The 56,769-nt window shown below is 67.2% G+C and carries 51 protein-coding genes, 1 tRNA gene, 4 pseudogenes and 1 riboswitch (2 of these 57 running past the window's edge); of the genes and pseudogenes, 21 read left to right on the plus strand and 35 right to left on the minus strand.

All coding sequences use genetic code 11. The features are described 5' to 3' along the window. From FCN77_RS03550 to FCN77_RS03575, 7 genes are all read right to left on the minus strand, one after another. Positions 1-406 carry the 5' portion of a DUF5947 family protein gene (locus FCN77_RS03550; protein ID WP_137321153.1) on the minus strand. It extends 287 nt beyond the left edge of the window, so the window shows 406 of its 693 coding nt (coding positions 1-406); its start codon is at positions 404-406; its stop codon lies beyond the left edge, outside the window. A gap of 1 nt (position 407) precedes the next feature. Further along, positions 408-1,433, minus strand: a complete 1,026-nt coding sequence (locus FCN77_RS03555) for a NifU family protein (RefSeq protein ID WP_137321154.1) — start codon at positions 1,431-1,433, stop codon at positions 408-410. 5 nt (positions 1,434-1,438) lie between these two features. Then, positions 1,439-2,023, minus strand: a complete 585-nt coding sequence (locus tag FCN77_RS26600; protein ID WP_254678832.1) for a nickel-dependent hydrogenase large subunit — start codon at positions 2,021-2,023, stop codon at positions 1,439-1,441. Further along, positions 1,957-3,231 carry a nickel-dependent hydrogenase large subunit gene (locus tag FCN77_RS03560; protein WP_254678833.1) on the minus strand — a complete coding sequence of 425 codons (1,275 nt, stop codon included), beginning with the start codon at positions 3,229-3,231 and terminating at the stop codon, positions 1,957-1,959. Before FCN77_RS03560 ends, FCN77_RS26600 begins: the two co-directional genes overlap by 67 nt. 27 nt (positions 3,232-3,258) lie before the next feature. Continuing rightward, on the minus strand, positions 3,259-4,317 hold the full coding sequence (locus FCN77_RS03565) for a hydrogenase expression protein HypE (RefSeq protein WP_137321155.1): 1,059 nt from the start codon (positions 4,315-4,317) through the stop codon (positions 3,259-3,261). A gap of 21 nt (positions 4,318-4,338) precedes the next feature. After that, positions 4,339-5,154 (minus strand): hydrogenase nickel incorporation protein HypB, encoded by an 816-nt coding sequence (hypB, locus tag FCN77_RS03570; protein ID WP_302646797.1) that lies wholly within the window; start codon positions 5,152-5,154, stop codon positions 4,339-4,341. 84 nt (positions 5,155-5,238) lie between these two features. After that, positions 5,239-5,568 (minus strand): hydrogenase maturation nickel metallochaperone HypA, encoded by a 330-nt coding sequence (locus FCN77_RS03575; protein WP_137321157.1) that lies wholly within the window; start codon positions 5,566-5,568, stop codon positions 5,239-5,241. Positions 5,569-5,738: 170 nt separating this feature from the next. Here FCN77_RS03575 and FCN77_RS03580 point away from each other — a divergent pair, with 170 nt between their 5' ends. Then, positions 5,739-6,044, plus strand: a complete 306-nt coding sequence (locus tag FCN77_RS03580) for a hypothetical protein (protein WP_137321158.1) — start codon at positions 5,739-5,741, stop codon at positions 6,042-6,044. Positions 6,045-6,046: 2 nt separating this feature from the next. On the opposite strand, the gene FCN77_RS03585 is transcribed toward FCN77_RS03580, so the two are convergent. Continuing rightward, the gene (locus FCN77_RS03585) at positions 6,047-6,682 is read right to left on the minus strand and encodes a DedA family protein (protein ID WP_137321159.1); all 636 of its coding nucleotides are present in this window, start codon (positions 6,680-6,682) and stop codon (positions 6,047-6,049) included. An 85-nt stretch (positions 6,683-6,767) separates the two neighbouring features. Next, positions 6,768-7,745 carry an RluA family pseudouridine synthase gene (locus FCN77_RS03590; RefSeq protein WP_137324622.1) on the minus strand — a complete coding sequence of 326 codons (978 nt, stop codon included), beginning with the start codon at positions 7,743-7,745 and terminating at the stop codon, positions 6,768-6,770. Between the two features lie 138 nt (positions 7,746-7,883). Between FCN77_RS03590 and FCN77_RS03595 the strand changes: the two genes are divergently transcribed. Further along, positions 7,884-8,513 (plus strand): helix-turn-helix domain-containing protein, encoded by a 630-nt coding sequence (locus tag FCN77_RS03595; RefSeq protein ID WP_137321160.1) that lies wholly within the window; start codon positions 7,884-7,886, stop codon positions 8,511-8,513. Then, a pseudogene (locus FCN77_RS03600) lies at positions 8,506-9,197 on the plus strand (SRPBCC domain-containing protein). The gene FCN77_RS03595 and the pseudogene FCN77_RS03600 overlap by 8 nt, the downstream one beginning before the upstream one ends. A gap of 245 nt (positions 9,198-9,442) precedes the next feature. Here the strand turns inward: FCN77_RS03600 and FCN77_RS03605 are convergent. Then, positions 9,443-10,935: pseudogene (locus FCN77_RS03605) on the minus strand (PLP-dependent aminotransferase family protein). A 61-nt stretch (positions 10,936-10,996) separates the two neighbouring features. Here FCN77_RS03605 and FCN77_RS03610 point away from each other — a divergent pair. Next, positions 10,997-11,677 carry a YitT family protein gene (locus FCN77_RS03610; RefSeq protein ID WP_254678834.1) on the plus strand — a complete coding sequence of 227 codons (681 nt, stop codon included), beginning with the start codon at positions 10,997-10,999 and terminating at the stop codon, positions 11,675-11,677. A 42-nt stretch (positions 11,678-11,719) separates the two neighbouring features. Here FCN77_RS03610 and FCN77_RS03615 read toward each other — a convergent pair whose 3' ends face one another. The 8 genes and pseudogenes from FCN77_RS03615 to FCN77_RS03645 form a co-directional block, all read right to left on the minus strand. After that, positions 11,720-12,571: an Fpg/Nei family DNA glycosylase gene (locus FCN77_RS03615; protein ID WP_137321161.1), complete on the minus strand. Its 852-nt coding sequence runs from the start codon at positions 12,569-12,571 to the stop codon at positions 11,720-11,722. Continuing rightward, entirely contained in the window at positions 12,564-17,606 is a 5,043-nt protein-coding gene (locus tag FCN77_RS03620; RefSeq protein WP_137324623.1) for an ATP-dependent helicase, read from the minus strand. Before FCN77_RS03620 ends, FCN77_RS03615 begins: the two co-directional genes overlap by 8 nt. A 108-nt stretch (positions 17,607-17,714) precedes the next feature. Continuing rightward, complete coding sequence (locus tag FCN77_RS27530) at positions 17,715-18,086, minus strand: Rieske 2Fe-2S domain-containing protein (protein ID WP_368074333.1); 372 nt, start codon at positions 18,084-18,086, stop codon at positions 17,715-17,717. A gap of 89 nt (positions 18,087-18,175) precedes the next feature. Beyond that, positions 18,176-19,318: pseudogene (locus FCN77_RS03625) on the minus strand (NAD(P)/FAD-dependent oxidoreductase); the annotation flags it as partial. A 78-nt stretch (positions 19,319-19,396) separates the two neighbouring features. Then, the gene (locus tag FCN77_RS25790) at positions 19,397-20,008 is read right to left on the minus strand and encodes a DUF4232 domain-containing protein (RefSeq protein WP_368074311.1); all 612 of its coding nucleotides are present in this window, start codon (positions 20,006-20,008) and stop codon (positions 19,397-19,399) included. Positions 20,009-20,126: 118 nt separating this feature from the next. Further along, positions 20,127-20,909 (minus strand): YcnI family protein, encoded by a 783-nt coding sequence (locus FCN77_RS03635; RefSeq protein WP_137321162.1) that lies wholly within the window; start codon positions 20,907-20,909, stop codon positions 20,127-20,129. 125 nt (positions 20,910-21,034) lie between these two features. Next, positions 21,035-21,688 carry a hypothetical protein gene (locus tag FCN77_RS03640; protein WP_137321163.1) on the minus strand — a complete coding sequence of 218 codons (654 nt, stop codon included), beginning with the start codon at positions 21,686-21,688 and terminating at the stop codon, positions 21,035-21,037. Between the two features lie 190 nt (positions 21,689-21,878). After that, entirely contained in the window at positions 21,879-22,097 is a 219-nt protein-coding gene (locus FCN77_RS03645) for a hypothetical protein (RefSeq protein WP_137321164.1), read from the minus strand. Positions 22,098-22,323: 226 nt separating this feature from the next. Between FCN77_RS03645 and FCN77_RS03650 the strand changes: the two genes are divergently transcribed. Then, positions 22,324-22,662 carry a hypothetical protein gene (locus FCN77_RS03650; RefSeq protein ID WP_137321165.1) on the plus strand — a complete coding sequence of 113 codons (339 nt, stop codon included), beginning with the start codon at positions 22,324-22,326 and terminating at the stop codon, positions 22,660-22,662. A 90-nt stretch (positions 22,663-22,752) separates the two neighbouring features. Here FCN77_RS03650 and FCN77_RS03655 read toward each other — a convergent pair whose 3' ends face one another. Both FCN77_RS03655 and FCN77_RS03660 read right to left on the minus strand, forming a co-directional pair. Continuing rightward, entirely contained in the window at positions 22,753-24,126 is a 1,374-nt protein-coding gene (locus FCN77_RS03655; RefSeq protein WP_137321166.1) for an aspartate aminotransferase family protein, read from the minus strand. Positions 24,127-24,153: 27 nt separating this feature from the next. Further along, positions 24,154-25,641 carry a CoA-acylating methylmalonate-semialdehyde dehydrogenase gene (locus FCN77_RS03660; protein WP_137321167.1) on the minus strand — a complete coding sequence of 496 codons (1,488 nt, stop codon included), beginning with the start codon at positions 25,639-25,641 and terminating at the stop codon, positions 24,154-24,156. 121 nt (positions 25,642-25,762) lie between these two features. Between FCN77_RS03660 and FCN77_RS03665 the strand changes: the two genes are divergently transcribed. Then, entirely contained in the window at positions 25,763-27,538 is a 1,776-nt protein-coding gene (locus tag FCN77_RS03665; RefSeq protein WP_137321168.1) for a PucR family transcriptional regulator, read from the plus strand. Between the two features lie 48 nt (positions 27,539-27,586). Here FCN77_RS03665 and FCN77_RS03670 read toward each other — a convergent pair whose 3' ends face one another. Next, on the minus strand, positions 27,587-28,189 hold the full coding sequence (locus FCN77_RS03670; protein WP_137324625.1) for an adenylate kinase: 603 nt from the start codon (positions 28,187-28,189) through the stop codon (positions 27,587-27,589). Positions 28,190-28,295: 106 nt separating this feature from the next. Beyond that, on the minus strand, positions 28,296-28,874 hold the full coding sequence (locus FCN77_RS27535; RefSeq protein WP_137321169.1) for an ABATE domain-containing protein: 579 nt from the start codon (positions 28,872-28,874) through the stop codon (positions 28,296-28,298). A 65-nt stretch (positions 28,875-28,939) separates the two neighbouring features. Between FCN77_RS27535 and FCN77_RS03680 the strand changes: the two genes are divergently transcribed. The 3 genes from FCN77_RS03680 to FCN77_RS03690 are packed head-to-tail and all read left to right on the plus strand — an operon-like array spanning position 28,940 to position 31,004. Beyond that, positions 28,940-29,329 (plus strand): carboxymuconolactone decarboxylase family protein, encoded by a 390-nt coding sequence (locus tag FCN77_RS03680; protein WP_137321170.1) that lies wholly within the window; start codon positions 28,940-28,942, stop codon positions 29,327-29,329. Continuing rightward, positions 29,326-30,372 carry a phosphotriesterase gene (locus FCN77_RS03685; RefSeq protein WP_137321171.1) on the plus strand — a complete coding sequence of 349 codons (1,047 nt, stop codon included), beginning with the start codon at positions 29,326-29,328 and terminating at the stop codon, positions 30,370-30,372. The genes FCN77_RS03680 and FCN77_RS03685 overlap by 4 nt, the downstream gene beginning before the upstream one ends. An 8-nt stretch (positions 30,373-30,380) precedes the next feature. Further along, positions 30,381-31,004 carry a LysE family translocator gene (locus FCN77_RS03690; protein WP_137324626.1) on the plus strand — a complete coding sequence of 208 codons (624 nt, stop codon included), beginning with the start codon at positions 30,381-30,383 and terminating at the stop codon, positions 31,002-31,004. Positions 31,005-31,146: 142 nt separating this feature from the next. Here FCN77_RS03690 and FCN77_RS03695 read toward each other — a convergent pair whose 3' ends face one another. From FCN77_RS03695 to FCN77_RS03715, 5 genes are all read right to left on the minus strand, one after another. Continuing rightward, positions 31,147-31,452 (minus strand): NIPSNAP family protein, encoded by a 306-nt coding sequence (locus FCN77_RS03695; protein ID WP_137321172.1) that lies wholly within the window; start codon positions 31,450-31,452, stop codon positions 31,147-31,149. Between the two features lie 49 nt (positions 31,453-31,501). Next, positions 31,502-31,990: a GNAT family N-acetyltransferase gene (locus FCN77_RS03700; protein WP_137321173.1), complete on the minus strand. Its 489-nt coding sequence runs from the start codon at positions 31,988-31,990 to the stop codon at positions 31,502-31,504. A gap of 108 nt (positions 31,991-32,098) precedes the next feature. Further along, a complete protein-coding gene (locus tag FCN77_RS03705; RefSeq protein WP_137321174.1) occupies positions 32,099-33,310 on the minus strand; it encodes a DMT family transporter in 1,212 nt (403 codons plus the stop codon). Next, a complete protein-coding gene (locus tag FCN77_RS03710) occupies positions 33,307-33,645 on the minus strand; it encodes an argininosuccinate synthase domain-containing protein (protein WP_217496227.1) in 339 nt (112 codons plus the stop codon). Before FCN77_RS03710 ends, FCN77_RS03705 begins: the two co-directional genes overlap by 4 nt. A gap of 274 nt (positions 33,646-33,919) precedes the next feature. Beyond that, positions 33,920-36,415, minus strand: coding sequence for an ATP-dependent Clp protease ATP-binding subunit (locus FCN77_RS03715; RefSeq protein ID WP_137321176.1), 2,496 nt, complete (start codon positions 36,413-36,415; stop codon positions 33,920-33,922). Between the two features lie 689 nt (positions 36,416-37,104). Here FCN77_RS03715 and FCN77_RS03725 point away from each other — a divergent pair. After that, a complete protein-coding gene (locus FCN77_RS03725) occupies positions 37,105-38,448 on the plus strand; it encodes a DUF2254 domain-containing protein (protein WP_217496228.1) in 1,344 nt (447 codons plus the stop codon). A 58-nt stretch (positions 38,449-38,506) separates the two neighbouring features. After that, entirely contained in the window at positions 38,507-39,025 is a 519-nt protein-coding gene (locus FCN77_RS03730; protein ID WP_254678835.1) for a tyrosine-type recombinase/integrase, read from the plus strand. Here FCN77_RS03730 and FCN77_RS03735 read toward each other — a convergent pair. Continuing rightward, positions 39,004-39,093: transfer RNA gene (locus FCN77_RS03735), tRNA-Ser, on the minus strand. The two genes, FCN77_RS03730 and FCN77_RS03735, sit on opposite strands and share 22 nt — an antisense overlap. A 105-nt stretch (positions 39,094-39,198) precedes the next feature. On the opposite strand from FCN77_RS03735, the pseudogene FCN77_RS03740 reads away from it, so the two are divergent. From FCN77_RS03740 to FCN77_RS03755, 4 genes and pseudogenes are all read left to right on the plus strand, one after another. After that, positions 39,199-40,202: pseudogene (locus FCN77_RS03740) on the plus strand (dehydrogenase). 3 nt (positions 40,203-40,205) lie between these two features. Continuing rightward, entirely contained in the window at positions 40,206-40,604 is a 399-nt protein-coding gene (locus FCN77_RS03745) for a 6-carboxytetrahydropterin synthase (protein WP_137321179.1), read from the plus strand. A 4-nt stretch (positions 40,605-40,608) separates the two neighbouring features. Next, on the plus strand, positions 40,609-41,802 hold the full coding sequence (locus FCN77_RS03750; RefSeq protein WP_137321180.1) for a glycosyltransferase family 4 protein: 1,194 nt from the start codon (positions 40,609-40,611) through the stop codon (positions 41,800-41,802). After that, the gene (locus tag FCN77_RS03755; protein ID WP_137321181.1) at positions 41,799-43,025 is read left to right on the plus strand and encodes a crosslink repair DNA glycosylase YcaQ family protein; all 1,227 of its coding nucleotides are present in this window, start codon (positions 41,799-41,801) and stop codon (positions 43,023-43,025) included. The genes FCN77_RS03750 and FCN77_RS03755 overlap by 4 nt, the downstream gene beginning before the upstream one ends. On the opposite strand, the gene tadA is transcribed toward FCN77_RS03755, so the two are convergent. Then, the gene (gene tadA / locus FCN77_RS03760; protein WP_137321182.1) at positions 43,022-43,528 is read right to left on the minus strand and encodes a tRNA adenosine(34) deaminase TadA; all 507 of its coding nucleotides are present in this window, start codon (positions 43,526-43,528) and stop codon (positions 43,022-43,024) included. The two genes, FCN77_RS03755 and tadA, sit on opposite strands and share 4 nt — an antisense overlap. Before the next feature lie 136 nt (positions 43,529-43,664). On the opposite strand from tadA, the gene FCN77_RS03765 reads away from it, so the two are divergent. From FCN77_RS03765 to FCN77_RS03785, 5 genes are all read left to right on the plus strand, one after another. Further along, a complete protein-coding gene (locus tag FCN77_RS03765; protein WP_254678988.1) occupies positions 43,665-44,408 on the plus strand; it encodes a phosphatase PAP2 family protein in 744 nt (247 codons plus the stop codon). Positions 44,409-44,420: 12 nt separating this feature from the next. Further along, positions 44,421-45,056, plus strand: a complete 636-nt coding sequence (upp, locus tag FCN77_RS03770) for a uracil phosphoribosyltransferase (RefSeq protein ID WP_137321183.1) — start codon at positions 44,421-44,423, stop codon at positions 45,054-45,056. Positions 45,057-45,131: 75 nt separating this feature from the next. Further along, the gene (locus tag FCN77_RS03775) at positions 45,132-45,509 is read left to right on the plus strand and encodes a glyoxalase superfamily protein (RefSeq protein WP_137321184.1); all 378 of its coding nucleotides are present in this window, start codon (positions 45,132-45,134) and stop codon (positions 45,507-45,509) included. A gap of 45 nt (positions 45,510-45,554) precedes the next feature. Next, positions 45,555-46,259 carry an HAD-IA family hydrolase gene (locus FCN77_RS03780; protein ID WP_137321185.1) on the plus strand — a complete coding sequence of 235 codons (705 nt, stop codon included), beginning with the start codon at positions 45,555-45,557 and terminating at the stop codon, positions 46,257-46,259. 64 nt (positions 46,260-46,323) lie between these two features. Further along, on the plus strand, positions 46,324-46,692 hold the full coding sequence (locus FCN77_RS03785) for an STAS/SEC14 domain-containing protein (RefSeq protein WP_137321186.1): 369 nt from the start codon (positions 46,324-46,326) through the stop codon (positions 46,690-46,692). A 41-nt stretch (positions 46,693-46,733) separates the two neighbouring features. Here FCN77_RS03785 and FCN77_RS03790 read toward each other — a convergent pair whose 3' ends face one another. From FCN77_RS03790 to FCN77_RS03815, 6 genes are all read right to left on the minus strand, one after another. Further along, the gene (locus tag FCN77_RS03790; protein WP_137321187.1) at positions 46,734-48,689 is read right to left on the minus strand and encodes a glycosyltransferase family 39 protein; all 1,956 of its coding nucleotides are present in this window, start codon (positions 48,687-48,689) and stop codon (positions 46,734-46,736) included. A 6-nt stretch (positions 48,690-48,695) separates the two neighbouring features. Beyond that, a complete protein-coding gene (locus FCN77_RS03795) occupies positions 48,696-50,723 on the minus strand; it encodes a glycosyltransferase family 39 protein (RefSeq protein WP_137321188.1) in 2,028 nt (675 codons plus the stop codon). Further along, the gene (locus FCN77_RS03800; protein WP_254678836.1) at positions 50,720-52,252 is read right to left on the minus strand and encodes a bifunctional glycosyltransferase family 2/GtrA family protein; all 1,533 of its coding nucleotides are present in this window, start codon (positions 52,250-52,252) and stop codon (positions 50,720-50,722) included. Before FCN77_RS03800 ends, FCN77_RS03795 begins: the two co-directional genes overlap by 4 nt. Before the next feature lie 185 nt (positions 52,253-52,437). Further along, a complete protein-coding gene (locus tag FCN77_RS03805; protein WP_137321189.1) occupies positions 52,438-53,217 on the minus strand; it encodes a hypothetical protein in 780 nt (259 codons plus the stop codon). Continuing rightward, a riboswitch (cyclic di-AMP (ydaO/yuaA leader) is annotated at positions 53,217-53,392 on the minus strand. Its footprint overlaps the gene before it by 1 nt. 228 nt (positions 53,393-53,620) lie before the next feature. Next, the gene (locus FCN77_RS03810) at positions 53,621-55,156 is read right to left on the minus strand and encodes a HAMP domain-containing sensor histidine kinase (protein ID WP_137321190.1); all 1,536 of its coding nucleotides are present in this window, start codon (positions 55,154-55,156) and stop codon (positions 53,621-53,623) included. 3 nt (positions 55,157-55,159) lie between these two features. Next, positions 55,160-55,900 carry a response regulator transcription factor gene (locus tag FCN77_RS03815; RefSeq protein ID WP_137321191.1) on the minus strand — a complete coding sequence of 247 codons (741 nt, stop codon included), beginning with the start codon at positions 55,898-55,900 and terminating at the stop codon, positions 55,160-55,162. A gap of 246 nt (positions 55,901-56,146) precedes the next feature. Between FCN77_RS03815 and FCN77_RS03820 the strand changes: the two genes are divergently transcribed. Continuing rightward, a protein-coding gene (locus FCN77_RS03820; RefSeq protein ID WP_254678837.1) for a hypothetical protein crosses the window boundary here: on the plus strand, positions 56,147-56,769 show its 5' portion. 229 nt of this gene lie beyond the right edge of the window; the window shows 623 of its 852 coding nt (coding positions 1-623); its start codon is at positions 56,147-56,149; the stop codon falls past the right edge of the window.

The following is a 56,769-nucleotide window of genomic DNA, read 5'->3' on the forward strand; positions in this document are numbered from 1 at the left end:
CGGCGCCCCAGGCGTCCAGCGGGAGCTCGGATTCCGTGGCTCCCGCAGGGCCCGGGTAGAAGGCGACCGTCCGGTCCAGTTTGGAGCTGCGGAAGAAGAAGGCGAGGCCAACCGGTATTTCCAGCTCGTCCCACTGGCCCGGGCCCAGCTCGAAGTCCGGAAACGAGAAGTACCGGTCCGGCACCGAACGGAAGCGGAGGTGGGCAGTGCTGTCCGTGAAGAGCAGGTAGCAGGGCCGGCAGGTGCACAGCATGGCGTGGCTTTCGACGTCCACCACGTGCTGGTGGGCCTCGGGGATGGGTTCGCCGCACATTTCGCAGCGCTCGCCGGCAGGCACGGCGGCCGGCTGTGCGGCGATCCGCCGGAGCAGGGCTATGGGCAGGCCGCCGGAGCCAGTCGCTGTCATCTCAGGCGTCCTGGCTGGATACGGCCGGAACAGCCACAGACATGACGCCAGACCGCACCAGGAGGGGCAGCGGATCAAGGTGCAGGTTCCTGTCTTCGAGGCAGGAACCGGCTTGCCGCACGTCGAAATGCGCTCGGCAGGCCGGGCAGCGGAGCAGGCCGCCGCCCACGGGGCCCGCGAGGGCGCGCTGGAGAGTGGCGCCGGCCATGGACCCGGTGCAGCGCGGGCAGTAGTCCCGGTACGCATAGAGATCCTGCCCGGTCCGGCAGGCGAGCACCGGGTATCCGCCCACCAGGAAACCGGCCACTTCGCCCTGTTCCAGGCCGGCGATTTCCGGCGCGGCCTGCCAGCAGCCGGGGGCGTGCTCGTGCCAGTTTCCCGCCGGGCCGGCACCGGGTGCGGTACGTGTGCCGCCGGCGCCGTTCCTGCCGCCGCCGCCGTCACCTGCGCCACCGTTACCTGCGTCGCCGCCGTCCGGATGGTTCAGCCGGACCAGCAGCGCGTCCACCGGGATCACGGCGGGAGTGGCCGGGCGGGACTCCTCCTCGACCACCTGGATGGCGGTCACCTCGGGCGCCGCCGACTCAATGGCCTCTTCGACGGCGAACTTGAGCGTGACGGACGACGACGGGCAGCCCTGGCAGGTGCCGAGCAGTTTCAGCCGCACCACGCCCTCGGGGCTGACATCCAGAAGCTCCACGTTGCCGCCGTGCGAGCCCAGGTAGGGCCTCACACTGTCCAGCGCAGCCGTCACACGGGTTTCCAGGTCCTGGGGGTGTAGCCCGTGGATCACCAGCAGGCTGGACACCAGTTCGTCCGCGGTCAGTGCATCCAGGGTGGCGCGGTCGAGCTGTCCGCGGTCATCGAGGATTTCCAGGATCCTGGCCAGCCCGGAACCGTACAGGTCCGTGACCTGGCGGACCAGTTCCTCGGCGCGCCCGCGGGCCACCGCCCCGCCGGCTCCGAGGGCGTCGAGCAGACTTTCGATCCGGTCGCCGGCCTGCCGCGGCCGGTCCTCGCCAGGCATGGCTCCTACTCTGCGGTCAGGGTCTGGGTGGGTGAGTGCAGCTTCTCGAGCGTCTGGCCGTTGCCCAGGTACATGTGCACGCCGCAGGGCAGGCAAGGGTCAAAGCTGCGCACGGTGCGCATGATGTCGATGCCCTTGAAGTTCTCGCGGCTGTTTTCCTCGAAAATAGGCTGCCCCTGCACCGCGTCCTCGTACGGGCCGGCGGTTCCGGAGGAATCCGTGGGGCTCGCGTTCCAGGGGGTCGGCGGGTAGGGATGGTAGTTGGCGATCTTGCCGTCGCGGATCACCATGTGGTGGGACAGGACGCCCCGCACAGCCTCCGTGAAGCCGCAGCTGATGGCCTCGTCCGGCACCTCGAAGGACTCCCAGGTCTTGGTGCGGCCGGCCCGGATTTCCTCCAGGGCCTTTTCCGCGAAGTGCAGCGCGGCGGCCGCGGCGTAGGCCTGGAAGTAGGTGCGCGCCCGGTTGCGTTCGAGCGTGTTGCTCCACTGCGGAATGTTCCACTCGAAGGACACGGGGCCCTTCAGCGCGGTCTTGGGCAGGTTGATCTGGACGCTCCTGCCGGTGGCCTTGATGTAGCCGATGTCCACCAGCCCGGCCAGTGCAGTGGCCCAGAGGCGCGCCAGCGGGCCGCCGCCGGTGTCCAGCGCCAGGTTGTTCTCGCCGTCGAACCAACGGGGGACATGACCCAGCTGTACTTTTCCGAAAGGTCCCGCTTCTGCGGCCGCGGATTGGTGTGCTGGTTCCACGGATGCCGCCGGTCCACCGGGTTGCCCAACGGATCGTGGGTCACGAACATCTCCTGGTCTTCCCAGTCTTCGTAGTAGGAGGAGCCAAGCATGATCCGGATGCCCAGGTTGATCCGAACCAGGTCGGTGGTGACCAGTTTGCCGTCCACCACAACGCCCGGGGTGACGAACATCTTCCGGCCCCACTCGGTCATGTCCTTGTACTCGAAATTGCAGTAGTCGGGGTCCTGGAGCGAGCCCCAGCAGCCCAGCAGCGTGCGCCGCAGCCCCACCTGTTCGTAACCCGGCAGCGCCTCGTAGAAGAAGTCGAACAGGTCGTCGTGCATGGGGACGACCTTCTTCATGAACTCGACGTAGCGCATGAGCCGGGTGATGTAGTCCGTCATGAGTTGGATGGTGGCGACCGTACCCACGCCGCCGGGGTAGAGCGTGGACGGGTGCACGTGGCGCCCCTCCATGAGGCAGAACATTTCGCGGGTGGCCCGGCTGACCTGAAGGGCCTCCCGGTAGAACTCGCCGGTGAACGGGTTCAGCGAGCGCATGATGTCGGCGATGGTCCGGTAGCCGTGCTCGGCCTCGTGCGGCGCCCGGGTGTTTTCCGCCTTGGCCAGGACACCGGGGTTGGTCTCGGACACCATCTTTTCGCAGTAGTCCACGCCCACCAGGTTTTCCTGGAAGATGTTGTGGTCGAACATGTACTCGGCAGCTTCGCCCAGGTTCACTATCCACTCACCCAGGTTCGGCGGCTTCACGCCGTACGCCATGTTCTGCGCATAACAGGAGCAGGTGGCGTGGTTATCGCCGCAGATCCCGCAGATGCGGCTGGTGATGAAGTGCGCGTCCCGGGGGTCCTTGCCCTTCATGAAGATGGAGTAGCCGCGGAAGATCGAGGACGTGCTTTTGCACTCCACCACCTGGTTGTTGGCGAAATCGATCTTGGTGTAGATGCCCAGGCTGCCCACGATCCTCGTGATCGGGTCCCAGGCCATCTCCACCAGGTTGTTGTTGCCCGTTCCGCTTCCGGACGGCATTGGAATCGTTGAGGTCATCGTCTTTCACCTGTCTGGAAGTGCCGGCTACCAGGTGCGCTGGGCACCGGTAAGGAGTTCACGTCCGGGCCGCCGCCATTTGGGCTCCTGGTCCAGCGTGTGGGTGGTGATGCCGCGAAGCGCCCTGATGGCCGCACCGTAGGGGCGGATGGTGTTCGTGGAGAGCTTGCCGCCGGGCGGCTCGTCCATGAAGGGCATGAACTTGTCCGGGAATCCCGGCATGGTGCAGCCGATGCAGATGCCGCCCACGTTCGGGCAGCCTCCCACGCCGTTCATCCAGCCGCGCTTGGGCACGTTGCACTTGACCACCGGGCCCCAGCAGCCCAGTTTCACAATGCACTTGGGGGATCCGTATTCCGTGGCAAAGTCACCCTGCTCGTAGTATCCGGCCCTGTCGCAGCCTTCATGGACGGTCTTGCCGAACAGCCAGGTGGGCCGCAGGTTGTCGTCCAGCGGAATCATCGGGGCCTGCCCGGTGGCCTGGTAGAGCAGGTACGTCATGGTTTCGGAGAGGTTGTCCGGCTGGATGGGGCATCCCGGGACGCAGACAATGGGGATGCCGGCCTTGGACTTCCAGTCGTACCCGAGGTAGTCCGGCACGCCCATGGCTCCGGTGGGGTTTCCGGCCATCGCGTGGATTCCGCCGTAGGTGGCGCACGTGCCGGCCGCGATGATGGCCGTGGCCTTGGGGGCCAGCCGGTCCAGCCATTCGCTGGTGGTGATGGGCTGCCCGGTCTCGAGGTCGTTCCCGAAACCGCACCAGTAGCCGCCGGGGTCGTGGAGTTTTTCGTTGGGGATGGATCCCTCCACCACCAGCACAAACGGCTCCAGCTCGCCGCGGTCCGCCTTGCGGAACCACTCCAGGAAGTCGTCGGCCCCTTCCTGCGGGCCGCACTCGAAGTCGATCAGCGGCCAGTGCATGGCGATTCGCGGCAAACCTGGCAACGCGCCGAGGGCTATCTCCTCGACGCTGGGCTGGGTGGCCGCGGTCAGGGCCACGGAATCGCCGTCGCAGCTGAGCCCTGCGTTGATCCACAGCACGTGAATAAGGGCTTCTTCGGCCTTGAGGGAAGTTTCAGTAGGCATCTTTGCCTCTTTCGGAGGCCCTTACGGGCTCAGTGTGTTTGTCAGGGATTCAGTCAAGGTGGATGACCGGGAACTGGTGCCGCCGAGCCAGTCATACCAGCCGGCGAGGCCATCGCCGGTGGTGGCCGAGAGGACCAGGAATTCGGTACGCGGGTTGAGCTGCCGGGTCCGGCGCCGGAAACCGTCGACGTCGAACTCAACGTAGGGGAGCAGGTCAGATTTGTTGACGATCACCAGATCAGCTGCCATGAACATGTGCGGGTATTTGTGCGGTTTGTCATCACCTTCCGTCACGGAAACGATTACCACTTTTGCTGCCTCGCCGAGGTCAAACAGTGCGGGACAGACGAGGTTGCCCACATTTTCGATGAATACCGTGGACCCGGTCTCCGGATCCAGGGCGTCCAGGCCGCGCCGGAGCATGTCGGCGTCGAGGTGGCAGCCGGCTCCGGTGTTGATCTGGATGACGGGCCGCCCTACTGCCCGGATGCGGTCCGCGTCGAGGGACGTCTCCTGGTCGCCTTCGATGACGCCGGCCCGCAGGCTGTCCCCGAGGTCCGCGAGGGTGCGGACCAGCAGGGTGGTCTTGCCTGCCCCGGGCGAACTCATCACGTTGAACGCCCGGATGCCCCGGCCCTCCAGCCAGCCGCGGTTCCGCGCCGCAAGCAGGTCATTCTTGGCCAGCAGGTTCTGCTCCAGCGGAATGGTCTCGGGACGGTGGGCGTGCGGATGGTCATGGTCATGCTCGTGGTCATGGCTGTGCGGGTGGCCGTCGCCTTCGTCATGGGAATGGGCGTGCTCGTGTGAATGTGGGTGTTCGTGCTCGTGCGCATGCACCGGTAACAGCGTTACCCCGGGTTCCTGAAGTCCCGAAACCCGTGTGTTCGCCTCGTCGCCGCATCCGCATGTTGTACACATGGGCTAAGCCACCTCCACCGACACCAGCATGAGTTCACGGCCGCTGAGGACTTCGACGTCCGCGCTTCCGCAGGGACAAAGCAGGATCAGGTCCGCGACTTCGAATTCGTCATAACAGCTCCGGCAGCGGGCCAGGCTCCGGGGTTCGTCGATCATGAGCCGTGCGCCAGCCAGGGGAGTGCCCGCGGAAGCTACGTCGAAACAGAAGCGCATGGCCTCCGGCAGGACACCGGACAAAGGCCCCACCCGGAGGTTGACCGCCGTGACCGTCCGTTCGCCCGTACGGTCGAGAACGGCGTCGATCAGGCTCTGCGTGATAGAGAGTTCGTGCATGATCGCGCTCCTTCCTGCCAAGATAGGCTCGCCCCGGACAAAACGCAACCACCTTCAGCCGCGTTCTGCGGGGCGCCCTGGACGGTTAGCGCAAACGGGCAGATAACGCCCCGTGGACGCGGATTTCCCGGAGTTACCTGCCAGTTGGCGCTGACGCTAGGGTTGTTTCCATGCCTTCGTTCCAGACAAGACTCAAGATCACCGGGCTGAAGCCTGGCAACGCTCCCGAGGCCGTGATGGCGGCAGCCATCGAAGCCCTCGGAACGAGGCACCACGTCGAATCGAACCAGCTTCAGATCAGCGGCGGGGTACCCGAACTGAACCTTCGCTTCCTCGTGGACGCCACGGAGTTCAGCGGTGAGAACAGCCAGGCGCGCGAGTCGGCAGCCATGATGCGCGACGCCGTCGAACGCGTTGCGGTGACAGGCGCACTTTTGGTGCTCCGCCGCAGCCGCGGTCGCTGGGCTCCCGTCTAGCCCTAAGGCGCCGCGTCCGGGCGGGCCTCGTCGGCAGGTTCGTCCACGGGAGAGCGGCTGCCCCGGCGGCGGGTGACGATCATCCCCACGAGGGCGCCGATCACCAGGCCGACGGCGACGCCGATCAGCGAGCTGGCCCAGAACGGCAGCTTGGTTGCCGAGCCGGTGAAATAGCCGAGTCCCACCAGCCATGTGGCCCAGAGGATGCCGCCCAGCGCGGCGCAGAAACTGAAAGCGCGGGTGGTGACGTCGGCGATTCCGGCGGCGGCTGACGTCGCGAGCCGTCCTCCCGGAATGAACCGGACGCCGATGATGGCGCCGTACGTGGTGGACCGGCCCGCCTTGGCGATGGCCGCGTGGATTCCGCTGTGGAATTTGCGGCCCCACCGCCACCGGTCCAGGACGTGGCTGAGGCGGCGTTTGAACAGCTGGAACACCACCACATCCCCGATCCACGAGGCGAAGGCGGCCAGCAGGCCCACGAGCAGGACATTGGCGCGGCCTTCGGCGGAGAGTGCTCCGCCGGTGATCACCAGCATTTCGGAGGGGACGGGCGGGAAGATCGCGTCGCCAAGGACGATGGGGATGATCCAGAAATAGATCGTGGCGCCCCAGGTGTCAGCGTTGGCAAGGTCCATGGCCACAAGGTACCGCATTTTCCGGGGGCGAGCCGGACTCCGGGACCGGCGTCAGGCGTCGGAAGCCGCCATGAACACGGCCAGTTTAGGCCGGGGCCTCGCTGAGCTGAAGGGTGCTGCGGTACTCCGCCGGCTTCTTGGTGATGGGGTCCACGAAGCGGATGCCGCGGGCCAGGAGCTGGAGCGGTTTGGTGTAGTCGTCCGGGGCCTTGTCCAGCAGATCGGGATAGAAGGCATCGTTCACGATCCCAAGCCCCAGCGAGGCCATGTGCACCCTGAGCTGGTGGGTCTTCCCCGAGTGGGGCTCCAGCAGGTAGAGCGCGCGCCGCGGGGCGCGTGCGGAACCAGGGGCGCTGGAGGTGCCGGGGGCACCTGCGGTGTTGCCGGCGTCGAACGTTTTCAGCAGTGCGATGCGGGTTTCCGCGTTCGGTTCGCCGTCGATGACCTCCGCGAGGAGGTAGCTGCGGGACTTGGTCATGCGGTTGCGCACCACCGCGGGGAAGTCGACCGCGGGGTACCCGGCGGCCGGCTCCGCGGCGGAGACGCACTCGTATTCCTTCTGGACCTGGCGTTTCTCGAACAGCACCTGGTAGTTGCCGCGGGTTTCCGGGTTCGTGGAGAGCAGGAGGATTCCGGCCGTCATACGGTCCAGCCGGTGCATGGGGATCAGGTCCGGGAGGTTCAGCTGGTTCCGGAGCCGCACCAGGGCTGATTCCTGGATGTAGGTGCCGCCCGGGGTAGTGGGAAGGAAGTGGGGTTTGTCCACCACGAGGATGTGATCGTCCTGGTGCAGGATGTTGAGCTCGACGGGCAGCCGAGTCTCCGGCGGGAGGGTGCGGTAGTACCAGATGAACGTGTGGTCCTCGAGCCTGGTGCGCCGGTCCAGGGGAACGCCGCCCTCGCCCACGATCTCGCCGGCGTCGAAACGGTCCTCGATGCCCTGCGGGTCGATGTGGCCCCACCGGTGCATCATGTAGTCCATGGCGGTGTCCCACGGCCCCTCGTCCGGGAGGCGCAGGCGGGTCGCGTTCACGCCGTCGCGCACGGGAAGGGGGGATTGCATCACCGGTCCATTCTACTTTGCGCCGCACGGAGTCCCTCTGCCGCCGTTTTCGGCGGTACCCTGCGTTCGTGCCTGACACCCGCACCGACAGTAAAAAAGTTCTTGACAAATAAAATTGTCGGTGGCGATACTTAAACCATGTTGGACATCGAAGTGATCGAGGACCCGGCGGCGGCCGAAGCCTCGCTGGACCCCATCCGGACCCGTATCCTCCGGGAGCTGGCCGAGCCCGGCTCGGCCACGCAGCTCGCCGCGAAGGTGGGGCTGCCGCGGCAGAAGGTGAACTACCACCTCAAGGCGCTGGAGCGGCACGGCCTGGTGGAGCTGGTTGAGGAGCGCCGGAAGGGCAATGTCACCGAACGCGTGCTGCAGGCCACCGCGGCGTCGTACCTTATTTCCCCCGTTGCGCTGGCATCGGTGGCGCCGGATCCGCACCGGTTTTCCGACCGGTTCTCGGCCTTCTGGCTACTGGCGCTCGCCGGACGCATGGTCCAGGAAATGGGGAAGCTCATTGCCGGTGCAGCTGCCGCGCGGCAGAAACTCGCCACCTTCGCCATCGATGGCGAGATCACTTTCCGGACCGCCGCGGACCGTGCCGCCTTCGCCGAGGAGCTCGGCGTGGAGGTCACCCGCCTCGTGGACAAGTATCACGACGGCGGCGCGGGCGGACGGAAGCACCGGCTCGTCGTCGCGCTTCATCCGGCACTCAAAGAACCAGGCAGGACCACCCCGTTCGGGGAAAAGGAACAGGAGCAGGACAATGACTGACAACCGTAAATTCGAGATTGTTTACGACACCGAGCTGCCCGGCACCCCGGAGCGTGTCTGGGAGGCCGTCACCAAGGGCACGCCCGGCTGGATGTTCCCGACCGAACAGTGGCCGGACGTCAAGACCGTGGAGGAGTACCCGCAGCACCTGGTCTCGCGCATGGACGGTCCGGACGGCTGGTTCAACCAGCTGGAGCATGTTCTGGAACCGCTCGACGGCGGCCGGGCCAGGCTCCATTACGTGCACAGCGGCATCTTCGCGGACAACTGGGACCAGCAGTACGACGGCGCCAGCAAGCACACGGAGTTCTACCTCCACACCCTGGGGCAGTACCTGAAGTACTTCGACGGCCAGCCCGTGGTGTTCACGGACATCCAGGGCCCGGCCGCCTCGCAGACGCCGGACGGTTTCGTGCAGCTGAAGAACGCCCTCGGTGTGGGCGGGGCGTCGCGGGGGACACCTTTGACGTGGACGTCGACGGCGTTGGGCGGCTCAGGGGGCAGGTGGACTTCTCCAACGAGAACTTCCTGGGCCTGCGGACCCCCGACACCATGTACCGGTTCTTTGGCCGCAACGTGTTCGGCGCACCCGTGGGAATGACAGTCCACGATTTCAGTGGCAGCGGGGATTCCGAGGCCACGGCACAGGCCTGGGGCGGCTACCTCGCGAAGGTCTACGCGTAGGACTCTTCGGGCACGGCTGGGCCTTGGCAGCCGCCCGCGACGCGCAAAACACCTGACGTCGAGGAAGGGCCTGGTGACACCGGAAATCCGGCGTCGCCAGGATCTTTGCGCGCCATGGAGAAATGCGCGCGTCCCCTGGCCTGCGTCGCCTGGTCGCCCGCGTCCACTGGGTGGATGCGGGCGTGTGCCCACGGCCCACGGGCCCAGGCCCAGGGCCCAGCGTGGGGGCACGGTCAGGGGCAGGGTCAGGCGATGGCGACGCCGGGCGGGTGCCGGAGGCTGCGGCGGAGTTGGGGGACGGCGTCGAGCTTTTCCTGGGCCGAGCGCAGGGCACGCACCGCCGTCTCCAGTTGCCCGGGCGGGAGCGTGAACGGGACGCGCAGGTAGTGCTCAAAGGCACCGCCCACGCCGAACCGGGGGCCGGCCGCCAGCCTGATGCCCACGTCCGGACCGATGACCGTCAGGGCTGTGCTCATCGGGGCAGGGAGCCGGCACCACACGCTGAGTCCGCCGTCGGGCCGTTCGGGCTGCCAGTCCGGAAGGATGCCGCCGATGAGCTCAAGGAGGGCTGTGCGGTTTTCGCGAAGTTCGGCCAGCCTGGCCGGGAGTGGTTCGGCGAGTGACCGGACAAGGTGCCCCGCGGCCAGTTGCTCCACCACCGGGCCGCCCAGGTCCATGGTGGTGCGGGCGGCGGCGAAGCGCTGGATCAGCGACCTGCCGGCCCGGATCCAGCCGGTGCGCAGCCCGGCCCAGTGCGATTTGCTCAAGGAGCCGATGGTGACCACCGCAGGGCTGAAGGCCGCCAGCGGCGCTGTGGCTGCGGCGTCGAGGTTCAGTTCGCGCAGTGTCTCGTCCACCACCAGCACTGTTCCCGCTGCGGCGGCGGCCCGGACCAGCCTGCGGCGCTGGGCGTCGGACATCAGCCGGCCTGTGGGGTTGTGGAAGTCCGGCACCACGTAGGCCATCTTGGGGCGTTGCTGCATCATGGCGGATTCCATCCCGGATAAGTCCCAGCCGCGCCCGGGCGGCAAGGCAACAGGAACGGGGCGGCATCCGGTGGCCCGGATGGCATCAAGCGCGTGCGGATACGTCGGGTGGTCCACCAGCACCCTGTCCTGCTTGCCTGCGAGGGTGCGGAGCACGATGTTCAGGGCATGTTGCGCCCCCGAGGTCACCAGAATCTGGTCCGCTGTGGTGGGAACCCCGGCGTCGGAGTACCGGGCAGCAATTGCCTCACGGAGCGGCGCGATGCCAATGGCGTCGTAGCCAAAACCCGGAAGCAGTGCCGGGAGCTCCGTCAGCGCGGCGGCAAAGGCCCGGTGCACCACTTCGCCGCTGGCCGGCAGGGACGCGTAGGCGAGGTCGATGAGGCCCGGCGGCGCCGCCAGGCCGGGGCCCCGGACAGGGCGTTGGGGTTGATGAGCTGGGTGGTCCCGCCCGGCCCGCTGGCGCCGGCCGGCATTTGGCGGGGAATGCAGGTGCGGCCGCGGCTGCCCTGCCGGCTGCTGAGGAATCCCTGTTCTCGCAGGCTGGCGTAGGCGGCCGTGACTGTCGTCCGGCTGACGCCCAGGGCAGCGGCCAGGGCCCGTTCGCTGGGCAGCGCCATGTCCAGCGGGACGCGACCGTCCAGTACCAGGAGGCGTACGACGTCGGCCAGCTCCCGGTAGGCGGGCGCCGCGCCGCGGTTCCACTGGCCGAGGAGGCGGGTGAGCGCGGTGGGGTTCAGGGAGCCGGACATGTAGCCAGTATCTCAAACTGGATATGGATTACAAGGCCAGTTCTATCGGAGGATGGATTCCATGATGACCCGCAGACTCCTTCAACTGTTCACCGGCCTGGCCATGTACGGCATTTCGTTGGCCATGTTCATCCGCGCCGGCCTTGGCCTGGACCCGTGGGATGTATTCCACCAGGGTGTGGCCGGGAAGACCAACCTGTCCATCGGGGTGGTGGTGATCATTATCAGTTTCCTGGTGCTGCTCCTCTGGATCCCGCTGCGGCAATGGCCAGGGTTCGGCACCCTGTGCAACGCCGTGCTGGTGGGTGTTTTCGCGGACGTGGGGCTGGCGCTGATTCCCGAGTTCTCCCACCTGGGCGGCCAGATCGGCATGCTGGCAGGCGCCGTGCTGCTGAACGGGATCGCGTCCGCCTGCTACATCGGCGCACGGTTCGGCCCCGGCGCCCGCGACGGGCTCATGACCGGGCTGGCCCGGCGGACGGGGTGGTCGGTCCGCTCCTCGCGCACCGGAATTGAAGTAGTGGTGCTGGGCGCCGGCTGGCTGCTGGGCGGATCCGTGGGTGTGGGCACTGTGGTCTATGCCTTGGCCATCGGCCCGTTGGTGCAGCTGCTGTTGCCGCGGTTCACTGTGCCGGAGATCCGGAAGCCGCGTGCGGGGAAGCCCGGTGCGGGCCAGAACGCCAACCCAGCCGGCACCAGGGAAGAAGGGGAGCAGGCCAACGCTGCGGTACCGGCCGCCTGACCCTGGTCGCCCGATCCGGCTGCCAGGCGAGGCCGCCTGACGTCAGGCGGCCACGGCCGGTGGTGGCTGGCATGTCGGGCAGAAGTAGATGTCGCGCTCTTCGGTGCCGGTGTCTGTGTGGGTGCCTTTGGCCAGCACGCCGCGGCGAATTGGGGTGCCGCATTTCAGGCAGGGCTGGTGTTCGCGCCTGTATACCCAGTATCCAGGGCGTCCGGCCATCCGGCCGACGGGCATTCCCCGCTTGTTGAGCACGGTGGTCCGTCGGCCCGGCCCCAGATTCGCCTCCAGGAGGTGCTTGGCGTCGGCCATCATTGCCGGGAGATCCGGCACGTCGGAGACGGGCGCTGCCGGATGGATGCCGGACAGGAAACACGCCTCACAGCGGTAGATATTGCCGATGCCGGCGAGGTTCCGCTGATCCAGCAGGGCGACGCCGACGGGAACATCCGGAGCTGCACGCAGCCGCCGTTCCGCCTCCGCCGGGTCCCAGCCGGGGCCCAGGAGGTCCGGTCCGAGGTGGCCCACAACGGAGTCCTCGTCGGCGGTGCGGACCACTTCCAGGATGCCGAGTGAAAACCCGACGGCGTCTGCCGTGGCAGTGCGCAGCACGCACCGGGCGGTGAACCCCGGTTTCCGCCAGCGTCCGCCGGGAGGGTAGACCTGCCAAGTGCCTTCCATCTTCAGGTGGGAGTGAATGGTCAGCTGTTCCTCCGCCGGGCCGCGCACGCGCATCAGGAGGTGCTTTCCGCGGGGAACCACCTCCTCCACTGTCCAGCCGTCAAGCTTGAGGGTGGCAAACCTGGGCACGCGGAAGTCGGAGCCAGTGAGCTTCTGCCCGGCGAGGGCGGCGTGGAGCTGGGCCGCGGCCCGCCAGACGGAATCACCCTCAGGCACGGATTCTCAGCCCCTTCGGAGTGGAGTAGGCACCGGCGTGGGTCAGCGCGGCGGCCGCGGGCGTGTCCAGTATGCCGTGGCCGTTGACCTTTTCCATGATGAGCTTGTCCACCGCGCCGCGCTTCACCACTCCCACCAGCGCCGCCGCCGCGGCGGCGAGCACGTCCGGATCGTCGTCAAAGGCGAGCAGCGTCTTGCCGCCGCGTTCCACATAAAGGACCAGGGTGCCGTCGACGATCACCACCAGGGCGCCGGCCTTCCGCCCGGGGCGGTGGCCGCTGCCGGCTTCGACATTGAGCGCGGGCCAAGGCAGCGCCGCCCCGTAGGGATTGGCGGGGTCCGTGGCGGCGAGGGCCAGGGCAACCGGCTCCGGCTTCGCCAGCTGGGTGTCCTCGGAGTAGGACCGCAGCCTGTCCACCGTGGCGGGCACCGCGAACTGGGCGGCACCGAGGTGCTCGATGAAGTAACCCCGGCGGCAGCGGCCGGCTTCCTCCAGCCGTGCGAGGACCTTGTACATCAGGCCGAATCCTCCCAGGATGTTCTCCGCCATGACGGAGCCGCGGGTCACCACTCCGTAGCGGTCCAGCAGCAGCTCGGCCGTGGCTCGTGCGTGGATGGTCGGGTCCAGCTCCGGTGCCGGCAGGGCTGACCACCGTCCGGCGGCCAGCGGCGGGGTGGGCGCGGTGCCCGTGACCGAGCCGTAGCGTCCTCCGGTCAGCCCGGGGGATCCCAGCAGGCCTGTGCCGTGGGCGCGTCCCAGCCTGCTCATGCGGGGTGCCCGGGCCCGCGGCGCACGGGCAACCTGCCGGTGGGCCGTGTGGCCGCCGGCGATCATGGCCCGGACGGGAGCGAAGGTATCACCGGTGATGCGGCCCGCCCACGCCAAATCCCACAGCGCGGATACAACATCCAGGTCGCTCAGCACGGAGTCCATACCGCCCGCGATCTCTGTCAGCTGGCGGAAGAAATAGCCACCGCCGTTGTTCTGCAGGTGCTCCAACAGCCGCCGCTGGGCGTCCCCCGGCTCATAATCCACCGCCGGATTCAGCGTGAGTTCGGCGGAATCCGCAAGGTGCAGGCTCACCCAGCCGTCATTGCCGGGCAGCGCGCCCGCCCCGGACCACAGAACCTCTCCGGCCGCCATCAGCTCGTCCAGCATGGCCGGTTGGTAATCAGCCACCCGGCTGGCAAGGATGAGGGGTTCCCACGCAGATGCGGGTACGGGCACGCCGGAAAGCTGGTCGATGGCTGTGACGATGCCGTCCAGCCCGCGCAGCGCGGACTGGCCACGGCCCTTTCCAGGTGTCCGGACATTCTGCCAGGCCGGAAGGAACCGGCCGTAGGCGGCGGCATCCACCGGTTCCACTTCCGCGCGAAGGGCTGCCAGTGACCGGCGGCGGAGTTTCCGGAGCACCTCGGCGTCACACCACTCGCTGGTGCCGGCCAGCGTTGTAACGGCGGCCGCGGGCTGCGGCCCGGTGTCGGCGTCACCCGGTTCGGGGATTTCGGCTGCGTGCTGTTGTTCCTGTGTCTGTTCCGGCGGCGGGGCATGCGGGCGGAATTCGCCTTCCACCACGCGCCCGTCCGCGGCGAGCCGCTTCAGCGCGGTACTGACGACGGCGACGCCGAGCCCCAGCCGTGCCGCGGCCTCCGTGGCAGTGAAAGGCCCGTGGGTGCGGGCGTAGCGGGAGACGAGATCGCCGAGCGGGTCGGCCACAGGCTCGATGAAGGCGAGCGGCACCCCCATGGGCAGGGGCACTCCGATGGCGTCCCGCAGACGGGCCGCGTCCTCCACGGCCGCAAAGCGCTCGCCGCCGCCGATGTTCACTCGGAGCGCGCGGTTGGCCCGCTGCAGGGCGGCGAGATGGGCGACGGCGTCGGCCACGGGAGCCGGCTCGTCCACCGGAGTTTCGACAGGGCCGGCCGCCGGGGTTTCGACAGGCTCGGCCACCGGGATCGATGCGGGTTCCAGCCGGGCTGCCACCTCGTCGGGCGTCAGCGGGCCGAGCAGGCGCAGCAGGTCCGCGACCCCCTCCATGCCGCGCACGCGGCGGTCCGGTGCGAGTCGCTGCAGCTCCCGTTCCGTGGCTTCGATGACCTTGGCGTCGAGCAGTTCGCGCAGCTCCACCCGGCCCAGGAGCTCATTAAGAAGGGTGGAATCCAGGGCCAGTGCGGCGGCCCGGCGCTCCGCGAGGGGTGAGTCGCCTTCGTAGAGGAACTGCGCAACGTAGCCGAACAGCAGGGACTTCGCGAAGGGGGAGGGCTGCTGCGTTGTGGTCTGCAGGATCCGCAGCTCGCGCCGCTCGATGGAGGCGGCAATGTCCTTCAGGGCCGGGAGGTCATAGACGTCCTGCAGGCATTCCCGCACGGTTTCCAGCACGATGGGGAAGGTGGGATACTTCCGGGCAACATCCAGCAGCTGCGCGGACCGTTGGCGCTGCTGCCACAGGGGTTGCCGCTTTCCGGGGTTCTGCCGGGGGAGGAGCAGCGCCCGGGCCGCGCACTCGCGGAAGCGGGAGGCAAAGAGGGCGCTGCCGCCCACCTCGGCCGTCACGATCTGCTCCAGTTCCTCGGGCTCGAAGAGGAACAGTTCGGCTCCGGGGGGCTCGTCCTCCATCATGGGCACCCGCAGCACGATGCCGTCGTCCGCGGCCATGGCGGAGCCGTCCATTCCGTAGCGCTGCTGCAGGCGCTGGCCAACGGCGAGGGCCCACGGCGCGTGCACGGGCATGCCGAAGGGGCTGTGCAGGACCACCCGCCAGTCGCCCAGTTCGTCGTGGAACCGCTCAACAACCAAGGTGGTGTCGCTGGGAACCACCTCGGTGGCCAGCTTCTGCTCGGCCAGGTACTGGATCAGGTTGTTCGCGGCAAAATCATCGAGGCCGCTGGCCTTGCACCGCTCGGTGGCGGGACCGACGTCGGACGCGGACAGTTCGCGTACGAAGGCACCCAGGGCGCGCCCCAGGTCCACCGGCCGGCCGAGGGAATCGCCCTTCCAGAAGGGGAGCTTGCCCGGCTGGCCGAAGGCGGGGGAGACCAACACGCGGTCGTGCGTGATGTCCTCGATCTTCCAGCTGGTGGCACCGAGGGCGAAGATGTCCCCCACGCGGGATTCGTAGACCATCTCCTCGTCGAGTTCGCCCACGCGCCGCCCGCCCTTGGCCGCGGAAGCCCCGGGGCTGGCCGCCTTGCCATCCGCAGAGGGCACAGCGGAGCCTTCCACCTCGGTGCCGATGATGTAGACGCCAAAGAGCCCGCGGTCCGGAATGGTGCCGCCGGAGGTCACGGCCAGCCGCTGCGCCCCGGGACGGCCCTCGATGGTGCCGGCATTGCGGTCCCAGATGATCCTGGGCCGGAGCTCGGCGAACTCGTCGGACGGATAGCGGCCGGCGAGCAGGTCCAGGGTGGCCTCGAAGGCCGAGCGGGGGAGGGAGGCGAAGGGCGCGGAACGCCGGACCGTGGCGAACCATTCCTCCACGTCGATGGCGCCCAGCGCCGTGGCCGCCACGGTCTGCTGGGCGAGGATGTCCAATGGGTTGGCGGGGACGCTCAACCGCTCGATTTTGCCGCCGAGCATCCGCTCCACGGTGATGGCGGTGTGGACGAGGTCGGCGCGGTGCTTGGGGAACAGGACACCCTGGGACACTTCGCCCACCTGGTGCCCGGCGCGGCCCACGCGCTGCAGCCCGCTGGCCACGGACGGCGGCGACTCCACCTGGACCACCAGGTCCACCGCGCCCATGTCGATGCCGAGTTCCAGGGAAGAGGTGGCAACAACGCAGCGCAGCCGGCCCGACTTCAGGTCGTCCTCGATCAGCGCGCGCTGGTCCTTGGACACCGAGCCGTGGTGTGCACGCGCCAGCACTGGGTCGGCGCCCGCTGTGCTGCCTGCCTGGGCCATCATGTGCGCCGGAGTGGCTGTCGAAGTCGGCAGTCCGGAAACACCGCCGGACGGCACCGCAGCTGGTAGTGCGGCAGGCGCGGCGTCGAAGTCCGGCGCCCCGGCGCCAAACTCCGTCCAGCCGCCACCCGCGGCCACCAGCTGGCGTTCGGAGTAGATCTCATTCAGGCGGGCGGTCAGCCGTTCGGCGAGGCGGCGTGAATTGGCGAACACGATGGTGGACTGGTTGGCCAGAACCAGGTCCACGATCTTCTCCTCCACATGCGGCCAGATGGACGCCTGCGGCTGCAGCCCTGAGGCGGGCCCGGAATCGAAGGCCCCCGCAGCCCCCTGCAGATCCGACATGTCTTCCACCGGAACCGAAACGGTCAGGTCCCAGTTCTTCCTGGACGGGGGCGCCACGATTTCCACCGGTGCCGCTCCGGCCAGGAACTGGGCCACGAGTTCGCGGGGCTCCACCGTGGCGGACAGGCCGATCCGTTGCGCGGGCTTGGGCAGGAGCGCGTCGAGGCGCTCCAGCGACACCGCCAGGTGCGCGCCGCGCTTGGTGCCGGCCACGGCATGGACCTCGTCCACGATGATGGTGTCCACCTCGGCCAGTGTCTCCCGGGCCTTGGAGGTGAGCATAAGGAACAGGGACTCGGGGGTGGTGATGAGGATGTCCGGCGGGTGGCTGAGCAGCGCGCGGCGGTCCGCCGTTGTCGTGTCTCCCGAACGGACACCAACGGTGATGAGTGGTGCCGGCAGGCCCAGCCGCTTGGCCGTCTGGGTGATGCCGATCAGCGGCGCGCGGAGGTTGCGTTCGACGTCGACGCCAAGCGCCTTCAGCGGAGAGATGTACAGAACGCGGGTTTGCCGCTTGGGCGCTTTGGGCTTCCGGCCCTTCGCGGCAGCAGGGTCCAGGCCGGGGAGTGCCTCGGGCTCAACGGGCGCGGACGCCTGGAGCCGGTCGAGCGCCCACAGGAAAGCAGCGAGAGTCTTGCCGGAACCGGTCGGGGCAACCACCAAGGCGTGCGAGCCGGAGGAGATCGCGTTCCAGGCGCCGTTCTGGGCGGGGGTGGGCGCTGAAAAGGCACCGAGGAACCATTCCCGGGTGGCCCGGCTGAACCTGTCCATGGTCCGCGCGGAGGACATGCCGGCGGCCGGCGTTCCTGATGGTGTGCCGCCTGGCGGCGTTCCGCCGGCGGGCTCTTTCCCCTGCATTCCTCCATCATGCCCTACGGCACCGACACTATTGGCGGGTCAGTCGAGCTCCTGCAGATCGCGGGTGGCCGGGCCTTCCAGGACCTTCCCGTCGCTGCCGAAGCGGGAGCCGTGCAGGGGGCAGTCCCAGGATTTTTCGCTGTCGTTCCACCGCAGGATCCCGCCCAGATGGGTGCAGACGGCGGACAGCGTGCAGCTTGCGCCGTCGACCGTGGACACCGCAACGGGGTGCCGGCCGCGGCGGTACACGCTGCCCGCACCCTCCGGCGGCTGCCCCGCGGACGCACCGACACGCTTGAACGCCACCTGCCCCAGCCCCGGGCCAGCGCGGCCGCAACCGAGGCATTGAGCGAGACCGCGGACGCGGCACCGGGAGGTGATGTGACCCGGTGGTGGATGACCGTGGCCCACGGGAGCCGGGTGCCGAGGATGTCAGCGGTGATGTCCAGGGCGGCACCGACGGCGTTGGTCATGCCCCATTTGTTGTAGCCGGTGGCGAAATAGATCCGGCCCAGCCCCCGCGGGAGCTTGCCGAAGAACGGCATGAGGTTGGTGGCGCGGTAATCCTGGGCTGACCAGGAGTGGGTGAGGCGTGCGCCAGGGAAGTTGGCCGTAGTCCACGCCGCCAGGGTGTCGAGATAGGCCTGCGGCGACTTGGCCGCGCCCACCGGATGCCCGTTCCCTCCCACCAGCAGGAGCCGCCTGGCGCCGTCGGGATAATCGCGCAGGGAGCGGACCGGCCGCTCAACGGAAAGGAACATGCCGTCCGGCGCGGGCGTTGTCCCTGGCAGCTCGAACGCGGCCGCATACGATCGCAGCGCCTTCAGCTTGGCGAAATAGAGGCCCCGGTCAAGAACAGGCGTTCCCGTTGCCAGGACCACCTCGTGCGCGCGCACCGGGCCGTGATCGGTTTGCAGCTCGGCCGGTCCCGATCCTCCGAATCCGCGGAGCCCACCAGGGCCGCGGACCGCGCTGAGTCCGTTGAGCCGCACGCCGGAGACGACCTGCCCGCCGTGGGCACGGATGTCTTCCACCAGGGCATCGATGACTTCCATAGGGTGGATCTGGGCCTGCCGCCCCAGCCGAAGGGCTCCCTTGACGGCGAACGGGAGCCCAGGCTCACGGGTGTACTCCACGGCCAGGCCTGCGGCCCGGGCAACGGCCATTTCCGCGCGGAGGGTCTCCGTCCCGGCATCCGTGGCGGCGTAGGTATAGGCGTCCCGGTGCTGGAATGCCACACCGCGGTCTGCGAGGTACCGGAGCAGCCATGCCTGGCCCTCACGGTTCATGTCGACGTAGGCGTTGACCACTCTTTGGGAATACTGGCCCCGCAGGGCCGAGAGCACAGACCCCTGCAGGAGCGAGACCTTCGCGGTGGTGTTGCCCGTGGTCACCGCGCCCGGGCTTCTGGCTTCGATGACCAGCACCCTCTTGCCCGCCCTGGCGAGGAGGAGTGCCGTCACCAGCCCGGTCAGCCCGGCGCCGGCCACCACGGCGTCGAACGTGCTGCGCGGATGGAACGGATCGCTGCGGAAGGTGCCGGTGCGGTCCAACCAGAGTGAGGTCACAGGCCGTCCTGCCTTTCCCAGTCCCGGCACGTCACCCACCGGGACTCCGAAGGAGTTCGTAAGGAGACTTATCATGCCACGGGCCGCGTGCCCACGGAACAGGGAGAGGGACAGGAACCGGAATCGAAACGGCAACCCGACGTTTACGCCGTGCTACCGGACGTGGAACGCCCCAATGGTCAGCAGTTCGATCGCGTCATTGCTGCAGGCGCTCCGGGACTCGGCCAGGAACAGCGAAGCTGTGTCCTCGGGCGGGTAGATCCGGTAGCCGGCAGCGGGCGTGACGTTGCAGTCGGAGTAGTTGGCCGCCTGGGTGTAGCGCATTTCTGCTGCTCCGGCCTGTCCCGGAGCGAGCAGGACGTCAGCGACAGGAGAGGATCCGTCCTGCTTCGCCGGTGCTCCGATGGGTGCTCCGGTGGCGTCCGCAGTGAGGGAGACGCCGGGGAAACCCCTCAGGAGGCAGGGTTCGGCGCCGGAGTTCGTGAGGATGAGCTGGGAATAGATGCTGCCGGCGGCGCCCCCGCCGGAGGAATCCTCCGAGGCGGTCAGGTTTGCGGCCTTGCAGCGGGCCGGCCCCGCGGGCGACGGCGCCGACGACGACGACGGCGGCGTGCTGCTGGGCGCCTGGCTCGTGGCCGGTGCGGAGGGGCTGCTGGAACTGGACGCCGGCTCCGGAGTCCCCTGGGACTGTGGCTGGCTCGGCCCGCAGGCGGTGAGAAGGAGCGCGACGGCCGCAACCGCCGTCGTGATGACAACATTTTTCATTGGCTGAGACCTCATGGCTCAACCTTCACGCCCGCGGTTGCCTTAGTCAACGACGCCACGACGGCGGCCGGCGATTGATGCCCGGATTGTGATTTCCGGGCATCAACCGCGCGTACTCCTACTTCTTGGGTTCGGCAGGTTCGGGGGCGGCCGGTGAAACGGGCGCCCCCGCGGCCTTTCCGTTCCTGCTGCGAAGCAGCGCCGCACCGCCCAGGGCCAGCCCTCCGAGGCCTGCCACGAGGCCGGCCCAGCTGCGCGCCTGGGAACCGTCGTCCGTGCCGGCGTCCGAAACGGACGAGGTGTGGGCCGGCGTTTCTGCCGCCGACCCGTGGCCGTCCGCGGCGGCGGCAGCCGTGACGGTGAGCGACGGCGCCGGGGCCTCGAGGGAGTGCGGATCCTGGCCGTCCTTGGCGATCTCGGACCAGTCAGTCTGCCCCTGCTCACAGTTCTGCAAGGTGGGGAAGTGGAGCGTGGTGCCGGCGGCGTCGGGGAGCTTGACGGAGAGCACCAGGGCGTCCCGCAGTTCGGGGTTCAGGGGTGCCTTGGCCGTGTAGACGATCTTGCTGGTCCGCTTGGTGATGGTTGCGCCGTCAGCCAGCTTCTTCGGCTCGGGCAGCTGCTCCACAACCTTCTCCACGGTCCAGTTCGGGTTCACCGTGGGCTGGGCGTCGTTGAGCTCGTCGGGCAGCGTGATGGTCACCTTGGTGGTGCCTGACCCGTCGCAGCCGTGCGGAATGCCGAAGGTGAGCAGGGCGTAGGAGTTGGCGTCGGTCTTGTCCGGGGTGACGCCCACGTGCGCGGATGCTGCAGTGACTCCGGCCAGCATGAGGGCTGCGGTGCCGCCGGCCACGGCGGTTGCGGAGAGGGCGCGGCGGAAGGACTTGGGTGATGACTTTTTCAAAGGAGGGGCCTTTCAGGGGTGCACGGGCGCAGGCGGCGGTGCACAAAGCTGTGGATTGGCGTCCGGCGCGGCCGAAGACCGCCGGAAGGGCGGATCGGCAGGCAGGCCGGAGCCGGGAAAAGGTGTTAGGAAAGTACGACGGCGGCAGGCGGGCCCCGCCGGCAGTCCGGTCTGAGGTTGCGCCAGGGGAGCGGAGCCGAAGCCGCCGGCCAGCCGGCCGCAGCCGGTACCGCGACGGCGTCGGGCATTGCCGCTTCGGGAAGTTTAACGAGCGGACGGAGCCAGGCCGCGAGGGACCAGAGTGCATCCTCGCCCTTCGCCAGCAGGAGTGCACAGACGAGGGTGGCCAGGGTGTGTCCGCCGAGCATCAGGGCAGAAGCCCACGAGGAATCGAACTGGTGCACATGGGCCGCAACGCCGTGAGCCGCATCCACGTGAGCACCGTCCAACGGTAGCCCGGCCAGCACGGCCGCAGCGTGATGATGCGCCCCCGCGCCGGTCTGTTCCGGTGCGGCGGGGGAGCTAAAGGCGCCAAAAGCCTCGTGCAGCACCAGCTGCCCGGCACCCAGGAGCGCAGCCATCGCCGGGAATTTCAGCCTCAGCCGGGTGGCCGCGGTGGCTGCCATGCCGGTGAGCGCCAGGACGGCGAGCATGATGCCCGGAACGGGCAATTCGCCGCCGCCAACCACGTGGGCGGCCGCGCCGAGGGCCACGATCATCGTTGCGACCATGGCTGCGCGGAGGGAATGGAAAGGAGCCCGGGCGTGGTGAGTGCGCACGGAGTCCTCCCTCAGGCTGGTTCGTTGCCGGTTAAGATCCGCGCGCCCGGGGCACCCTCGTTGGTGTATGCGGCTGCCGGCGAATCCCTGCAATTCTAGCGGGCCCTTAGTCCTCCTCCGGGTTAGTCCGTTTCGGGCCCCGAGCAGTAGGGGCAATCGTCGTCACAAAGGGCGTCGTCGGCTGTGGTTTTCACATGCTGCTCCAGGCCAACTGAAAGCCGTCGCCAACATGGAAGAGCCGCCTGCGGCCAAGGCTGGTTTTTATCCAGACCACATCACCGTCGGCGGTGCGGTCGTCCACCTTCCCGGTGTACTCGAACCGCCCGTTGCGGCTCAGCTGGACGCTGTCGCCCACCTGTACGTCGTCCCAGCCCGCTGCATTGCCGGCCAAATTTTTCTGCGAAGTCACGATGTTCCTCGATGCCCGTTCCTTGAAGCCTGTTTGTTTCCGGTGGCGGCAGCTGGTGGTCAACGCCGACGTGATCCATCTAAGCTGCCGGCCCTGGGCGCTTTCAATGGATGAAGTGATGACGTTCGCCGAAAAGTATTGTGCAGCCGCCCAGCACGGCCTTTGCCGCTTCCGTCCTCCGGCCTAGACTGCTGGCATAAGCTGCCACCACCTTTAGGAGAAGACCATGGACTACTCGGGTACAGGCAATGAGAAAGCCGTAGCGGCCGGTGAGCTCAACCGGACGCACATCGGGCACACCGTCAGCTTTCAGCCGGACGAGTTCACGCTGGTGTTCGGCCGGATCGGCGCCATTGCACGCAAAGAGGGCGGAGTGACCATCGCGCTGGAGGGCGTCGACGGCGCCGGAGGGCTGCCGTCGCACTACAGCCTGCCTCCGACGCAGGATGTCTACGTCCAGCCGGACATGCTCACCAACACGGAGTCCACCATCAAGGATCTCTTCGGCAAGGTCCAGGACAATCTGCGCGGCCACAAGCCGGACCAGCGGCCGGACGTTCCGTAACCCCTGGGGTTCCAACCACATGTCAACAGCAGGGCCCGGGTCCCCTCAAAAGAACCCGGGCCCTGCCACTGGGCGATTAGGTGCAGGCGGTCAGGCTACAGCCCGGTCGGCGATTTCCAGCACGTCGTCCAGGATCGCCAGACCGGCCTCGGTGTCCTGCACGCTGGTGTTGCACGGTGGGACCACATGAATCCGGTTGAAGTTGGCGAACGGCAGCAGGCCCCGGGATTTGCACGCGGCAATGAGTTCGTTCATCACGGGGCTGGTGCCGCCGTACGGTGCCAGCGGCTCGCGGGACTGCCGGTCCTTGACGAGTTCGATGGCCCAGAACACGCCCGTGCCGCGCACTTCGCCGATGGAGGGATGGCGTTCGGCGAATCCGCGCAGGGCCGGGCCGATCACCGTTTCACCCAGGAGCGCGGCGTGTTCCACGATGCCTTCGCGTTCCATGGTGTTGATTGTGGCGACGGCGGCCGCGGTGGCCAGCGGGTGTCCTGAATAGGTCAGGCCGCCGGGGTAGGCCTGCGTGCCGAAGGTGGCGGCGATTTCCGGGCTGATGGCCATCCCGCCGAGCGGGACATAGCCGGAGTTGACGCCTTTCGCGAACGTCAGCAGGTCCGGGACGACGTCGAAATGCTCGACGGCGAACCATTTGCCGGTCCGGCCGAAGCCGGCCATGACCTCGTCGGCGATGAAGACGATGCCGTACTTGGTGCATAGTTCCCGGACGCCCTGCAGGTAGCCGGGCGGCGGCATGTAGATGCCGGCGGTGCCCGGAACTGATTCCAGAATCAGGGCTGCGATGGTTGCGGGTCCCTCGTAGCTGATCAGCTGCTCGAGGTGCTCCAGGGCGCGCTGGCTTTCCTCTTCCTCCGTGGTGGCGTGGAACGCGGTGCGGTAGAGGTACGGCGGGAAGAAGTGGACGGTGCCGGTGCTGGCGGTGTCGCTGGACCAGCGGCGGGGGTCTCCCGTCATGTTGATCGCAAGCTGGGTGCCGCCGTGGTACGAGCGGTAGGCGGAGAGGACCTTCTGGCGGCCGGTGTGAAGCCGGGCCATCCGGACCGCGTGTTCGTTGGCGTCGGCGCCGCCGTTGGTGAAGAAGATCCGGTCCAGTTCCCCGGGGGTGCGTTCGGCGATGAGCCGGGCCGCCTCGGACCGGGCGTCGTTGGCGTAGCTCGGGGCGATGGTGCACAGCTTTGCGGCCTGCGCGGCGATGGCGGCGACGACGGCGGGGTGCTGGTGGCCGATATTGGTGTTGACCAGCTGGGAGGAGAAGTCGAGGTATTTGTTGCCCTCCCCGTCCCACACGTGGGAGCCCTCTGCAGCGGTGATGACCATCGGGTCGAGCGTGTCCTGGGCGGACCACGAGTGGAAGACGTGCTTGCGGTCCAGGTCGTAGGCCCGGCGGGCGGCGTCGGCTTCAGCCTGGCCGAAGGCGGGCACGGATTCAAGGATGGAAGTCATGGTGTTTGTCCTGACGTCGGGAAACGCTTAGGCGTTCTGGGGTAAGCCGAGGTTGATGCCGCCGTGGCTGGGGTCCAGCCACCGGGACGTGACTGCCTTGCCGCGGGTGAAGAATCCGACGCCTTCGGTGCCGTGCGCGTGGGTGTCGCCGAAGAGGGAGTTCTTCCAGCCGCCGAAGGAGTAGTACGCCATCGGGACGGGGACGGGGACATTGATGCCCACCATGCCCACCTCCACTTCGTTCTCGAAGCGGCGGGCCGCCCCGCCGTCGTTCGTGAAGATGGCGGTGCCGTTGCCGTACGGGTTGTTGTTGATCAGTTCGAGTGCCTGGTCATACGTGTCCACGCGGACCACGGACAGGACCGGGCCGAAAATCTCGTCCGTGTAGATGGACATGTCGGCGGTGACGTTGTCGAAGAGGGTGGGGCCGACGAAGAAGCCGTCGCCGTCGGCGTCCGGGGAGACATTGCGGCCGTCGACGACGATCGTGGCACCGGCCGCTTCGCCGGCGTCGACGTAGCCGGCCACCTTGTCCCGGTGCTGGGCGCTGACGAGGGGACCCATGTCGCAGCCGCGCAGGCCATCGCCGGTGCGCAGGGAATTGGCGCGCTGGGCAATTTTGGCGACGAGTTCGTCGGCTATGTCGCCTACGGCCAGGAGGGCGGAGATCGCCATGCAGCGCTCGCCGGCTGAACCGAAGCCGGCGTTGACGGCGGCGTCCGCTGCGAGGTCGAGGTCGGCGTCGGGCAGGACGATCATGTGGTTCTTGGCGCCGCCCAGGGCCTGGACGCGCTTCCCGTGCGCCGTGGCGGTCTGGTAGACGTACTTGGCGATCGGGGTGGAGCCGACGAAGGAGACGGCCTTGACGTCCGGGTGGGTGAGCAGCGCGTCCACGGCAACCTTGTCGCCGTGCAGGACGTTGAAGACGCCGTCCGGGAGTCCGGCTTCCTTCCACAGTTCGGCCATCCAGTTGGCCGCCGTGGGATCCTTTTCGCTCGGCTTGATGATCACCGTGTTGCCGGCGGCGATGGCGAGCGGGAAGAACCACATGGGCACCATGGCCGGGAAGTTGAACGGGCTGATGATGGCAACGGGGCCGAGGGCCTGGCGGATGGAGTGGACGTCCACCTTCGTGGAGGCGTTTTCGGTGTAGCTGCCCTTGAGCAGGTGGGGGATCCCGCAGGCGAACTCGACCACTTCCTGGCCGCGGGTCACCTCGCCCAGCGCGTCGTCCAGGACCTTGCCGTGCTCCGAGGTGATGATCGCGGCGAGCTCGTCCTTGCGGGAGTTGAGCAGCTCACGGAACGCGAAGAGGACCTGCGTGCGGCGTGCCAGGGACGTGTCGCGCCAGGCCGGGAAGGCGGCCTTCGCTGCAGCGATGGCGGCGTTGCTGTCCTCGGTGCTGGCCAAGGCCACCTGGGCGGTGACCTTCCCGGAGGCGGGGTTGGTGACGGGCGCGGTGCGCTCGCCGACCGGGACGTAGCTGCCGTTGATCCAGTGCTCGACGATGTTCAAGGAATCTCCTCAGGTGGTGGCTTGTGGTCGCTTCATGCGTTGCGTCCAGTCTGTCGCCGGGGGACGGATGCCATAAGGGGCGATGTGTAAAGGAATGTGTGGCCGCCGTTACACTGTGTAAATGTTGCCGACCCTCCGGACCATCCTTGCCCTTCCCGTGCTTCGCGCCGCCGCGCCGCAGATTTTGGGCGGCGGCGTTCCTGACGCCGCCACTGGTAGTGCCGCCGCAGGCAGTGCTGACGGCGCGGCCGGCCTCGATGCGCCGGTCCGCTGGGTCCATGTCAGCGAATTGCTGGACATTTCCGGACTCCTTTCCGGCGGTGAACTGGTGCTTACCACCGGACTGGAGCTGGAGAAGGAGCCGGAAGCCACGGCGTCGTTCATCCGTTCCCTCGAGGAATCCTCAGCTGCCGGGCTGATCGTGGAACTCGTGGGGGAGCGGAGCAGGAGCCTGGCCGCGCTGCAGGCGGCGGCGAAGTCATGCACGCTGCCGGTGATCGTGGTGCAACGGCGGGTGCGCTTCGTCGACGTCACCGAGGTGGTGCACCGGATGATCGTGGCGGACCAGCTCGAACGCGTGGAACGCGCCCGCGATGTCCATGAGGCCTTCACGGTATTGAGCCTGGAAAGCGCCGGGACAGAGCGCGTGGTGGAACAGGCCGCCGGGATGATCGGCGAGCCCGTGGTCCTGGAGGACCTGTCCCACCTGGTCCTTGCCTACTCGGCGCAGGGGCTCGCCGCCACGGAGCTCCTGCATGACTGGGAGCGCCGGTCCCGGACCACTCCTTCGCCTGCCCGGACCGTGCGCACGGGGCCGGAGAACTGGCTGCAGGTGCCGGTGGGTATCCGGGAGCAGCTGTGGGGACGGCTGGTCCTCCCGGCAGCGTCCGAGGACGAGGAGACGGCGGCCATGGTGCTCGAGCGGGCAGCCCAGACCCTCGCCATCAACCGCCTCGCCGAGCGGGACCGGCGCGAACTCAGCCAGCAAGCGCAGGCCGGGCTGCTCAACGCGCTGCGCCAGCCGCGGGGACTCAGCGAAGCGGAGGCGCTGGCACGTGCGGGTGCCCTGGGGCTGAAGCGGTCGCCGCTTTACGTGCCCATAGTGTTCCGCGCGGGCCTGGCCGCGCAGGCCGTCCCGCAGGCAGCCGCTGCCGCCGAGGCAACCCAATCCCGCGATCCGCTCGCCGGCCAGCAGGAGGAGCGCGCCCTCCTGGAACAGCTGGCCAGGGTGGTCAAGTCCACCGCCGGCAGCGCGCTGACGGCCAGCATCCAGTCCGGATCGGTGGGCATGATCCTCGCCCTTCCCGCGAAGCAGCTCGAGGACGCCACCCTGCAGCGGCTGGCCGATGCCCTGGCAATGCAGGCCGGCGACGGCGGCACCCGAACGGCGTCCGACGGCGGCACCCATCCGGCGGACGAAGGCGGGGTCCGCCGGGCGGGACCGGCGACACCCGGCTGGACCATCGGCGTCGGACGCCCGCGGGGCTCGCTGCTGGAGGCAGCTGCAGGCATCGACGAGGCCGCGCACGTCGCCGAAACAGCGGCAACGCTGCGGGGAACCCGGAAGCCGTTCTACCGTGCCACCGACGTCCGGCTCCGCGGGCTGCTGGCGCTCCTGCGCAACGATCCGCGCGTCCAGCAGTTCGTGGAATCCGAGCTCGCGGGCGTCCTGCACGCCGACGCCCAGGGCCGGGGAGGCCAACTGGAACTCCTTGGCCAGTACCTTGATTCCGGCGGCAACAAAGCGGCCCTGGCGCGCAGCGGATATCTGAGCCGGCCCACGCTCTACGCCCGGCTGGCGCGGCTGGAGGAGCTGCTGGCCGTGGACCTTGACGACGCCGAGTCCCGGACGTCTCTGCACGTCGCCCTCCTGCTGCACCGGCTCCGTGCGCTGTGACCCTGCAGCCGGTCCGCCACCTACGAACGCGGCGGCGGCCTAAGTGACTCAGTCCGCGGCGACCGTGCCCTCATCCGGCAAAGCCGAGGGGAACGACGCCCGGAGCGCTGACAGCAGCTGGCCAAACACCTCGTCTTCGGTGCCCATGCCGTCCACGCTCAGCAGGATCCCGCGCTGAGAGTACGCCGAGGCTACCGGCTCAGTCTCGCGGTAGTAGAGCTCCAGGCGGTGCCGGATCACGTCTTCGGTATCGTCGCTGCGTCCGGCCAGGGTGGCGCGGTGGAGCACCCGGCGGACCAGTTCGGTATCGTCGGCCGTCAGCTGGAGTGCCACGTCCAGCGCCTGCCCGTTGGCGGCCAGGATCGTGTCGAGTTCGGCCTGCTGCGCCGTGGTGCGGGGGTACCCGTCCAGGAGGAATCCATAACGGACGTCATCCTCGTTCAGGCGGTCACGCACCATGCGGTTCGTGAGGCTGTCGGGAACGAAGTCGCCGGCGTCCAGATGCGCCACGACGTCACGGCCGAGCGGCGTCAGTTTCTTCACATGCTCACGGAAGACGTCGCCGGTAGACACCCCGCTGATGCCGAGGTGCCTGGACAAACGTTCGGCTTGAGTGCCTTTGCCGCAGCCAGGGGGACCCATAATCAGCATTCGCATCGTTGAGACCACTCCCTGGCGCCGTTGAAAGGTGTCCCTATATGGTGTCCGCCGGGAGGCGGCAGCACAAGGGACCCGGGCGCAGGCTTGGACATGGCGGTTAGGTCGCTGCTTCGGTTGTCGGTTCCGTGGTTCCGATTCTGGCACGGTGTGCTCGTACCCTGCCGCGACTGGCGCAGGCTGGTGATGGGCACCAACGGCGCCGCTTGGATGGATCGAGGAATACCCACCGGCAGTCGCTCTCGCCGCACTCCGTGAGGTACCCGCGATCCGGCCCCCTCAGCGAAACGATCGCCTGGATAGAGACGGCGGCGAGTGCGGCAGATACGGATATCCGAGTCTTTTCCGTCGATTGCAGTCGGCCGAGCCCGGGATCAGCATTCTGCCCAGCAATGATTGTGGAGTTCACGTAATCCTCAGAATGCGCTGACGGTTCGTGGCCCTCCACTGCGCTCATGGCGAGGTCCCGCAGCGCCTCCCGAAGCGAGATCGCTTTGCCCAGATCGCCGGTGGAGACCTGATCGGATGGCTCCATCCCGGCAAGGGTCAACCAGGAGTAAAGCTCGGAGGGGGACCGGAGTCGTTCGATTGGGCGTGCACCGAACGACCGGCCCTGCGTGGCCAGCAGGTTCAGCCATGTCGCCCCGCCGTCAAAGCGAAAATCTGTCTCTGAGTTCATAGCTCTAGTGTAACGTGTGAACCGTTACGCTCCGTAACGGACATACCATTACATTTGAGGCGAAAATGACCAGCCCTTTCGACCCGATCGCCGGCGCTTCGACGCTTGCCGAATTGCAGGACGCAGAAACCACCGAAGGTTGGCGGGCAACTGCGACGGCCGCCGCTCCCGGACTGGACGACTGGATTGCCGGCGCGGTCTTTGGCGGCACATATCAGCGCCCTGCGCTGACCATCCGGGACCGCCAGTTGCTCAACCTTGCGGCCATCGCTGCCCTGGGCGGTGCCGACCCACAACTCGTGGGACATATCCGCACCTGTAAGCGCATCGGGATGACTTCTGAGGAGATCTCGGAGGCGGTTGTCCACCTCATTCCGTACATAGGGCTCCCTCGTGCAATGGCGGCACTGCGCATGGTCAATACGGCGGCCTCGGACGGGAGCAGTGAGAGATGACCGCACACACTGTCCGCACCCTCGCCGGAGACGTCCCCGCGGATACGCTCGGCGTGGTCAACTCCCACGATCATTTGTTTCTGACGACACCAGCCCTGCCCGGTGGCGAGTTGCAGGACTACGACGATGCCAGGCGGGAATTGTTGGATTTCGGGATGGCCGGGGGTAAGACGGTTATTCAGTGGACGCCCCGTGGCCTGCGCCGAGGCCTGCCGGGTTTGCGCACCCTGTCTCAGACGACGGATACGCTCATCGTGGCGGCAACAGGACGGCACCGCCGCGAACTGTACGGGCCGGAGAATCCCGTCGCGAACGCAAGGGCGGGGGAGTTGGCGGGCATGTTTATCGACGATGTCCATCAACAACGATGTGGTCTGATTAAGGTGGGCACCGGGTACCGCGGCATGAACGCCTTTGAGCGCGAGACCGTGGAGGCTGCCGCCGTTGCCCATCATGCAACCGGTGCCCCTATCGCCGTTCACCTGGAAAGAGGCACCGCAGGCCACGAAGTCCTTGAGGCCTTCCTAGCCGAAGGTATTGCACCTGATTCGCTAATCCTGGGGCATATTGGCCGTAACCCGGACCCATATTATGTGGAGGATTTAGCTCAGTCGGGCGCCTTTCTCGCTCTCGACGGTCCCTCTACGGAGAACCATCTGACGGACTGGCGGCTCATGCCACTGATCCAGAAACTTGTGGCGGCGGGCCATTTGGCGCAGTTACTTCTAGGAGCCGACACCACAAAGGCGCGTGCACAAGGTGTCTTCGGCGGCCCCGGTATGGGCGGATTGCTCAGGCGCACGAAGAATGATATTGAGAGGCACCTGGGATCAGAGGTAGTCCATTCAATCTTTGTTTCCGCGCCTCGACTGGCGTGGCGGCAGAGGTTGGCAAAAATTGAGCGCTATCGGGGCAGGCAGAGCGCCGGCAGGTCCGCTGAACCTGTAAGCCTTTCGGGCGCAGACCTGGGGCGAAGAGACCACGGCTCCCTCAGTCGATCGGCTCGCGCTAATTCTGCAACAACTGCTGGGCCCCTGACCTGATGAACCACATGTCCCTTTCGTCCTACGTCACCTTCTGCGGACTCTGTGCAGCTCTCGCGGTATCACCGGGACCTGACAGTCTCCTCATACTGCGGTACAGCCTGCAACAGCTGAGCTCAGGGATTGCGGCTGCACTGGGCTCGGCGCTTGGCAACGTCGTGTGGGCCTTGATGGTCGCCATCGGTCTGGCTGCCCTGATCGAACAATCCGCCGAAGCGTACCGTGGCTTGAAACTGATCGGGGGGCTCTACCTTTTCTATCTAGGCACCCAAGCAGTCCGTGGCCGGAAGCGAGGCATGCAAGATCCGGCTGAAATAGGCCCTGGCGCGGCCGGCGTCATGTCATCGGCCGGGGCAGGGCTTCTCTCATGCATGCTGAACCCCAAAGTGGGGCTGTTCTTTCTCGCAGTCGTTCCACAATTCGTGCCTGAAGGTGGGGCAGTGTTCCCGCTCACCATGCTGCTGGGCGTGACACTTGCCGTCATTGTCCTCATGTACCTGGCCGTCCTGTGTCTCTTCGCAGCCAAAGCCAGCGCATGGCTCAAACAACCCAAGGTGAGCCGCGCCCTCGAAAAGACGTCCGGCCTCATCCTCTGCGCCCTCGGCATTGGCACGGCTGCTTCAGCGTACTGAGCAGAACACCCGGGTCTGTCGCGTTTCTTGGGGAACTGCGCGACCGTGGCAAATCCAAGGAAATGAGACAGTCCGCGGTGCCTGGAACGAGCACTCAGTTTGAGACGGTCCATTGACACGGCATTGCCCGTTCCGTCCGAGGCTATTCGAACATGGGTGAGACAAACCTTCGCTCGTACCGTCGGATGCAATCTGATTCCGTCGCGAACCGGTATGCCTCGATGCACTCGGGATCCACTGTTGCCGCCGATCGGTACTTCTCGTAGTCCCCCAGTGAGGGGAAGGTGAACAGGGCGAAGGCCTCGTCGCTGTCACCTTCGCTGGGAAGGAAGTAGCCGTGATGCACTCCGCCCAGCCTGTTGACGAGGCGGATCCACCGCCGTCCATATTCTTCAAAGTCAGCGAGCTTGTTGGGATTGATCTCATATCGAAGGTGCACTGTGATCACAGAAGGTCCTCTTTCGTTGGACGTGGGGGGTGCCGACCGCTAGTCGGACTTAGAAGCGAAGTTCCATGAAGACGCTGTTTGGGTCCGTGGCGTAGTCCGCAAACAGCGGGCATTCGGTGAATCCGTTGCGGACGTATAGGCGACGTGCCGGGGCGAAATACTCCTCGGTCCCTGTTTCAAGGCAGATGCGCTGGAAGTCGCGGTACCGGGCTTCGTCCACGATGTGCTTGAGCATGAGGGTGGCTACGCCTCTGCCGCGTGCACTGGCCGTGGTTCGCATGGACTTGATTTCGCCAAACTGCGCCGAGGTTTCCTGCGTACCGGCGTCTGGGGAACCGAGGAGTTTCAGGGCGCCGCATCCCAGGAGTTCGCCGTTTTCACGGGCTGTCCAGAACGTGATGGAGGGTTCGGATAGTGCTGAATGGTCCAATGCGTGCACGCTTTCGGCCGGAGACGTAGCAAACATGTCCGCCAGGTGCTCGCTCAGGAGCTGATGGACGTCCGCACGCGTGGGGTCGTCGCGCTCAATGTGAATCATGCTCACAAATCTAGCGGCCCGGCTAAGCACCCCGCATACCTTGCATTGATTGGGTTGTTTAGCCACCAGCCCTGCCAGAAGCGGGGACTCCCGGAAACTCGCTTCCGGTCATACCGAAGGTGCGCGGACTTCCTTGCTTTCCTGGGTGGTGGGCACCAAATCTTCTGCGGTTTTCAGCTCCAACCGTTGTCCCCACATGGTGCCGAGCAACACGAGCACAACACCGAGGACGCCGAGAGGCCCCAGGACGTCGCCGGCGAGCGTTACACCAATTGCGGCCGCCCAGACCGGCTCGGTTCCGAGTAGGAGACTAACCCGCGTCGGGGAGGTCTTGCGCACCGCCCACATCTGAATGAAGAACGGGAACACCGTGCACACGATCACCAAGTACGTCATCTGCAGTAGAGCGGCCCCTGTCATGCTTCCGGCGTAGGTCGTTACCGGTATTCCCCAGAGACTCGACATGATCAGGAAGACCAACCCGCAGGTGGACATCTGCACGAAGGTCAGATTCAGTGAATCGATGCGCCGTCCGGCTGAGAGCCGGTGCATCCCTGTCACGTGGGCGGCCCGTGCGACGGCGGCCAGCAGGATGAGCAAATCCCCGAAACCGAAGGACGCAGCAGCGCCGCCCGTGGCAAGGAAGTACACGCCGGCGACGGCAATAACCGCTCCCAGGTAAAACAGGCGGCTCAGCTTCCGCTTGCTGACCACTGTCTCGAGCACGGGGGTCATCACCACGGTCAAGCTGATGATGAGCCCCGCGTTGGTCGCACTGGTAGCGGCAATGCCGAATGTTTCGAAGGTAAAGACGGTCGATAGCAGCAGACCCAGAATGCCGCCGACCACTGCTTCCGTCTTCTTGAGCCGCTTCCGCATTGCAGCCAGGATCAAGCCCAGGGCAAGTGCAGTCAGGAGCATTCGGACGGCAAGGACTGCCAGTACGGTGTCCTGGCTGACCAGCTCCTTGGCCACCCAGTACGTTGAACCCCAGGCCACGGCAACGGCGAGCAGCAACATGTCGACGGTTGATGACCGCCGCCGGGCAGGGTGTTGATCAGGCACTGCTGAGCCCGGCAAAGGTACGTTCCTCAGATCGCACCGAATGGCCATCCTTTCTGTTTGCGCGGATTCCATTTCCCAGGCTTCACGGTCACGGAGATACAGGGGATCTTGGGCGCGGACGCTGACCGTGTCAACCGCGCGGCCGCTCAGGGTCCAGACGACTGTGCCGTTGACCCAGTTCGTTGAGGATTCGATGAAAGCCTGCGCCGCCGCGCGGACCACACCGAACCATCGGCCCTCCACGGCCTCGGTCACCCGGTTTGTTCAACGTCCATATTCTCACGGACCAGACGTTCGCTGAGGCATGCCGTTTCCAGATGGCGCAACGCCTTGAGGAGGATCCAGGCAGCTGGCATCTCGCGGACCTCGAGGACCTTTTCGCCGCGGTCGAGGTGCTCCAGGCCACTGTAGCGTCCATAGCCGAATTTCCCGACACGGTGATTTAGCTCGTCAATGATCGCGCCGAACTCCAACGCGCGGCCGTCCACGGTTATGGGAAGCCCCTTCTCGCAAGGCGCGGAACGAGCCGGCACGATGGCAACGGCCTCCACGGCCCGCGCTGCCTGGCGTTCACTCGTTTCGATCAGCAATTGGCCGCCCGGCGCCCGAGCCATTCCCAACTGCGACAAACTCAGCCACTCCCATCGACAGAATCCTGAGAAAATCCAACGATACCGACTACAAGGTGTTCCTGCTGTTCGGCCAGATTGACCTCCACTGCGGCGCAGTGGGACCCGAGCAGCCGGAGGCTGGACTCGCTGGTGCCGGTTCCTCGGGCGTCATGGAATCCTTCGCCTGCAGCACAGTGAGGTGAGACGGCGGACTTCAGCCCGCCTCGACGGTGGTCAGACGTGGTTTTCTGGTTTAGCTCGCGGCGGGCAGTGCGGCGGGGATCCGGGGTTTGGTGTTTCCGGCGAAGGTGAACTGCGCGTCGTCGCCCTCGCCGTCAACGTCCACCACCACGGTGTCGCCCTCGTGGATTTCGCCGAAGAGGATCTTCTCGGAGAGCTGGTCCTCGATCTCGCGCTGGATGGTGCGGCGCAGCGGCCGGGCACCCATGGCCGGGTCGTAGCCGCGGGTGGCCAGGAGCACCTTGGCCGCGGTGGTGAGCTCGATGCCCATGTCCTTGTCTGCCAGGCGCTTCTCCAGTCGGCCGATCATCAGGTTCACGATCTGGATGATCTCGTCCTGGGTCAGCTGGGGAAAAACGATGACGTCGTCTACGCGGTTCAGGAACTCGGGGCGGAAGTGCTGCTTGAGCTCTTCGGTAATGCGGGCGCGCATGCGGTTGTAGCCGGTCTGCGTGTCCGTGCCCGACTGGAACCCGGTGGAGACGCTCTTGGAGATGTCTCTGGTGCCGAGGTTCGTGGTCATGATGATCACGGTGTTCTTGAAGTCCACCACCCGGCCATGGCTATCGGTCAGTCGGCCGTCTTCCAGGATCTGCAGGAGGGAGTTGAAGAGGTCCGGATGGGCCTTCTCCACTTCGTCGAACAGGACCACGGAGAACGGTCGGCGCCGGACTTTTTCGGTCAGCTGCCCGCCCTCGTCGTAACCGACGTAGCCCGGAGGGGCACCGAAGAGGCGCGAAACGGTGTGCTTCTCGGAGTATTCGGACATGTCCAGCGTGATGAGCGTGTCTTCTTCGCCGAACAGGAACTCGGCGAGGGCCTTGGCGAGCTCGGTCTTGCCGACGCCGGTGGGGCCGGCAAAGATGAACGAGCCGCCGGGACGCTTGGGGTCCTTCAGGCCGGCACGGGTGCGGCGGATAGCCCGCGAAACCGACCTAATCGCGTCATTCTGGCCCACGACGCGCTGGTGCAGCTCGTCTTCCATCTTCAGCAGACGCGAGGATTCCTCCTCGGTCAGCTTGAACACCGGGATGCCCGTGGAATTCGCCAGCACCTCGGCGATCAGTTCCTCATCCACCTCGGAAATGTCGTCCATGCCGCCCGCCTTCCACCGGCGTTCCTTCTCTCTACGCTGCGCTACGAGCTTCTGCTCCTGGTCGCGCAGCGAAGCGGCGCCCTCGTAGTCCTGGGCGTCAATCGCGGACTCCTTCGCCGTCCTGACGTCGGCGATCGTCTCAGCCATGGCCTTCAGCTCCGGCGGGGCCGTCATCCGCCGGATGCGCAGGCGCGCACCGGCTTCATCGATGAGGTCGATCGCCTTGTCCGGCAGGAAACGGTCCGAGATGTAACGCTCCGAGAGGTTCGCCGCGGCCACCAGCGCACCGTCGGTGATGGTCACGCGGTGGTGCGCCTCATAGCGGTCACGCAGGCCCTTGAGGATCTCGATCGCGTCCGCAACCGAAGGCTCCTTGACCTGGATCGGCTGGAAACGGCGCTCCAGCGCGGCATCCTTCTCGATGTGCCTGCGGTAGTCGTCCAGGGTGGTGGCACCGATGGTCTGCAGCTCACCGCGCGCCAGCAACGGCTTCAGGATCGAGGCCGCATCGATCGCACCCTCGGCGGCACCGGCACCCACCAGGGTGTGGATCTCGTCAATGAACAAAAGAATGTCCCCGCGGGTGCGGATCTCCTTAAGGACCTTCTTCAGCCGCTCTTCGAAGTCACCGCGGTACTTTGAGCCGGCCACCACGGAGCCCAGATCCAGGGTATAGATCTGCTTGCCCCTGAGAGTCTCCGGGACATCGCCACGCACGATCGCCTGGGCAAGGCCCTCGACGACGGCGGTCTTGCCGACGCCGGGTTCACCGATGAGGACGGGGTTGTTCTTGGTGCGCCGGGAAAGGACCTGCATGACGCGTTCCATCTCCTGCTCGCGCCCGATGACAGGGTCCAGCTTGTTCTCGCGCGCGGCCTGCGTCAGGTTGCGGCCGAACTGGTCCAGGACAACGGAGCCGGCAGGCGTGCCTTCGGCCTGGCCGGGGCCGACTCCTGCGCCGGTGGTCTCCTTGCCCTGGTAGCCTGAGAGCAGCTGGATCACCTGCTGGCGGACCCGGTTGAGGTCCGCTCCGAGCTTCACCAGCACCTGGGCCGCCACGCCTTCACCCTCGCGGATGAGCCCCAGCAGGATGTGCTCCGTGCCGATGTAGTTGTGGCCCAGCTGCAGGGCTTCACGGAGTGCGAGCTCCAGCACCTTCTTGGCGCGCGGCGTGAAGGGGATGTGGCCGGCCGGGGACGGCTGGCCCTGGCCGATGATCTCCTGCACCTGCTCGCGGACGCCGTCGAGCGAAATGCCCAGGGACTCAAGGGCTTTGGCGGCAACGCCTTCACCCTCATGGATCAGACCCAGGAGGATGTGTTCAGTACCGATGTAATTGTGGTTCAGCATGCGTGCCTCTTCTTGGGCAAGCACAACTACGCGACGGGCACGGTCCGTAAATCGCTCAAACATTTCGCCACACTCCTGGGTGCCACGTACTTTGATGCTACGTTGCCGCAGGCCCTCATGGGGTGTTCGCCGAGACGCAATATAAAGAGAGCCAGGTTCCCGTGACCTTCCCACGTAAGCGGCAGGTTTTCACACCGCTATCCGCCACGTCACCGCCTGTGATCTCTGCCGCAAAAACACCTCCCGCAGTTCTGCGCCGGATCGGTGTGACTGTTAATCTGGAATGGCGGTTGATCACAGTTCGAGCCGGCCGTTCCAGCTGAATCCGATGACCAGCGATGAACGGCGGTCTCGATGGGGTCATCAGTAGCTCGTGTGTCTCCCAAGCCCCGGGCTGCAAGACAGGACTCATCTTTGAAGTTTCAAGCCCGGTGGTTCCTTCGCCGGGACGGGCTATGGTTTTGCGGCGGCGTGGCCGGCTCCGAGGGAAACAGCCCAAGCTTTTCAAACCACAGGAAGCCCACTTGGTCTTTGTTCACCGGGCAGGGACGCACACCCAGGTGGAACTTGTCGAACTCTTCGTGGTAGCCCGCTCAACCGTCTACCGCGCAATCAAACGTGCAGGCGACGCCACATGAACGCTTAGCGTGAATTTCCGTACCGATCCTCCTCGGACCCCAGCTCCCCACGCGCCCCCACTGGGCGACAACCTGGCAACGCTGCCCTTGACTGGCGAGGACCGTGGGCCGAGAGTGTCATATGTGAGGCGTGAGGCGGTTCGGGAGTATCTGGCGAGTGCCCTGTGGGCGATGCCGACGTGCGCCGTCGTCCTCGCGATCATCGCGGGTGCGGGGCTCTCCGCGGTGCAGCTTGGCGCGGCGTCGCCCTTCGCCGTCCTCCTATTCCAAGGGACGTCCGACGACGCGCGGAACCTGCTCATCGGGATCGCGAGCACGATGGTCACGGTCATCGCCGTCGTGCTCGGGCTCACCGTCGTGGCCCTGCAGCTCGCGTCGACGCAGTTCAGCCCGCGGCTGCTGCGGACCTTCCTGCGCGACATCCCCAACCAGGCGACGCTCAGCGCGTTTGTGGCCACGTTCGCGTACAGCACGGCGGGCCTCTACACTGTCGGCATTGCCGGCGGAGAGCGCACTCAGGACTACCCGCGCCTCGCTGTGAGCGGCGCACTGCTGCTGCTGTTCGTGAGCATGGTCATGCTCGTTTTCTTCGCCCACCATCTGTCGCATTCGATCCAGGTGGACCAAGTCATGAAGGGCGTCGAGAAGGCCACGCTCAAGGTGATCGAGCGGTCGTTCGTCCCGGGCGATCCCGGTATTCGCATGCCAAACCCGCCGGGCGGCGCCACGGCCTTGCCGGTACCGCGGTCGGGATATGTCCAAGCCTTCCATGTCGAGGCGTTCGTGGGGGCGCTCGCGAGCCGAGGCCTCACTGCCCGGATGGTGCCTATGGTCGGCCGACACGTCGTCGCCGGGGCCCCGCTCGCCTGGGTGTGGGGGAGTACGGGCAGGGGCGAACGTCCCCTTGCCCCCGAGGCCGGCATTGAACTGCACCAGGCGCTCGTACGGAGCGTGCGGATCGGCTTCGAACGGACCCTTGAGCAGGACGTCGCCTTCGGGATCCGGCAACTCGCCGACGTCGCGTCCAAGGCGCTCTCGCCCGCCATAAACGACCCCTACACCGCGAACCAAGCGGTCGACCATCTCGGCTCGATCCTCGCGGCCCTCTCACTCCGGCAGCAGGGCCCGCATGCCGTCGCGGACGCGCAAGGCACCGTAAGGCTGTACGTGCCGGCCCGCGATTTCGCCTATCTCGTGGATCTGGCCCTCGGACAGGTGCGGCGGTACGGCGCGAACGAGCCGCGCGTCGTCAGGGCTCTGCTGCGCGTGTGCGGCGATCTCGTGTGGTTCGGCGACGCGGCCCACCGCGCCGTTGTGCGGCAGTACGTCGAGACTCTCCTGAGCGATGCGACCCGGCTCGTGGCCCAGCCAGCCGATCGCGACCCCCTTCTCGCGGAGGCGGCGGCGGTGCTCGAGGCCTTCGACGTCTCGAGCGGCACGACAGACACCGCGGCCTGAGTTCCACACATTGTTCTGATCGGTAGGGCAGCCGGGTCCGCACCGGCTCAAGATCGAGGTGGGCACGCCCAAGACCCACAAGAAGCGGAGCGTCCCATTCCCAGCGTTTCTAGCGGACGCGCTCGCCGACCCAGCGCTCGCCGACCAGATGGCGGGGAAGCATCCCGATGACCTGCTGTTTCCGGGGGCGGATGGCAAATACATGAAGCGAGGCGGCACCAGCCAGACCAGCAGGGGCTGGTTCGTGTATCCCCTACGTCGCGCCGGTCTTGAACGGATGACGGTTCACGACCTCCGCCACACAGCTGCATCGCTGGCGATCTCAGCAGGGGCGAACGTGAAAAGCGTCCAGGCGATGCTTGGGCATGCGTCCGCGACGATGACGCTGGACACGTACGCTGATCTGTTCCCGGACGATCTGGACGCGGTTGCCGTCGCTCTCGATGCCGCTGCATTACAACAGGTTTGCGCTCAGAGCGCGCTCACGGGACTGAACTACGAAAAGAGAAGGCGCCTACTTCGCTGTGTTATCAACGAAGTAGACGCCTACTCACTTGGCGGTGACGGTGGGATTTGAACCCACGTTGGCTTTGACACCAAACAACATTTCGAGTGTTGCACCTTCGGCCGCTCGGACACGTCACCAACCTGAATAGATTACCGGAGCAAGGCTCGCTTCCCCAAAACGAGGGCGCGCCGGCGTCCTAAGTCTTCCCCGCACACCGCCTGGGGACTAGATTCGTAAGCAAGATGATCAATTCCCAGCAACACACCCAAGCCAAAGCCTATTGGACCGTCGGCCACGAAAAAGGCGAACTCCGGAGCGAGGACCTGCCCGCGCCGGGCCCCGGCGAAGCACTGGTTCGTGCCCTCTATTCGGGAATCAGCAAAGGCACGGAAACGGTGGTCCACTGCGGCCATGTGCCACCTCGGGTCGCCGAACAAATGCGGGCGCCTCTTCAGGAAGGCTCGTTCCCTTCGCCGGTGAAGTTCGGATACCTCTCCGTGGGAATCGTGGAAGCAGGCCCCGACGAATGGGTGGGCCGCACCGTCTTCTGCCTGCACCCGCACCAGGACCGCTATGTTGTTCCGGTCGAGTCCCTGACGGTCGTCCCGGAGAACGTTCCCGCCCGCCGGGCCGTACTCACCGGAACCGTGGAAACCGCCATCAACGCGCTGTGGGAAGCCGGCCCGCGGCTGGGTGACCGCGTGGCCGTGGTGGGGGCAGGCCTCATCGGAGGCATGGTGGCAACCCTTCTGCGCACTTTCCCGCTGCAGCGGCTCCAGCTAATCGACGTCGATCCCGCGAAGCGCGCCTTCACCGAAGCCCTCGGCGTCGACTTCGCCCACCCCGACGACGCCCTGGCGGACTGCGACATCGTGATCCACTGTTCGGCGTCCCAGGAAGGCCTCGAACGGAGCCTGCAGCTGGTGGGCGACGAAGGGGATGTCATTGAGATGTCCTGGTACGCCGACAAGCAGGTAACCATCCCGCTGGGGGAGGATTTCCACGCCCGCCGACTCTCCATCCGCGCCAGCCAGGTGGGGTGGTGGCCCGCTCCCGCCGCCACCGCAGGACCAACGCCGACCGCCTGGCGCTCGCCGTGTCCCTGCTGAGCGATCCCGTCTACGACACCTTCATCACGGGGTCGTCCCCGTTTCCGGAACTTCCCGCCGTCGTCCATGAACTGGCCGACGGCCGCCTGGATGCACTCTGCCACGTCATTGAATACCCCGCCGAAGACAAGAGGTAGCAATTGTTCAGCCTGACCGTCCGCCGCCACTTCATGATTGCCCACAGCCTCCCGCGCGAAGCCTTTGGCCCCGCGCAGGGACTGCACGGGGCCACCTTCGTGGCGGAGGTGGCCTTCCGCCGTCGGGCACTCAACGACGACGCCATCGTCCTGGACATCGGGGCGGCCGGGGAAATCATCGAAGCCGTCCTGGCCGGCCTGAACTACAAGAACCTGGATGAGCACCCTGATTTTGCCGGGAAGCTGAGCACCACCGAGGCCCTGGCGCAGTACATCGCCGAAGCCGTCGCCACCAGGGTCCGCGACGGCGAGGACGGGCGGGAACTGGCCGGACTGGACGTGACCCTCCGGGAGAACCCTGACGCCTGGGCCTCGTTCTCACTCGACTTCGACGCCAGGTAAACCCATGCCCGGGTTCCGCACGGACAGGCCGTCGGTCCGCCTGCTCGTTCCGGGCAACGTGCGGCACAACTCCGGCGGCAACGCCTACAACGCCGCGCTGGCCCGCGGGCTCACCGTCCTGGGGACGGACGTGGCGGTGTGCCTCGTTGACGGCCACTGGCCGGTGGGAAGCGGTGAAGAACGACGGCGGCTGGCCGGGTTGCTGCCCGACGGCGACAGCAACGGCGACGTGGACAGCGCCGCCGGCGGCACCAGCGACGGTACGGTCGCGGGGCCGGTGACGATCGTGGACGGTCTGGTTGCCCTGGGCGCACCGCAGGAACTGGAGGCGGCCGCTGCCGCGGGGCGGCCCGCGTGGATCCTGCTGCACATGCCCCTGGACGCGCACCCGGACCTGGAGGAACGCGCGCTGGCGGCCGCCGCAGGCGTGATCTGCACCAGTTCAACGACGGCTGCGGCAATCGGGGCCAGGCGATGCCCCGCCCCGATCCACGTCGCGCTGCCCGGCACCGATTCCGCTCCGCCTGCCGCCGGCTCCGACCCGCCGCACCTTGTGGCCGTGGCCGCGCTCCTGCCCAACAAGGACCAGCTCCTGCTGCTCGAGGCATTCGCCGGCCTCACGGACCTGACCTGGACCGCGGCGCTGGTGGGCTCCGATTCCGCAGACCCCGCCTACGCCCGGGCGGTCCGCAGTGCGATAGGACGGCTTGGGCTGACCGGCCGGGTGACTGTGCACGGCGAGCTCAGCGGGGCAGCCCTCAACGACGCATGGCACCGTGCCGATCTCAGCCTGCTGATTTCGCAGGCAGAAGCCTACGGGATGGTGGTCACCGAGTCCCTCGCCCGCGGAATCCCGGTGGTGGTGCGGGACGGCACCGGCGCCGTCGAGGCACTCGCGGCGGGGTCACCGGGGGTGGCAGCAGCTCCCGAGGGCGTCGCAGGACCCGCGCTGCCGGGCACCGCCGTCGTACTCGGTGCGGACCCTTCCCCGCTGGAAGGGGTACTCCGCGGTTGGCTCACGGATCCGGACCTTCGCGCGCAATGGCGCGGAGCCGCGCTGGCTGCGCGGAACCGGCTGCCTGGCTGGGATGTCACGGCCAGGACGGTGCTGGACGCCATCGCAGGAGACGGTCCTGGGAACCGAACCGCCCCTGCTCATTCCGTTGCCGTACGGGCTGATGGACAATGGCCCCTATGACAACCGAGCCCCTCACCGTTGAGACTCCGCCCGCGCACACGCTCACCGCGGAGCGCCTCCGCGCCTGGGCCTGGCACCGGCAAGGCCTCGACGGCAGCCTCGCCGGCCACAGCTCTGCCGAGGTATTCGCCCGGGCCGGCTGGGCGCGTTCGGTGGGCGGCGCCAACCCGTACCTCGCGCTGTTCGCCCGTGCCGGAATCCGGCGCGAACAGGTGGATGCCGATGTCCTGGCACTGCGGATCTACGAACTCCCCAGCGCACGCGGCTGCACTTACGTGCTCGGCGCGGAGGACTTCGCGTGGGCGTTGAAGCTGGGCACGGATTCCGCCGACGTCTTCAGGGTGCTTGGCAGGCTGGGGGTGGACCGCGGCGAACTCACGCTGCTCGAGGAACAGGTGCTTCATGCCCTGGCCGAGGCCGGCCGGCCGCTGGATCCGAAACAGCTCAAGGACGAACTGGGCGATTCCGTCCGGAGCCTGGGCGAGGAAGGCAAGAGGCAGGGCGCATCCACCACCCTTCCCACTGCCCTCGGCCTGCTGCAGCGCGACGGCCGGATCCGCCGCGTCCCCGCCAACGGCCGTCTCGACCAGCAGCGCTACGCCTACACGCTGTGGGACCTGCCGCCGAGCCCGTTGGACATTGACGCCGCCCGCACTGAGCTGATCCGCAAGTATTTGGGCTGGACCGGCGGCGCCACGCTCAAGCAATCCCAGTGGTTCTCCGGGTTCACAGTCGCCCAGAGCAAGGCGGCCCTGGCCGCCGTCGGTGCCGCTGAGGTGCCCACCGCGGACGGCAACGCGCTGTGGATGCTGCCCGACGACGTCGGACGCCTCGCCGTTTTTGACGTGCCGGCGGAGGAACAGATCCAGCTCCTCGCGGGGACGGACTCGCTCGTCATACAGCGGCGGAACGCCGGGGACCTGTTCACGGACGGCGACGGCGACGCGACACTGCTCGGTGCAACCCTGGCACTGCAGCCCGACCTGCCGGACCACCCGATCCTGGACCGCGGCCGGATCATCGGACTCTGGCAGTACGACCCCGCCGGGCAGCGCATAGCCCACTGGCTGTTCGCCGGATCCACGCCGCGCGTCGAACGGCGGATCGCCGAGGTGGAATCCTGGATCCGGGAGGACCTGGGTGATTTCCGTTCCTTCGGCCTCGACTCGCCCGCATCGCGGCAGGAGCGGATTGACGCCCTGGATGCGGCGAATGCCGGTTAGCTGACCTGCCGGTGGCCGGCAAAGAAGTCCCGCAGCAGCGTGGCACACTCCTGTTCGCGCACGCCGGCGTAGACCTCCACCCAGTGGTTGAGCCGGCGCTCGCGGAGAATATCGAACACCGAACCGGCGGCCCCGGCCTTCTCGTCCCACGCACCGAATACCACCCGGGGAATCCGCGCCAGCACAATCGCCCCGGCGCACATCGCGCAGGGCTCCAGGGTCACCACCAGGGTGCAGTCCTCCAGCCGCCAGCCGTCGCTGTGGCCGCCGTTTTTGAGCCTCAGCGCCTGGAGCCGGGCCGCTGCCTCGCGGATCGCCACCATCTCGGCATGGGCCGTGGGATCTCCGTGGGCTTCCCGTTCGTTCCTTCCGGTCCCGAGTACGCCGCCGTCGGGACCGATGACGACGGCGCCGATCGGCACGTCCTCGGTGGCCAGCGCCCGCCGTGCCTCGGTAAGGGCAAAGCCCATCCATTCGGCATGGCGGGGCTCCGGGGAAGTCATGGCTCAATGATAGTTTCGAAGATGCGGCAGGTGCGGACGACGAATGGGCCCGGGAGACGACGTGAAGACTTTGGCTGACCGTATTACCGACCGGTGGGGCCGGTGGGTGGTTCCCTACGCGGCGCTCTGGATCACCATGCTGATTGGCGGCGTGATCGTCGTGACGCTGGCGTTCCTCGGTGCCGAAGTCTACGACAACGTGGTGGACAAGGCCGGGCTCGCCAACCTGGACAAGCCTGCGCTGGCGCTGTCTGAGGACCTGCGGACGCCCTGGCTCAATTCCGCCGTCACTGCCTTCACCAATATTGGCGGCGGAATCGGCATGCCGATCGTCGGCAGCATCCTGACGGCGTGGCTGACGTGGGCAGGGCGCACCTGGCGGCCCCTCGTCCTGGTGGGCGGCGCTGCGGCTGCTTCGGTCACTGCAACCACCTTTGGCAAGAAGCTCTTTGGCCGCACCCGCCCGGACCATGCCGACGCTGTTCCGCCTTACGAAGATTCGCCGTCGTTCCCCAGCGGGCACACGCTTAACACCACGGTGGTGATCGGGCTGGTGGTGTACCTGGCGTGCCTGCAGATCCAGCGGACCGTTGCGCGGGTGTCCATGATCACGGCGGGTTCGATTTTCATCATCGCCATGGGCCTGAGCAGGGTATTCCTCGGCCATCACTGGCTGACGGATGTCATCGCCGGGTGGCTCCTTGGCCTCGCCTGGGTGGGCATCGTGATCCTGGCGCACCGGCTCTTCCATGTCATGAGGCACCGGGAGCACGCCGGGCCTGCACCGACATTTGACCATCCGGTGCTGCGGGATGAGCCGGGCACTCATCACGGGCGGCAAACCCACGGATCGCCGGGCCGGGACTCCAGCCCCGGGTGATAGTTTTGACCCATGCGCACACTCGTCGTGGACCACCCGCTGGTCGCCCACAAGCTCACCGTCCTGCGGGATAAGAACACCCCTTCCCCGGTCTTCCGCCAGCTCACCGAGGAACTGGTCACCCTCCTCGCCTACGAGGCGACCCGCGACGTCCGCACCCAGCCGGTCACCATCGAGACGCCGGTCAGCACCACCATCGGCACGGCGTTCACCAAGCCCACGCCGCTGGTGGTTCCCATTCTCCGTGCAGGCCTCGGCATGCTCGAGGGCATGACCAAGCTGGTCCCCACCGCCGAGGTCGGTTTCCTGGGTATGGCCCGCGATGAGGAAAGCCTCGAAATCATCACCTACGCAGAGCGCCTCCCCGAGGACCTGACGGACCGGCAGATCTTCGTCCTGGATCCCATGCTGGCCACCGGCGGCACGCTGCGCGAAGCCATCAAGTTCCTGTTCAAGCGTGGCGCCTCCGACGTCACGTGCATCTGCCTGCTGGCCGCGCCGGAGGGGCTGGCCAAGCTGCAGGAAGAGCTCTCGGACGCAAACGTCACGATCGTCCTGGCCTCCATCGACGAGAAGCTCAACGAGAAGTCCTACATTGTGCCCGGCCTGGGCGACGCCGGAGACCGCCTGTACGGCATCGCCGGCTAGCAGGGGCGCCGGCTAAGCCGGCAAGAAGCGATTGCCCCCTTCCGGTTTCCGGCGGCCCCGGCTAGCCTGTGGCCCATGGACTGGAAACTTGAACTTGTGTTTGTCCCCGTGTCCGATGTGGACCGCGCCAAGGACTTCTACGTCAACAAGGTGGGCTTCAACGCCGACTACGACGAGCGGCCCATGGACGGCATCCGCTTCGTCCAGCTGACCCCGCCGGGCTCGGCCTGTTCGATCGCCATTGGGGAGGGCCTGAACGACGCCCCTCCCGGCACGGCCCCGAGCCTGCAGATCGTGGTCAGTGACATTCAGGCCGCGCACAAGCAGCTCAAGGACAACGGCGTGGACGTCAGCGACGTCGACGTCCAGGACTGGGGACACTTCGTCCATTTTGCCGATCCCGACGGCAACAAATGGGCCATCCAGTACCTTCCCCAGCGCCCGAACGGCTAAGTCACAAAGATTCTTCGCCGCCACTGCGTGGGGCAGGATGGAGGCATGAACCTACCTGCCGACGCAGCCCCCACCGCTTCCGCTGCTCCGGGCGCGACTGTCCTGACTGCCCGGGCAGTCCTGTTCGACATGGACGGCACGCTGGTTGATTCCACCGCCGTTGTGGAGCAGGTGTGGGGCGAGTTCGCGACCCGCTACGGCCTGGACATCGCCGAGATCCTCCGGACCTCGCACGGTGTCCAGGCCGGTGACACGGTGCGGCGTTTTGCGCCTTCCGGGGCCGACGTCGTGGCCCTCACAGCGGAACTCGGCGCCATGGAACGGGTCCGGACAGAGGGCATTGTGGCGTTGCCCGGAGCGGCCGACGTGCTGGGCAGCCTCCCGGCGGATGCGGTGGCGCTGGTGACATCCGCAGACCGGGTCCTGGCCGATATCCGCATGGAAGCCGCCGGTCTGGCCATGCCTGACACGGCCGTTACAGGGGACCTTGTCACCCGCGGCAAGCCCCATCCGGAAGGCTACTTGCGTGCTGCGGCGCTGCTGGGCGTCGAGCCCGAAGATGCCCTGGTGTTTGAAGATGCCCCCGCCGGCATCGCCGCCGGGCTTGCCGCCGGCATCCGGACCGTCGCCGTCGGGCCCAACACCGGTGAGCTGCCGGACGGCGTCCTGCACATTGCCGACTACTCCACGGTCACCGTGACCACATACGTTGACAACGCCGGCGTGACGGCGATTTCCTTCCGCTTCTGAGGCCCAAAGCGGCAGCCTGTCGGCTACTGTCAGTGCAGAGGGCTGACGCTATCTGGGGGATAGGATGACCGAGGTTCCGATTGATGGCGCCAGAGGCACGGTTGCACTGCGCGACGGTGTCCTGCATGTGCAATGGATTCCAGGCTTGGCCATCTCCGAGGATGCCGCGCACGCCGTGATGTGGGCCGTGAACCAGTTGAGCAGCGGGCGCCCTTATCCGATGCTGGTGGATATGGCAGAGTCGGCGTCCATGAGCCGCGGAGCACGGCGGGTCTTCGCCCTTCCCAGCAGCGTGACCAGGGTGGCTCTTCTCGGATCCTCTCCGGTGGACCGGGCAATGGCCAATTTCTTCCTCAGCCTCAACGCCCCGGCGGCGCCCACCAGGTACTTCACCAGCCCGGAGGAAGCCATGACGTGGCTCCGGAACCCTTAGGGGCCGGAACACTTAACGGCCGGGTTCCTGGACGCCCCGCGTCAGGGCGCCTGCTGCGCGAGATCGTACAGGGTGGTGCCGCCCACGGTCTGGGCTTCGAAGCTGGCTTCCACCCAGGCGGCTATTTGCGCGGCGGCGTCCGAACCCGTTTCACCCTGCATGATGCGGCCGCCGATGAAGTAGTGGATCTTCCCCTCCGCCACCAGCTGCTGAAACTCCGCCAGGGTGGGTGACGGGTCCGTGCCGTTGAAGCCGCCCACCGCCATCACCGGAAGTTCTGTTGCCAGCTGATAGCCGGCAGCATTGTTCGAACCCACGACGGCGGCGGCCCAGGTGTAGTTGTCCGCCCCGGACTTGAGCGCGGCCACCGCAGCGTCCGTCGGCGCGGCGGCCCCGAGCAGGCCTCCCATCCCGGCGCCGGTGTTTCGGCCCTGCCGAGCCGGCCCTGCGGGGATGTTTTGGCCGCCCAGCAGGGATCCTCCCCGGCCGATGTTCGTGAAAGCCCCGGTGCGTGCGTCGGTTGGGCCGGCGCTGACAATTGCCCCGCTGTGGGCGGTCGCCGCGGTGGACAGCGAGAAGGCCAGCGGGCCGGCGAGTGAGGCCGCGACGGCGAGGGCCGCCGTCGTGCGCTGCAGTGTCCGACGCAGCCGGAGCTGGAGCCGGAGCCCGCCGGCCGCGGCGGAAAGCACCAGCACGCCGGCGCCTCCGGATCCCAGGAGCACAACCCACCGGAGCCACGGCACAAAGGATGCTGACCGGCCCAGGAGTTCGAAGGCCATCATCCCGGCCACCATAATGGCCGCCGCCAGCGGCACCGCTGCCACCAGCCTTGCCCGGTGCTGCCACAGGAGCACCCCGCCCAGGCCGGCGAGGCCGGCTATTCCGGGAGCCAGCGCCACCATGTAGTACGGGTGGATGATCCCTGCCATGAAGCTGAACGTGAGGCCGGTGACCACCACCCAACTGCCCCAAAACACCACGGACGCACGGACGGCATCGGTCCGCGGAGCACGCCGCCCCAGCCAGAGCAAAGCGCCACCCAGCACCAGCACAGAGGGGAGCAGCCAGGAGATCTGACCGCCGAATTCGCTGTTGAACAGGCGGAGCAACCCCGGGACGCCCCAGCCGTTGCCGCCGCCCACGCTTCCTGTTTCGTCGCCGGTCAGCCGGCCCAGTCCGTTGTAACCGAGGGTCAGTTCAAGGACGGAGTTTGATTGTGAACCGCCGATGTAGGGACGGGCGTCTTCGGGGACGAGCTCGACGACGGCCAGCCACCACCCCGCCGACACCGCCAAGGCTGCTCCCGCGCCCAGCAGGTGGAGCAACCGCCTGCCAAGGCTGGCCGGGGCTGCCAACAGGTACGCGACGGCGAGGCCCGGGACCACCAGCAGGACCTGGAGCTGCTTCGTCAGGAACCCGAAGCCCAGCAGCACACCGGCCAGAAGGAGGTAGCGGAACCGTGCCTCCTGGATGGAGCGCAGGACGGCGTAGGCAGCCGCCGTCATGAGCAGGACCAGCAGCGCGTCCGGGTTGTTGAAACGGAACATCAGCACGGCCACGGGCGTAAGGGCCATCACGGCGCCTGCCAGCAGGCCTGCCCGGTGGGCCAGCAGCCCGTCACCGGTGGCGGGGACCGCGGCGCGGCGAACCGCGAGGTAGACAAGCCACACCGTGGCCACGCCCATGAGCGCCTGGGGGACCAGGATGCTCCAGGAATTCAACCCGAACAGCCGCACCGACAAGCCCGTGATCCAGAGCGCGGCCGGAGGCTTGTCCACGGTGATGGAGTTGGCGGCGTCCGAGGATCCGAAGAACCAGGCGGTCCAATCCTGCGAACCGGCCTGGGCCGCGGCCGAATAGAACGCGTTGGCCCACCCGGAGGCGCCAAGATTCCACAAATACAGGATTCCGGTGGCCAGTAGCATGGCTCCGAGTTCCAGCCGCGGACGCGTAACGGCAGCGGCTGGACTCTGTACCCGGGGGAGTGGTCCTGTCATGATCGCCTACTGGACCAGCTTGTAGACAGTGGTGCTTCCGACTGTCTGCGCCTGGAAGTTGTCGGCCACCCAGGTTGCTACTTCCGAGCTGCCTCCCCGGCCCCCGCCCATACCTCCGCCCATACCTCCGCCGGAGATGAAGTATCCGATTTCTCCGCGGTCCACCATGTCCTGGAACTGGGCCAGCGTCGGGTACGGATCGCCGCCGTTCCAGCCGCCCAGGGCAATCACGCTGGTGCCGGAAGCCAGCTCCAGGTTCGCGGCCTGGGAGGCGCCGGAAACAATGGCGGACCACTTGGCGCCGGAGGACTTCAGCAGCTCCGTGAGCTCCGTACTGGCGGCGGTTTCCCCGCCCATGCCGCCGCCCATTCCGCCCGTGCCCAAGGCGACGCCCAGTCCGCCAAAGTCGCCGCCCGGGCCGCCCATCGCGGAAGCTGTCGGTCCGGACGTGGGGATGGAACCGGAATGCGGCTGGGACGCCGTCGCAACGGTCCATGCCGCGGTTCCCAAACCGCCGGCCAGCAGGGACGTCACCACCACTCCCACCGCGGCAGCCTTGCGGAGCCTGGCCGGAACGCCGTGGGAATCCAGGCGAAGCACCAGCGCCAGCGCGCCGAGGACGCCAAGAATCACCACAACGACCCGCAGCCACGGCAGCCAGGATGCCTGCCGCCCCAGCAGCACGGCCGACCATGCCGAGCTGGCCAGGACGGTGGCTGCCAGCACAAGCCGCGCGGACCAGTAGGCTCGCCCCCGCGACAGTTCCACGGAGCCGATGCCCACGAGCGCCGCGATGGCCGGTGCCAGAGCCACGGCGTAGTAGGGGTGGACGGTGCCGCCCATGAAGCTCAGGATTCCTGCGGTGACCAGGAGCCACCCGCCCCAGAGCAACAACGACGCCCGCGTCCTGGACGTCCGGGCCTCGCGGCGGGTGAACCAGAGGCCTGCGGCCAGGAGGATCAGGGCCGCCGGCAGGAGCCAGGACACTTCGCCGCCAAAGCTCGTGCCGAACATCCGCGTGATGCCCGCTGTTCCGCCGAAGCCCACGTTCCCGCCCATCCCGTCGCCGCCGGGCATGCCTCCGCCGGGCATGCCGCCAGGCATTCCACCACCGGGCATGCCGCCGCCGGATCCGGTGATCCGGCCGAGCCCGTTGTAGCCGAAGGTTAGCTCCAGGAAACTGTTGTTCTCCGAGCCGGCCATATACGGGCGGGCCGAAGCGGGCGTCAGCTGGAAAAGAGCGATGTAGCTGCCGGCCACCACGGCGATGCCTGCGGCGGCGCCGAGCAGGTGGAGGATCCGGCGCCGCAGCGTTGCCGGGGCCGCCCACAGGTAGGCGAGGCCCAGGCCCGGCACAATCAGGAATCCCTGCAGCATCTTGGTCAGGAACGCCAGACCAATCACGGCACCTGCCGCCACGAGCCATTTCCAGCCGGCCTTTTCGATGGCGCGGATGGTCAGGTAGGCGGCCAGCACCAGGCAGAGCGTGAGCATGGCGTCCGGATTGTTGAACCGGAACATCAGGGCCGCCACCGGCGTCAGCGCCAGGGCGCCGCCGGCAAGGAGGCCCGCCGCGGGGCCGGACACACGCTTGACGGCCAGGTATAGAAGCCCGACGGCGGCGACTCCCATGAGTGCCTGCGGCACCAGCATGCTCAGCGCGGAGAAGCCGAAGATCCGCCCGGACAGGGCCGGGATCCAGAGTGCTGCCGGAGGCTTGTCCACCGTGATCGCATTGCCGGCGTCAAGGGAGCCAAACAGCAGTGCGGTCCAGTCCTTGGTGCCGGCCTGTATCGCGGCGGCATAGAAGGAGTTGGCATACCCTGTGGCTTGCAGGTTCCACAGGTACAGGGCACCGGTGAGCACCAGCAGCAGCGCCGCCGATGGCCTCACCCAGCGCGCCTGGTTTCCGAAGAGCAGCCGGCGTGCGCGGTCTCCGGAGCCGTATTGCCGGAGGGTTCTGCGCGCGATGACGCCTGACCGCGCCTGTTGGCTCTCTGTCGTCTGGGCAGGGGAAGCAGCGGTGGCGGTCATGACTGTGCCGTTTCTGTGTTGGCCGCGTTGACGGCGGGATCTTCGGGGGCGTTGGTCGTGGCCGCGCCTGGGGCTGCAACCCCGGCTTCGGCCCCGGTGGGCGAGTCCCCGGTGGGCGAGTCCCCGGTGGGCGAGGCCCCGGATTGCGGGGCCTCGGACGGCGACGCCGCAGGCGGCGCGGCCGTACGGCCGTGCCGGAAGACCCAAAGGCGGAACAGCAGGAACTTCAGGGCGGTGGCGGCCAGGTTCGCCGCTGTCACCGTGGCGATCTCCAGCCACCGCTCCGGTGCGGTCGCTGAACTGCCGTGCACCAGCGCCAGCGCCCCTGAGGTCAGTGCCAGCCCGATGCCGAACACAATCAGGCCTTCGAAGTGGTGGCGGGCAACGCCGGCGCCGCCCTGGATGCCGAACGTGAAGCGGCGGTTGGCGGCCGTGTTGGCCACAGCCGTGACCAGGAGTGCCACGAAGTTGGCCAGCTGCGGATCCATCACACTCCGGCACAGCAGGAAGATGAACGCGTAGGCCACCGTGGAAACCGCGCCGATCGCGCCGAACCGGACCAGCTGGCCGAACAGGCTGGCGCTCCGGCTTCTTTCCTGGCTGCGGGAGGCCGCGGGCACCGGCCCCCGGGCCAGGGCTGCCCGGAGCTCGGGCACGGGAATGCGCCCGGAAACCAGGTCCTTACTGAGGCGGGCCATGCCGCGCAGGTCAGCGAGGGCGGTCTGCACGATGTCCACACTGGAATTGGGGTCGTCGGTCCAGTCCACCGGGACCTCATGGACGCGGAGTCCGCATTTCTCTGCCAGCACCAGCAGCTCGGTGTCAAAGAACCAGGCGTTGTCCAGGGTGTGCGGAAGGATCTGTTGGGCAACGTCCGCGCGGATGGCCTTGAAACCACATTGCGCGTCGCTGAAATGGGCGCCCATGAGTGAATGCAGCAGGAAGTTGTAGCCGCGGGAAATGAACTCCCGCTTGGGTCCGCGGATCACCCGGGAACTGCGCGTCAGCCGTGTTCCGATCGCCAGGTCCGAATGCCCGGAGATCAGCGGTGCGAGCAGGGGGCCCAATGCGGCGAGGTCGGTGGACAGGTCCACGTCCATGTAGGCCAGCACGGGTGACGGGGACGCCAGCCATACCCTGCGCAGGGCGTTGCCCCGGCCTTTCTCCGCCAGGTGGATCACTGTCACCTCGCGCAGCTCCCGGGCCACCCGCTCGGCGGCCTGAAGCGTGGAGTCTGTGCTGGCGTTGTCGGCCACGGTGATCCGGAACGTGTGCGGAAATGTGTTGCTGAGGCAGGCGTGCAGACGCCGCAGGCACTGCTCCAGGTCCCGTTCCTCGTTGTACACCGGGATGGTCACGTCCAGAACGGGGGCGGCCGTCCCGGCCCGGGCTGCCATCCTCGTATCGATGGGGGACCGGCGGGTACTTCCCGCCGCAAACAACGCCGGCGGGATGCCTGTTGCGGCGTGAGCTTCGGCCACTGCTGGCGGTTGCTGCAGGGTTCCTGTGGCTTGGTCTGTGAGCGTCATGATTCAAGAGTGACGCCGGCTCATATGAGGGATTTAGGCCCAAGCTGTGCAGGGGCTGTGGAACTTGGGTTACCCGGCCAACGCCCGGCCAGCGCCCTGCCGGAACCCTGCCGGAAACGCCGAATGGCCCCGAATCACGTGGATTCGAGGCCCTCGGTTGCCAACAGAGCGGGAATGCGCCCCGCTTAGTACCAGTTGTTGGCGAGGTGGAAGTCCAGGGCGCCACAGGGGGAGCCGTAACGCTCCTTGACGTAGTTCAGGCCCCAGTTGATCTGGGTGCGGAAGTTGGTCAGGTAGTCCCCGCCCGCGCTCGCCATTTTTTCGGCCGGCAGCGACTGGACGATGCCGTACGCGCCGCTGCTGGCGTTCGTGGCCGTTGTCTTCCAGTCGGATTCCTTGGTCCACAGCGCGTTGAGGCACTGCATCTGGTCCGCGGCCCAGCCGTAGCCGCCAAGCTGGGAGGCCGCGTACTCCTGTGCGCCGGCGGGATCGTCAACCGCAACCGGCGGGGCAGGGGCCGGGGCAGGTTCCGCGGCCGGCGCAGGAGCAGGAGCCGCAGCAGGTGCCGGTGCCGGTGCTTCATGTGCCTTTTCAGCGGCCGGCTTGTCGGCTGACTGCGGCGCCACTGTGACGGAGGACGGGGCGGGCATGGCGGAGACCAGCACCTTTTCGAACGCGAGCTTGGACTCGACGTCGGAGGTGGCAGCGGTACTTCCGGCCGACGCTGCGGCGGTCACGGAGGAAACAGGCTCGGAAGCCTGGCCGGCGGCGCCGACACCGATGAGCACGGCGCACGCGGTGGCCACCACCGCCGCCCGCTTGCCGGAGCCTTGCAGGCCTGCGGCAATCCGGGACAGCGGGGACGTTGTTTTGGCTGATGCGGCGCGGTGGCGCGAACGTTTAACGGGCGCCGCGGACTCCCGTGAAGCGCGCGCTGGACGTACTTCTGGCGTGGATTTAGTCATGATTGCCTCTCGATGCCGGCGGAGTTAGCTGTCGGGTTCGGATGAGGTCATCCGGCCGCACGGAACTTCACGTGTCGGCTTCACCCCAAGGGCGGCTGATGCAGAATGCCCGGAGACCTGGGTCCCCCGCCTCTGCCTGATCAGGAGGAAATCCGGGAAGCGGCAGAGTTTGGCGTCCATCCCGGTATGCGGCCGGAACGGTGGCCGCACTCCAAAAACCGTACAGGAGGTCGGAGCTTAAGTCACATTTGGATAACGGAGATCACAACGGCGGCGCGTTGACTTGCGTCCAGCGCACAGGAACGTCGCGAAGCGGAACCGCAGAATCAGTGCCGAACAAGGAACGGTCCGGCCGGTGCTGTTGGGCACCGGCCGGACCGTGGGTCAAAACTGCGTCAGGAGCTTAGGCCACGGACCGTTCACCGGGAAGCCGGAGTGCGAACTCGGTGCGGCCAGGGCGGGACGTGACCTCGACAGTGCCGCCGTGGGCTTCCATGATCGACTGCACGATCGACAGGCCCAGCCCGCTGGTCCCTTCCGCGGCCGCCGCTCCCGCGGCGGCAGTACCGGATGCTGAGCCTTCCGGGCCGGTGCGTGCTGCGTCCGCCCGGGCAAAACGGGCAAAAACCCTGCCCACGAATTCGGGCGGGATCCCCCCGCCGTTGTCCGTCACGGTCACCACGGCACTGCCGTCAGCGGAACGCATGACGCCCGTGACCACAGTGGTCCCGGGACCGGTGTGCTTGCGGGCGTTGGAGAGGAGGTTGGCCAGCACCTGGTGCAGCTGCTTGGAATCGCCGCGGACAACCACCGGCTCCTCGGGCAGTTCCAGCTGCCAGATGCGGTCCGGCGCCATGACTTTCTCATCGCTGACGGTTTCCACCACCAGCTGGGTCAGGTCCACATCGCTGAGCTTGAGGGGCTGGCCTTCGTCCAGCCGGGCCAGCAGCAGGAGATCCTCCACCAGGGTGGTCATGCGTTCGGACTGGCTCTGCACCCGCGCCAGCGATTTCTTGCCGTCCGGTGTGAAGTCCTCGGTCATCCGCATGAGTTCGGTATAGCCGCGGATGGCGGTGAGCGGCGTGCGCAGTTCATGTGAGGCGTCCGCCACGAACTGGCGGACCTTGGTCTCGCTCTGCTGCCGGGCCTCGAGCGCCTTGGACACGTTGTCCAGCATGAGGTTGAGTGCATGGCCCACGCTGCCCACTTCAGTTCCGGGATGGGCGTTCGACGGCGGTACGCGCACTGCGAGAGCCACTTCACCGGCGTCGAGCGGCAGTTTCGAAACCTGCGTGGCGACTTCCGAGAGCTGCTCCAGCGGCTTCATGGTGCGGCGGATGAGCACGGTGCCGGCCAGACCGATGAGCACCAGCCCGCCGAACGACACAACCACCATGGTCCACACCAGTGAATTGAGGGTGTTCTGTTTTGCGGCGAGGGGAAGCCCGGTAACGATCACGTCGCCGTAGGGCGCCTCAACGGCCACCAGGCGGTAGGAACCGGTGGACAGGGTGCGGTCCACCGGATTTCCGTCATGGCGGAGGTCCAGGAGGATCTGGTCGTCTTCCGGGGACAGCGATGCCGGGGTTGCGTCGTTGGCGAGGAACCCGGCGCTGCTGACGTTGCCATTGTTGATGCGGGCTATGAGGGTTCCGATGCCTTGGCCCCTGCCCTCCAGCGGGTCCGGCCCGGGGCCGTTCGGATTGCCGAGCCGTGGCCGCCCTGCCTCGCTCGAGAGCCTTGATGCTTGGCCCAGGCGCTCGTCGAGCTGACGGGTCAGGAAGGAGTCCATGGACGCGTAGCTGAACAGGCCGATGGCGCCGCAGATGGCCACGAGCAGGGCCATCGCCACAAGCACCAGCCGGGTGCGCAGGTGCCAGGTTGAGGGATCCAGCCAGCGGCGGCCGTCCTTGCGGATTTCGCCGGAAAGTGTGGGCACCGCTCAATCCGCCGGTTTGATGACGTAGCCCGCGCCGCGGACTGTGTGGATCATGGGCGGGTGCGTGGCATCCACCTTCTTGCGCAGGTAGGAGATGTACAGCTCCACGATGTTTGCCTGGCCGCCGAAGTCGTAGTCCCACACGCGGTCCAGGATCTGTGCCTTGCTGACCACGCGCTTGGGGTTCTCCATCAGGTAGCGGAGGAGCTCGAACTGGGTGGCTGTCAGCTGCAGTTCTTCGCCGGCACGGGTCACCTCCCTGGTGTCCACGTTGAGGACGAGGTCGCCCACCACCAGCTCGGCGGTGTCCATGGCGGCCACACCGGAACGCTGGACCAGCCGGTGCAGGCGCAGGAGCACTTCCTCCATGCTGAACGGTTTGGTCACGTAGTCGTCCCCGCCGGCCGCGAGGCCCAGAATACGGTCCTGGACGGCATCCTTGGCCGTCAGGAAGAGCGCCGGTACTTCCGGCGCGAAGGCGCGGATCCTGCTGAGCAGCTCTACGCCGTCGAACCCTGGCAGCATCACGTCCAGCACCAGGACGTCGGGGCGGAAGTCCCTGGCGAGTTTCACGGCCGCCGGGCCGTCCCCGGCGACGGCAACGGACCAGCCTGCCATCCGCAGCCCCATGCTCATGAGCTCGGAGAGGCTTGGTTCGTCGTCAACCACCAGGGCGCGGATGGGGGAGCCGTCCGGGTGGGTGAGCTGGGGAAGGTTGTTAGTCATGGAGTGCGAAGTGGCCATGGTACAACTCTCCGATCTGCGGTTTAGCCGGCGCTATGGGGATCCTGTGGGCCGGCTGTGAATCCCAGCCTAGCGAGCTGGACGCCCGGCGGGCCTACCTCCGGCGGTTCGGCGTGGGTTTCCTTCCCGGCCGGCCGGTTCCAGCGCGGCGAGCTCACAGGCGGCCCTGTTGCCCCGCACAGCCCATGCACAGGAACGGTTCGGAGTCTGGAGTGGACAGAGTCACCCCGCTCAAAGGAGTACGCGATGAATAGCGACAACAACCGGCCGGTTCCCCCAAACCCCGAAGGCACGCCCGAAGGCCAGCAACCCCCGGCAAATGCCGGATGGGGAGCGCCGCCGTCGGCCAATGCCCCTGAACCGCAGCCGACAGACCCCCTGGCGACGCACAACTTGCCGGCGGCGGGGTGGGGGTCAACCCGTCCCTCCGGCGGCTGGGGCGCACCGGCCTCCGCTGGATCATTCCCTGCTGGGTCGTTTTCCGCGAAAGGGCCGGACGGTCGTTCAAAGCCCTGGACCAGGAAGCGTGGACTGGTAGTGGCCGGTGCCGCGGCAGTTCTCGCCGGCGGGGCCGGTGTGGGAGTTTACGCCTTGACGTCGGGCGCCGCAGCAGCGGAGACTGCGACGGACGGTCAGGCCCTGCCGGGAACGGCGCCGGGCGCCCGTGGCGGCACGCAGGGCGGCTTTGCCGGCGGGATGCCCGCCCAGGGCGGTCCGGGCAACTTCGCCCCGGGCGGACTGGGAGGCATGGGGAGCGGGGTGTCGGCCGCGGTTCACTCCGAATATGTTGTCCTTCAGGACGGCGCCTACGTCACCAAAGTTGAGCAGCAGGGAACAGTCGCTGAGGTCAGCTCGGACTCCGTGACTGT

It is taken from the genome of Arthrobacter sp. 24S4-2 (assembly GCF_005280255.1).
GTDB lineage: Bacteria > Actinomycetota > Actinomycetes > Actinomycetales > Micrococcaceae > Arthrobacter.

Coding starts and splice junctions, on each gene's coding strand:
- FCN77_RS03555 (WP_137321154.1), bottom strand. CDS start 1,433: ATGCCTGGCGAGGACCGGCCGCGGCAGGCCGGCGACCGGATCGAAAGT.
- FCN77_RS03560 (WP_254678833.1), bottom strand. CDS start 3,231: ATGACCTCAACGATTCCAATGCCGTCCGGAAGCGGAACGGGCAACAAC.
- FCN77_RS03565 (WP_137321155.1), bottom strand. CDS start 4,317: ATGCCTACTGAAACTTCCCTCAAGGCCGAAGAAGCCCTTATTCACGTG.
- FCN77_RS03575 (WP_137321157.1), bottom strand. CDS start 5,568: ATGCACGAACTCTCTATCACGCAGAGCCTGATCGACGCCGTTCTCGAC.
- FCN77_RS03580 (WP_137321158.1), top strand. CDS start 5,739: ATGCCTTCGTTCCAGACAAGACTCAAGATCACCGGGCTGAAGCCTGGC.
- FCN77_RS03585 (WP_137321159.1), bottom strand. CDS start 6,682: ATGGACCTTGCCAACGCTGACACCTGGGGCGCCACGATCTATTTCTGG.
- FCN77_RS03590 (WP_137324622.1), bottom strand. CDS start 7,745: ATGCAATCCCCCCTTCCCGTGCGCGACGGCGTGAACGCGACCCGCCTG.
- FCN77_RS03595 (WP_137321160.1), top strand. CDS start 7,884: ATGTTGGACATCGAAGTGATCGAGGACCCGGCGGCGGCCGAAGCCTCG.
- FCN77_RS03610 (WP_254678834.1), top strand. CDS start 10,997: ATGATGACCCGCAGACTCCTTCAACTGTTCACCGGCCTGGCCATGTAC.
- FCN77_RS03620 (WP_137324623.1), bottom strand. CDS start 17,606: ATGTCCTCCGCGCGGACCATGGACAGGTTCAGCCGGGCCACCCGGGAA.
- FCN77_RS25790 (WP_368074311.1), bottom strand. CDS start 20,008: ATGAAAAATGTTGTCATCACGACGGCGGTTGCGGCCGTCGCGCTCCTT.
- FCN77_RS03650 (WP_137321165.1), top strand. CDS start 22,324: ATGGACTACTCGGGTACAGGCAATGAGAAAGCCGTAGCGGCCGGTGAG.
- FCN77_RS03655 (WP_137321166.1), bottom strand. CDS start 24,126: ATGACTTCCATCCTTGAATCCGTGCCCGCCTTCGGCCAGGCTGAAGCC.
- FCN77_RS03665 (WP_137321168.1), top strand. CDS start 25,763: ATGTTGCCGACCCTCCGGACCATCCTTGCCCTTCCCGTGCTTCGCGCC.
- FCN77_RS03670 (WP_137324625.1), bottom strand. CDS start 28,189: ATGCTGATTATGGGTCCCCCTGGCTGCGGCAAAGGCACTCAAGCCGAA.
- FCN77_RS27535 (WP_137321169.1), bottom strand. CDS start 28,874: ATGAACTCAGAGACAGATTTTCGCTTTGACGGCGGGGCGACATGGCTG.
- FCN77_RS03680 (WP_137321170.1), top strand. CDS start 28,940: ATGACCAGCCCTTTCGACCCGATCGCCGGCGCTTCGACGCTTGCCGAA.
- FCN77_RS03685 (WP_137321171.1), top strand. CDS start 29,326: ATGACCGCACACACTGTCCGCACCCTCGCCGGAGACGTCCCCGCGGAT.
- FCN77_RS03690 (WP_137324626.1), top strand. CDS start 30,381: ATGTCCCTTTCGTCCTACGTCACCTTCTGCGGACTCTGTGCAGCTCTC.
- FCN77_RS03700 (WP_137321173.1), bottom strand. CDS start 31,990: ATGATTCACATTGAGCGCGACGACCCCACGCGTGCGGACGTCCATCAG.
- FCN77_RS03715 (WP_137321176.1), bottom strand. CDS start 36,415: ATGTTTGAGCGATTTACGGACCGTGCCCGTCGCGTAGTTGTGCTTGCC.
- FCN77_RS03750 (WP_137321180.1), top strand. CDS start 40,609: ATGCCCGGGTTCCGCACGGACAGGCCGTCGGTCCGCCTGCTCGTTCCG.
- FCN77_RS03755 (WP_137321181.1), top strand. CDS start 41,799: ATGACAACCGAGCCCCTCACCGTTGAGACTCCGCCCGCGCACACGCTC.
- tadA (WP_137321182.1), bottom strand. CDS start 43,528: ATGACTTCCCCGGAGCCCCGCCATGCCGAATGGATGGGCTTTGCCCTT.
- FCN77_RS03765 (WP_254678988.1), top strand. CDS start 43,665: ATGCTGATTGGCGGCGTGATCGTCGTGACGCTGGCGTTCCTCGGTGCC.
- upp (WP_137321183.1), top strand. CDS start 44,421: ATGCGCACACTCGTCGTGGACCACCCGCTGGTCGCCCACAAGCTCACC.
- FCN77_RS03775 (WP_137321184.1), top strand. CDS start 45,132: ATGGACTGGAAACTTGAACTTGTGTTTGTCCCCGTGTCCGATGTGGAC.
- FCN77_RS03780 (WP_137321185.1), top strand. CDS start 45,555: ATGAACCTACCTGCCGACGCAGCCCCCACCGCTTCCGCTGCTCCGGGC.
- FCN77_RS03785 (WP_137321186.1), top strand. CDS start 46,324: ATGACCGAGGTTCCGATTGATGGCGCCAGAGGCACGGTTGCACTGCGC.
- FCN77_RS03790 (WP_137321187.1), bottom strand. CDS start 48,689: ATGACAGGACCACTCCCCCGGGTACAGAGTCCAGCCGCTGCCGTTACG.
- FCN77_RS03795 (WP_137321188.1), bottom strand. CDS start 50,723: ATGACCGCCACCGCTGCTTCCCCTGCCCAGACGACAGAGAGCCAACAG.
- FCN77_RS03800 (WP_254678836.1), bottom strand. CDS start 52,252: ATGACGCTCACAGACCAAGCCACAGGAACCCTGCAGCAACCGCCAGCA.
- FCN77_RS03805 (WP_137321189.1), bottom strand. CDS start 53,217: ATGACTAAATCCACGCCAGAAGTACGTCCAGCGCGCGCTTCACGGGAG.
- FCN77_RS03815 (WP_137321191.1), bottom strand. CDS start 55,900: ATGGCCACTTCGCACTCCATGACTAACAACCTTCCCCAGCTCACCCAC.